Below are 55,599 nucleotides of genomic sequence, written 5' to 3' on the forward strand. Positions count from 1 at the left end.
CCCTACGCGAGGCGTCTCCGGTGGCGGTGCGCGTCTCAGGTGTCCGTCCACTGGCTGAGACGTCCGGGCAGGCGCTGGACAGCGTATTGTTCCCCCAGATTCCCCAACCGACTGGAGAGACCATGCCGACCGTGCCGGTGCAGCCCGCCGAGTTCCACGTCTTCGACACCTCCCTGCGCGACGGAGCGCAGCAGGAGGGCATGCACCTGTCCGTCAACGACAAGTTGAAGATCGCGGGTTACCTTGACGAACTGGGGGTGCACTTCATCGAGGGCGGTTGGCCGGGAGCCAACCCCAACGACACGGAGTTCTTCCGGCGCGCCGCCACGGAACTCGACCTGCAGCGCTCCCGGCTGGTCGCCTTCGGTGCCACCCGCAAGGCCGGCGCCACCGCCTCTGAGGACGCGCTGACGAAGGCCCTCGTCGACGCCGGCACTGATTACATCTGCATCGTGGCCAAGTCGCATGACGAGCACGTCTTCCGTGCGCTGCGCACCACACTCGAGGAGAACCTCGAGATGGTCCGCGACACCGTCGAGTACCTCTGCAGCCAGGGCAAGCGTGTCTTCGTCGACTGCGAGCACTTCTTCGACGGTTACCGCGCCAATCCCGAGTACGCGCTCCAGGTGGTGCGCACCGCCCACGAGGCCGGCGCCGACGTCGTGGTCCTGTGCGACACCAACGGCGGCATGCTGCCCAGCTGGATGGCCGAAACCGTTAAGGCTGCCGCGTCGACCGGCGCGAACCTGGGCATCCACTGCCACAACGACACGGCCTGCGCCGTCGCCAACACCATGGCTGCCGTCGAGGCGGGCGTGATGCACGTGCAGGGCACGTTCAACGGTTACGGGGAGCGCACCGGCAACGCGGATCTCTCCGCCGTCATCCCCAACCTCCAACTCAAGTACGGCTGGGACGTGCTGCCGGCCGAGAACCTGGCGGAACTCACCCGGGTCGCGCACGCCATCGCGCTGGTGGCGCATCAGCCGCTGGTGGGTCGCCAGCCCTACGTCGGTCAGTCGTCGTTCGCGCACAAGGCTGGTCTCCACGCCTCGGCCATCAAGGTGGACGAGAACCTCTATCAGCACATCGACCCCAGCCTGGTGGGCAACGACATGCGCATGCTGGTCTCGGACATGGCTGGCCGCGCCAACATCCAGATCAAGGGTGAGCAGCTCGGCTTCGACCTGAACGACCGCGAACTGGCTGCGCGGGTCACGGAGCGCGTCAAGAAGCGCGAGGCCGAGGGCTACTCCTATGAGTCGGCCGACGCCAGCTTCGAGATGCTGCTGCGCGACGAACTCGGCATCCTCGAACTGCCGTTCCAGGTACAGAGCTGGCGCGTCTTCACCGAGGAGCGCGCCGGCGAGGACCTCTCCGAGGCCACCGTGAAGCTCACCGCCAACGGCGGCCGTTTCATGGTCGTCGGCGAGGGCAACGGGCCGGTCAACGCCCTGGACCACGCATTGCGCTCGGCGCTGCACTCGACGTTCCCGCAGGTGGCCCAGTTCGAGCTCACGGACTACCGCGTCCGCATCCTCGACGAGGGCCACGGCACCGACGCCACCGTCCGCACCCTGATCGACACGGCGTACAACGGCTACGCATGGACGACGGTGGGCGTGGGCACCAACGTCATCGAGGCCTCGTGGGAGGCGCTGCGCGACGCGCTGGCCTACGGACTCATGACCTACGCGGAGTAGCGCCGCGCCGGGGTCCACTACTCTGTGCCTCATGCGCATCGCACGTTTCGCCACCGCCGGACAGGATCCCGCCTACGGGGTCATCGAACTCGCTGTCGACGGGGGTGACCACCCCGACACCATCGCCACGCTGACCGGAGATCCGCTCGCCGGCGTCCCCGTCAACTACACGGGGGAGCGGCACGAGCTCGACGACGTGCGGCTGCTGTCGCCGGTCATCCCGCGCTCCAAGGTGGTCGGCGTCGGGAAGAACTACGCGGACCACGCCAAGGAGATGGGCGGGGAGGTGCCGCCGGCGCCGCTGCTGTTCCTGAAGCCGAACACCTCGGTGATCGGACCCAACGAATCGATCATCCGGCCCGCCGGGGTGGAGTCGCTGCATTTCGAGGGCGAGCTCGCCCTCGTGATCGGCCGGATCTGCAAGCAGGTGCCCGTCGAGCGGGTGCCCGAGGTGATCTTCGGGTACACCATCGCCAATGACGTCACCGCGCGTGACTGGCAGGCTTCGGACGGCCAGTGGGCCCGCGCCAAGGGTGCGGACACATTCCTCCCCCTGGGGCCGTGGATGAACACGCATCTCACCCTCGACGAGGCAGGCCACCTGCCCATCGAGACCCGGCTGGGCGAGGAGGTACGCCAGAGCGGCAACACCTCCCAGATGGTGCGCGGCATCGCTGAGCTGGTGAGCTACATCTCGCAGTCCATCACCCTGCTCCCGGGTGATCTCATCCTCACCGGCACCCCCGCCGGAGTGGGTGAGATGCAGCCCGGCGACGAGGTGCACGTCAGCATCGACGGCCTCGGCACGCTCAGCAACCCCGTCGTCGACGCGTGAGCCAGCCCCCCACGCCGCTCGCGCTGTTCCATCCAGGGGAGGCGGTGGACCCGCCGCCGGGGATGCCGTACCCGAGGGTGCTGCCCAAGGTCCCGTTCCTGGGCATGACCGTGACCCTCGGGATTCTGCTGGGCTTCTCGGCCTACGCGCTGCTGATCCCGCTGGCGAACCAGGCCTTCCTGGGCCTCGGGTTCCTGGTGCGCGGGGGCGGCAACTGGTCGGCCTATGTGGCGGATGCGGTCAGTTACCGGCTCCCCGACGGCCCCGTGGCGGGGCAGTTGGCGCTCGCTCTGCTCATCCCCATCTCGTTGCTGCTGATGCGCTACGTGCACGGCGTGAAACCCCGCTGGCTCGCCTCCGTCCAGCCGGGGATGCGCTGGCGCTACCTGCTGATGACGCTGGTGGTGGCCGCCGTGCTCCTCAACGCCGTCGTGTGGGCGCAGTGGGCGCTCGGGCAGTTGCCCCCGTTCGCCGAGGGGCAGCCGGGGTGGCAGGGTTTCCTGCTGCTGATCGTGCTCTCTTCGCCGTTACAGGCGGCCGCTGAGGAGTTCTTCTTCCGGGGCTACCTGCTGCAGGCCATCGGCTCGGCGACGGGCCGCGCCTGGGTGGGCGTCCTCGGCTCAGCGCTGCTGTTCGCGCTCATGCACGGGCTGCAGAACCCGGCGCTGTTCGCGCACCGCCTGGTGTTCGGTCTGGTGGCCGGTTCGCTCGTGCTGGTGACCGGGGGCCTCGAGGCCGCCATCGGGGCGCACATCGTGAACAACATCCTGAGCTATGTCTACGCGCTCTTCAGCATCGGGCTCGAGGAACTGCGGGCCACCACGGGCATCACGTGGGCGGAGGCCGGCTGGAACATCCTGGCGTTCGTGCTCTTCGGGCTCGCGGCCTGGTGGCTGGCCCGGCGCCTCAATCTCGCGACCACCACGCCTTGAACCGGCGCGCGCACTGAATTTGTGGAGCTGGCTGAGGGTGGTGTAGTGTTTCTTCTCGTGCTCGGGTAGCCGAGTAACTAGGGGTATGGGGTAATTGGCAGCCCGACGGTTTCTGGTTCCGTTAGTCTAGGTTCGAGTCCTGGTACCCCTGCGGATGGCGATTAGCCATCCAGCAGGAGAGAGTGTTAAGCTCTCCCACGCGTTAGGGGCCCCGTTGTGTAGCGGCCTAGCACGTCGCCCTCTCAAGGCGGTAGCGCGGGTTCGAATCCCGTCGGGGCTACCAAGCGAGCAGCCTGGTCAACATCTGTTGACCAGGCTGCTTTTTTTGTGTGCCCAGGGCTGGGCGACGGGCGGTCAGCTGAGGATGCGGACGGACGCCGGGTAGTCGTAGGGACGGCCGTCGGAGGCGCGGACCGCTCCGTGGATGTGGCACCCGAGCGTCATGATGCCGGCGATCGCCCAGAGCACGATCGACACCGGGATCAGGACCACCGTGAACAGGCAGACCCAGGCGATGGCGTTCATCAGCCAGGCCCAGATGTTGAAGTTGAACGAACCGGCGGCCGCACGGCGGACGTAGCCGCTGCGGTCCTTGTAGAGGAACCAGACGATCAGGGGCCCGGCGAAGCTCAGCCAGCCGGCGCTGAGCACCATGGCGATGATCGCGGAGAGGTGGGCGAGGACCGCCATGGAGCGTTCGTCGCTCCGCGCGGCCGGGGCGTCGGAATAGTGGGAGGTCATGTTTCAAGGGTAGGGAGGCAGCGGCGCCGAGGGTATCCGGATCAGCCCGGACCGGACCCTGCCGGTGCCCGGGTCCCGGCCTCCCGAGCCACCCCGGGGGAGCTATGTTGATGCCCATGTACGTCTTCCAGGTAGTCGTGACCATCCATCCAGAAGCCGAGGAGGAGTTCGCCGCCGTGACGGTGGCCAACAGCGCCGCCTCACTCCAGGAACCGGGCTGCCTCCGGTTCGACGTTCTCCAGCACGACGACGACCCTACGAGGTTCACACTCGCCGAGGCCTACGTCGATGAGGGTGCGCTGGACGCCCACAAGCAGACCGACCACTACAGGGCGTGGGCCGAGGTGACCAACCGGGTACAGACCGAACCGCGCGTCAAGCAGGTCTTCAGGGCGTTGGCCGGCCTTTAGGCGACAAAAAACATCCCCCGGCGGTGTGCCGGGGGATGTTTCTGGTGGTCTCATTCGGGGGCGCCGCTCCTACGGAGAACCTCGCTCAGGCGCTCGGCCGCCGCCAGCACCGCGGGCGCGTGGAGACGACCGGGGGAGCGGGTCAGCCGCTCGATGGGCCCGGAGACCGACACTGCCGCGATGAGTTTGCCGGACGGTGCCAGCACCGGGGCAGAGACGGACGCGACGCCGGCCTCGCGCTCCGCCACAGACTGGGACCAGCCACGACGGCGCACGGTCTGCAGCGTGGCCATGGTGAACGACGCCGCGTCGAGCAGCTTGTCCAGCTTGTCCGGCTCTTCCCAGGCCAGCAGCACCTGGGCGGCAGAGCCGGCGGACATCGACAACTGCGCGCCGACGGGGACGGTGTCGCGCAGACCGGTGGGGCGTTCCACTGAGGCCACGCACACGCGGACGTCGCCCTGGCGGCGGAAGAACTGGACGGATTCGCCCGTGATGTCGCGGAGGCGCTGCAGGATGGGACCGGCCGTGGCCAGGAGGGGGTCTTCGCCGGCGGACTCGGCGAGCTCGATCAGGCGGGGGCCCAGCACGAAGCGGCCCTGGAGGTCGCGCCCCACGAACCGGTGATGTTCCAGTGCCACCGCGAGGCGGTGGGCGGTCGGTCGGGCCAGTCCGGTAGCCGTGACCAGGCCCGCGAGGGTGAGGGGGTTGCGCTCGAGAGCGGCCAGCACGAGGCTCGCTTTGTCGAGTACTCCAACGCCAGATGTGTCGTCCATATGGTGAGATTATCAATCCACATGCTGGACAAGCAAACGGGGAGGTTGCGGCAATTCCTGCATACTTACGGGGAGTTCACACACGAACGATCCAATGTTTGCGAAGCGAGGAGCCATGGGTAAGACCCTGAGCGAAAAGGTATGGGACGCACACGTCGTCCGCGCCGCCGAGGGAGAGCCGGACCTGCTCTACATTGACCTCCATCTCGTCCACGAGGTGACCAGCCCCCAGGCCTTCGAGGGCCTGCGCCTCGCCGGCCGTCCCGTCCGTCGCCCGGACCTCACGCTCGCGACCGAGGACCACAACACCCCCACCCTGAACATCCTTGCGCCGATCGCTGATCCGGTCTCGCGCAAGCAGGTGGACACCCTGCGCGAGAACGCGGCGGCCTTCGGGATCCGCATCCACTCGCTGGGCGACAAGGACCAGGGCGTCGTGCACATCATCGGCCCCCAGTTGGGTGTCACCCAGCCGGGCATGACGATCGTCTGCGGCGACTCGCACACCTCCACGCACGGCGCCTTCGGCGCCCTCGCGTTCGGTATCGGCACCTCCGAGGTCGAGCACGTGCTCGCCACGCAGACGCTGAACCAGGCCAAGCCCAAGACCATGGCCGTCAACATCAACGGCGAACTGCCTGACGGCGTCACCGCCAAGGACGTCGTCCTGGCGCTGATCGCCAAGGTCGGCACCGGCGGCGGCCAGGGCCACATCGTCGAGTACCGCGGCTCCACCATCGAGAACCTCTCGATGGAAGGCCGGATGACGATTTGCAACATGTCCATCGAGTGGGGAGCCAAGGCCGGCATGATGGCGCCGGACGAGACCACGTTCGCCTACCTGAAGGGTCGCCCGCACGCGCCCGAGGGCGAGGAGTGGGACGCCGCCGTCGAGTACTGGAAGACCCTCCGCACCGACGACGACGCCACGTTCGACGTCGAGGTGGACATCGACGCCACGCAGCTGACCCCGTTCGTCACCTGGGGCACCAACCCGGGTCATGGCGTCCCGCTGGGCGGCGTCGTGCCGGCCCCCGAGGACTTCGAGTCCGAGGTCGAGCAGGCCACCGCCAAGCGCGCCCTCGAATACATGGACCTGGTGCCCGGCACCCCCATGCGCGACATCACCGTCGACACCGTCTTCCTGGGCTCCTGCACGAACGGCCGCATCGAGGACCTGCGCCTCGCCGCCTCCGTGCTGCAGGGTCAGCACATCGCCGAAGGCGTCCGCATGCTGGTCGTGCCGGGCTCGGCGCGCGTCCGCATCCAGGCCGAGACCGAGGGCCTGCACCAGGTCTTCCTCGACTTCGGCGCCGAGTGGCGCGCCGCCGGCTGCTCGATGTGCCTCGGCATGAACCCGGACCAGCTCGCCCCGGGGGAGCGCGCCGCGTCCACCTCGAACCGCAACTTCGAAGGACGCCAGGGCAAGGGTGGGCGCACCCACCTCGTGTCGCCGGCCGTCGCTGCCGCCACCGCCATCGTCGGCCACCTGGCCGCCCCTGCAGACCTGATTGGAGCCTGACCAATGGAACCCTTCAAGAGCCACACCGGCATCGCCGTTCCGCTGCAGCGCTCGAACGTCGACACCGACCAGATCATCCCTGCGGTGTACCTCAAGCGCATCACCCGCACCGGTTTCGAGGACGGCCTGTTCTCCGCATGGCGCAACGATCCGGAGTTCGTCCTGAACAAGGAGCCGTTCGCCTCCGGCACCATCCTGATCCCCGGCCCCGACTTCGGCACCGGCTCCTCGCGTGAACACGCTGTGTGGGCCCTGCAGAACTACGGTTTCCGCGTGGTCATCGGTACCCGCTTCGGCGACATCTTCCGCTCGAACTCCGGCAAGGCCGGCCTGCTCGTGGCGCTCGTCTCCGACGCGGACCGCGACCTGCTGTGGGCCGCCATCGAGGCGGACCCCAACGTCGAGACGACGGTGGACCTCGAGTCGCAGACGATCGTGCGCGGTGACCTCACCGTGAAGTTCGACATCGACGAGTACACGAAGCACCGTCTGCTCAACGGCCTCGACGACATCTCGTTGACCCTGCAGGACGCGGACACCATCTCGGCCTACGAGGCGACCCGTCCGTCGTTCAAGCCGAAGACCCTCCCGGTGCGCACCGCCGGCTGAGTTCGCACCACTCCTCGCACGAAGGGGGGCCTGCCCGGGGCAGGCCCCCTTCTGCTGTCCCCGGGATCGGTGACCCAGGTTGTGGAAGTTTCAACCAATCTGTAGGGTTGAAAACTCAACCAGGTGGGTCGACCGATGCCGCCTCGACGTCTGAAACCAGGAGTTTCTCTCATGAAGAGCCTCATCGCCTTCCCCGCCGCGGCCCGGAATGTCGCCCTGCTCATCGCCCGCGTCATCCTCGGCACGGTGCTCATCGCGCACGGCGTCCAGAAGTTCAGCGAGTGGACCCTTGCCGGCACCGGCGCCGCGTTCGCGCAGATGGGCGTCCCCGCCCCGCAACTGTCGGCCACCGTCGCGGCGTTCATTGAGCTCGTGGGCGGCATCCTGCTGCTCGTGGGTGCCTTCTCTGCGATCGCCGGCCTCATCGTCGCCCTCGAGATGGCCGGCGCCGCCGTCATCGTGCACCTGTCCGGCGGGGTGTTCGTCGCCGCCAACGGGTGGGAACTCGTCGGCGTGATCGCCGCGGCCGCGCTCGCGGTCGGCGTCGCCGGTGCCGGTCGCTACTCCGTCGATGCGATGATCCTCGGCCGTTCGGCCGGTGTCGCTGCTGAGACGCGGGAGCTGCAGCCCGTCGGCAACTGATCCGCCACGCAGAGACGCCCCGGCCCGTCAGGGACCGGGGCGTCTCTGTCTTCCGCGCCATTGCAGGGGAGGCGGCAACAGGTGCCCGCGGAGCAAAGTCCTTCCGTGGGAATAACTCGCCGATGCGCAGCGTTACACAGCACATGACCACGATGCCAGCCATGACGCGCAGCGCCACCGCGTTGCCGGTGGGCTCAGTGCGGGCCATCGTGCTTCTCGCGCTATTCTCTGTCGTGATGGACAAGGAACTTCTCGATGCGTCAACTGACGCCGAACTCGACGACGCGGCCGCCGCGGCGTTCGAGGAGGAAGCGCTGAGCCACCTCGACCGCCTCTACGCCGCGGCGCTGCGCATGACGCGCAACCCGGCAGACGCCGAGGATGTCGTCCAGGACGCCTACGCGCGGGCCTTCGCCTCGCGGCACACGTTCCAGCCCGGTACCAACCTCAAGGCCTGGCTGTACCGCATCCTCACCAACACCTACATCAACGCCTACCGCAAGGCGCAGCGCTCCCCGCAGACCAGCGGCGACGAGGACGTCACGGACTGGCAGCTGGCCCGCGCCGCCTCACACGACTCCACCGGCCTGCGCAGCGCAGAGATGGAAGCGCTCGACCAGACGCCGGATGCAGCCGTCGCCAACGCGATTGCGGCACTCCCGGAGAATTTCCGCATGGCAGTTCTCCTCGCAGATGTCGAAGGGTTCTCCTACAAGGAGATCGCAGAGATCATGGACACCCCGCTGGGCACCGTGATGAGCAGACTGAACCGCGGCCGCGCCCAACTGCGCGAGCTGCTCGCCGACTACGCCCTCGAGCGGGGCATCGGCCGGAAGGCGGGGGGTCGGTGATGAGTGAAAGCGACATGTTCTCCCATGCGCACGACGAGATGGACGAATGCGTCCAGGCCCTCGCCAGGGTGCACGCGTTCCTGCACAACGAGCTCCTCGACGCCGACGCGGACATGATCCGTCACCACCTCCACGCCTGTGAACGATGTATGGAGAACTTCGAAATCGAATCCACCATCACCGAGATGATCCAGCGCAGCCTGCCGCAGAAGACGGCACCGTCGACGTTGACGGCCCGCATCCAGACCATGCGCATCTCCCGGACCGGCTGAGGACCAGCCGAAAGGTCAGAGAAACAACAAGCCCCCGCACCAGGCGGGGGCTTTGTGGTTTCTCCGGTCAGGCGTTGGGACGCTTACCGTGGTTGGCGCCGTTCTTACGACGAGCCTTACGCTTACGGCCACGCTTACCCATGTTGGGCCTCCTTAGGTCTGCTTATGTCTATTCAGGTGACGCCCCATTCTGCCAGAAGGACCCGGCTGCACGGAAAAGGGTGTCCGTGGCAGAGTGGAGCCTGTGACCCGTGACGTAGACCTGATGAGCGACGACGAGTGGCTGGACGCGTTCGTGTCCGGCTGGCAGATGCTGGCAGACCTGAGTTTCTCTGACCTGGTCCTCTGGAAACCCCTCACCGAAGAAGGCGACATCTTCGCCTGTACCGCCCAGGTGAGGCCGGTGACGGGCCCCACAGCCCTCGAGGAGGACATCGTGGGGGAACTCATCGAGTATGAGCCGGACCATCAGGTCACAGTTGCCTTCATGACGCACGAAATCGCGGAAACCACGGACAACGCGATCTCCGCCGGCATCCCCGTCGACGTCTGGGCCATCCCGGTTCTGAGGCACGACCGCCCGGTCGCGGTGATCGAGCGCCACACCAACCAGATGGGCATGCGCGCCACCGGTGCCCTCGAGGAGAACTACCTCGAAGCCGCAGAGATCCTCACCCAGATGCTGATGCGCGGCGAGTTCCCATTGGTGCCCCCGTCGGACAAGGCGCTCATGCCGCGAGTCGCCGACGGCGTGCTCAGGGTGCAGCCCGACGGCGTCATCTCGTACGCCAGCCCCAACGCCATCACCGGCTACCGCAGGTTGGGGGCCATCGGCGACATCGAGGGGGAGCGGTTCAGGGAACTCACCCGCCAACTCAGGCAGGGTGTCGAGTCGATGGGGCAGACGGTCAACGCGGACATCGACGGCAGGCTCACCCTGGAGTTCGACGTCGAGGCCCGGGGCGCGTCCATGCGCTTCGTGGTGTTGCCGCTGTGGCTGGAGTTCACCACCGCCGGCATGCTCGTCCTGTGCCGCGACACCACAGACCTGCGGCGCCGCGACCGGATGCTGGTGACCAAGGACGCCACCATCCGCGAGATCCACCACCGGGTGAAGAACAACCTGCAGACGGTGGCCGCGCTGCTGCGCATGCAATCGCGGCGGTTGAAGTCCGAGGAGGGCCGCGAGGCCCTGCGCGACGCCATGCGCCGCGTGTCGTCGATCGCCATGGTCCACGAGACCCTCAGCTACTCGCTGGTGGAGGAGGTGGCCTTCGACGGCGTCTGCGACAAGATCCTCGAGATGGTGGGCGACCTGGCCGCCTCAGCCGGCACGGTACGGGCCACGCGGCGCGGCACGTTCGGAGTGATCCCGGCGGAGATGGCCACGTCGCTGTCGATGGTGATCACCGAGCTCTGCCAGAACGCCGTCGAGCACGGCCTGGACAGCGCCTCAGGGCTCGTGGAGGTGCGGCCCCACCGCGACGGTGGCACGCTGACCATCGACATCCTCGACGGCGGCAACGGTCTCCCCGACGGATTCCGGATGGGATCGCAGAAGTCGTTGGGGCTGTCGATCATCTCGACGCTGATCCACGACCTCGACGGCACCTTCACGCTGAGGAACAGAGAGGACGGCGAGGGCGCCGTGGCCCACATCGTGCTGCCCGTTCCCTGACAACTCAGGACGCGCAGAGTTGGCCCCCGAGAGGGCTCACAACGGCGGGTCGGGTCAGTTGTTGCGGAGGCGGGAGCGGGCGGCGCGGCGCTTGATCGCGCGACGCTCGTCTTCGCTCAGACCGCCCCAGACGCCGTGGTCCTGACCGGCTTCGAGTGCCCACGAGAGGCACTGGTCCTTGACGACACAACGGGCGCAGATCTTCTTGGCCTCTTCGATTTGAGCCAAGGCCGGCCCCGTGTTGCCGACGGGAAAGAACAACTCCGGATCCTCAGTGAGGCAGGCAGCCCGGTGGCGCCAATCCATAGTTGTACTCCTTCTGTCGGGGGGGAATATCCGCTGCGGAATTCTCCGCAAGCTCATGCAGATTACCCTTGCCGGCAACGATAAGCAATAGCAGTGGCTGCGTGTTGTATACCGCGCCGATCGGCTGCAGACTTGCTGAGAATTGCTGGCTGGGGCACGCTGATCGGGTGACTGCTGTGCTGCGACGCCCACTGCTGGCGATCCCTGTGATCCTGACCGCCCTGATCGGTCTGGCCATCCTGGGCGTCGCCTTCGGCACGCTGGTGGCCAACAGCAGGATGTTCGGCATCGGGGTGGCGGCGATGCTCTCGGTCTACGGCATCGCCCTGATCGCCTTCGCCTGGCTGGTGGTGCGCGGCCAGCGGTGGGCGCTGGGCCTGATCGTCGCTTCGTCCCTGCTGCACGCCATGGTCGTCTACAGCCTGCTGGGCACCGATGACCGCGCGCAGTTCATCGGTGCCCTCGTCGTGGCCCCCTTCATCCTCGCGACGGTCGTCACCTCTGTGGTGGCGGTGGGTCGCGGCGAGCTGGAGCAGCTCTAGACGAGCCGCCCTGCTCCGGCGGCCGGCGTGGCGGTGAACCACTCCGGGGCACCGAAGCCCGCGTCGGCGAAGGCGGTGGCGATGGCCTGACCGATCCGGTCCGCCTCGCCGGCCTTTGTCAGCGCGATGATGCAGCCGCCGAAACCGCCGCCAGTCATGCGCGCACCCAGGGCGCCGGCCCGCTTGGCCGTGTCCACGGCGAGGTCGACGGTGGGCACCGTGATCTCGTAGTCGTCGCGCATCGAGGCGTGCGACGCATCCAGCAGCGGTGCCAACTCCGCGAGATCTGCGGATCGCGCCACCTCGAAAGCCTTCAGGACTCGCTCATTCTCCGTGACCACGTGCCGCACCCGCTTCACCATGGTGGGGTCCTCGAGTTTCTTGATGGCCTCGTCCAGGTCAGTGACGTCGCGCAGCGCAGGGATGCCCAGGATGGCGGCCGCCTGCTCGCAGGAGGCCCGGCGGGTGCCGTATTCGCCGTCGACGTGGCTGTGCGGGGTCTTCGTGTCGAGCACCAGCATCTCGTAGCCCTGCTCGGCCATCGGCAGGGGAACCTGCTCTGTCTCCAGCGTGCGGCAGTCCAGGAACAGGCCGTGCTCGGCCTCGCACAGGGTGCTGGCGGCCTGGTCCAGCAGGCCCGTGGGTGCTCCCACATAGGCGTTCTCGGCCACGCGGGCGAGCTTGGCGCGGTCGATGGGCTCGATGTCGAGCCCGTACAGGTCTGCGAGTACCGCGACGGTGGCGCATTCGATGGCGGCGGAGCTCGACAGGCCCGCACCGAGGGGCACGTCCGAACTCATCACCAGGTTGGCCCCACCCACGGCGTGGCCGGCCTCGCGCAGCGCCCAGACGACACCGGCGAGGTACGAGGACCAGCCCTCGGTGCCGGGGGACAGGTCCTCGATCCCCAGGCGCACCTCGTCGTCGAGTTCGAGCGAGACCATCACGAGCTCGTCGTCGTCGCGGCGACCGCCCGCGATGACCGCCTTCTTGTCGAGGGCGAACGGCAGGACGAACCCGTCGTTGTAGTCGGTGTGCTCACCGATGAGATTCACCCGACCCGGAGCGAACCACAGGCCCTCGGGTTCACTGCCCACCACAGCGCGGTAACGGTCTCTCAACGCATCGAGATCCAGCATCAGTCCTCCTCGTCGTCGTCGAGACGCGCGAGCCACGAGGCCAGACGCTCCACGGGGGTTTCGAATTCGGAGTTGAGGTCGACGAAGGTGCGTAGTTGTTCGGCGAGCCACTCGAAGGAGACCTCCTCGTGGCCGCGCCGATCAACCAGCTCTTCCAGCCCGCGGTCAGTGAAATACATGACCGAAAGCTTAGGGCCTCAGCCCAGGGCGGCGCGCAGCAGGTCCTCCTCCTGCTGCTTGTGCACCGCCATCGAACCCACCGACGGCGCCGACGACCACGGACGGGTCACCCGGGTCATCTTCATGTCGAATTCGGGGAACAGTTCCTTGACGGCACCGGGCAGGTGCACCGACATGAACGGCCACGCCCCCTGGTTCTCCGGCTCGTCCTGCACGAAGCGGATGTCGCTGACGTGCGAGTACCGACGCAGGATGGACACGAGTTCCTCGGCCGGAAGCGGGTAGAGGCGCTCCAGGGCGATGATCGCGATCTTCCCGTCATGACCGTTCTTCTCGCGGCGGGCCACCAGATCCCAACGGACCTTGCCGGAGCACAGGACGATGCGTTCCACCTTCGACGGGTCCTTGATGGTGGGATCGTCCAGAGCGGGGTGCCAGCGGCCGGAGGTGAACTCCTCCGGCGTCGACGTCGCCAGCTTGTTGCGCAGCATCGACTTCGGGGTGGCGATCACGACGGGGCGGTGCCAGTTGACGTACGCGTGCTGGCGCAACAGGTGGAAGTGGTTCGCGGGAGTCGACGGCTGGCACACCGCGAGCGCGCCTTCGGCGCAGAGCTGCAGCCAGCGTTCGATGCGGGCCGACGAGTGGTCCGGCCCCTGTCCCTCATAGCCGTGGGGGAGCAGCAGGCACACGCCCGACTTCTGGCCCCACTTGGCGTTGCCCGAGGCGACGAACTCGTCCGAGATGATCTGGGCGCCGTTGACGAAGTCGCCGAACTGCGCCTCCCACAGCACCAACGCGTCGGGACGGGCCACCGAGTAGCCGTACTCGAAGCCGAGGGCGGCATATTCGCTCAGCAGCGAATCCCACACCTCGAAGGTGGCCTGGTCCTCGGTGAGGTGCTTCAGAGGCACCCACGCCTCGTTGGTGACCCGGTCCACGATGGCGGCGAAACGCTGCGAGAACGTGCCCCGCCTCGAATCCTGGCCGGCCATGCGCACCGGGCGACCCTCGATGAGCAGCGACCCGATGGCGATCATCTCAGCGGTCGCCCAGTCGATGGGGCCGTTCATGATCGCCTCGGCGCGGCGCTCGAGCTGCGGCTGGACCTTCGGGTGCACGGCGAACCCCTCCGGGAACTGCGTGTGCACGTTGGCGATCCGCTGCAGCATCTCCGTGGTGATCTCAGTGAGCCGCTCTTCCGGCTTGGTGGGGTAGTACGGCACCTTGCGGTACTCGTCCGGCGCGCCCTTGGAGTCGCGCACCTCGCGGAACACGTTCTCGAGGCGGGCGCGGAAGCGGTTCATGACGTCCTCGGCGTCGGCCATGGAGATGTCACCACGGCCGATCAGCGACTCGGTGTAGAGCCGGCGCGTGGAGCGCTTCTGCTCGATGAGGTCGTACATGTTCGGCTGCGTGAAGCTCGGGTCATCACCCTCGTTGTGGCCACGACGCCGGTAGCAGACCATGTCGATGACGACGTCCTTGTGGAACGTCTGCCGGTACTCGAACGCGATGCGGGCCGCGCGGATGCACGAATCCGGGTCATCGCCATTGACGTGCAGCACGGGGGCGGAGATGGACTTGGCCACGTCGGTGGAGTACGTCGAAGAACGCGACTCGGTGGGCGCCGTGGTGAAGCCCACCTGGTTGTTGACCACGACGTGGATCGTGCCACCGGTCTTGTAGCCGCGCAGCTGCGACATCTGCAGCGTCTCGAAGACCACGCCCTGGCCGGCGAACGACGCGTCGCCGTGCATGGTGAGGGGGAGCACCGGGTAGTCGCTCTGGCGCAGCATGTCCTGCTTGGCGCGGGCGATGCCCTGGAGCACCGGGTTCACGGCCTCCAGGTGCGACGGGTTGGCGGCCACGGACGTCTTGACGGTGGCACCGTTCGAGGCGACGAAGGTACCCTCCGCGCCCAGGTGGTACTTCACGTCACCCGTGCCCGACCTGTCGACCTGGCCGTCGAACTCGCGGAAGATCTGGCCGTAGCTCTTGCCGACGATGTTGGCCAGCACGTTGAGGCGTCCACGGTGTGGCATGCCGATGCACACCTCGTCGACGGAGTCGTTGGCCGCCTGCTGTGCGATCTCGTCGAGCAGCACGATGACGGACTCGCCGCCCTCGAGGGAGAAGCGCTTCTGGCCGACGAACTTCGTCTGCAGGAACGTCTCGAAGATCTCCGCCTCGTTGAGCTTGTCCAGGGCGTGCATGTGCTCGTCGTGCGTCAGCGCCTGGTGCTGCTTCTCCATGCGCTGCTGGAACCAGCGGCGTTGCCGCGGATCCGGGATGTGCATGTACTCGATGCCGACGGTGCGGCAGTACGAATCCTGCAACGTGGAGATGATGTCGCGCAGCGGCAGGTAGGTTCGCTCGGAGCCACCGAAGGTGCCCACCGCGAACTGGCGGTCCAGGTCCCAGATGGAGAGCCCGTGCGTCTCGAGGCGCAGGTCCTCATGGGAGCGCTGGCGGTACTCCAGCGGGTCCGTGTCGGCGACCAGGTGGCCGAACGCGCGGTAGGAGTTGATCAGCTCCAGCACCCGGGCGGTCTTGGAGACCTGGTTGTCGCGGTGCGCGGAGATGTCACCGGCCCACCGGAGGGGCTCGTAGGGGATCCGCAGCGCTTCGAAGATCTCGTCGTAGAAGCCGTTCTCGCCGAGCAGCAGCCCGTGCATCGTCTTCAGGAACTCTCCGGAGGTGGCGCCCTGGATCACGCGGTGGTCATAGGTGGAGGTCAGGGTGGTGACCTTGGACACCGCGAGGTCTGTCATCTTGGACTCGCTCATGCCCTGGAACTCGGCCGGGTAGTCGATGTTGCCGACGCCGAGGATCATGCCCTGGCCGGTCATCAGGCGGGGCACCGAGTGGTTGGTGCCGATGCCGCCCGGGTTGGTGAGCGACGCCGTCGTGCCGGCGAAGTCCGACACCTGCAGATCACCGGCGCGGGTCTTGCGCACCACCTGCTCGTAGGCGGACCAGAACTGGAAGAAGTTGAAGTTCTCGCAGCCCTTGATGTTGGGCACCAGGAGTTGGCGGGTGTCGCCCTTCTGGATGTCGATGGCGATGCCGAGGTTGATCGAGGGGTTCTCGATCAGGTTGGGCTTGCCGTCCACCATGTCGTAGGCGTTGTTCATCTCCGGCATGGCCTTGAGAGCCTGCACCATGGCGTAGCCGATGAGGTGGGTGAACGAGACCTTGCCGCCCTTTGACTGGCGCAGGAAGTTGTTGATCAGCACGCGCTGGTCGATGACCAGCTTCATCGGCACCGAGCGCACGGACGTGGCCGTGGGCACGGTGAGGGAGGTGTCCATGTTCTTGGCCGTGCGCATGGGGGCACCGCGCAGGACCGTGTACTTGGGCTGGGCACCCGTCGGCTCGGGACGGACGTTCGGGTTGGGGGTGTTGGCGCTGAGGCCGGCACCGGTGCCGGGGTTGTGCGGCGCGTTGCGGCCCGTGGTCACCTTTTCGACGGTGGGCTTGCTCTCAGTCTTGGCCGCAGCCGGCTTGGGGGCGGGCGCGTCCGACAGGCCGGAGGCCGCTTCGCGCTGCTTCGCCTCGGGCGACTTCGGGCGCTCCGACTTGGCTTCCGGCTTCGTCTCGGGCTTCGGGGCCGGCTTCGTCTCGGCCCGGGGCATGGCCTGCGGTTTCTCGGCGGCACGACTCGTCGGCGGCGCGGCGGACTCCACCGCTGCGGGCTGCGGAGGTGCACCCTCGGCAGCGAAGAACTCACGCCAGGTGGCGTCCACTGACTGCGGGTCTGCGTCATACGCCTCCCGCTTCTCGTCGATCAGCCAGGAGTTGGCACCGAAAAGGTCATTCGAGTCAGGTGCTGACATGTTCCGTGGCAGAAGCCACTTTCCCCTCTATTTGGACGGAGGCCGCAGACGTCTGCGGCTGCTTCACTGAGCTTACCCAATAATGGGCAGCCGTCCCGACCACTCTCAGGACGTGGAGCGTCGGGTCGCCTTCACAGTCAGCACGACGGAGTAGATCGTCAGTGCCACGAGCACGAGGTTGCGCAGGATGAGCACGGAGGTCTCCGGGCCGGCACCCTGGGGGATCGCCATGATCCCGTATGCGCCCCACGGGTAGGTGAACTGGGTGAGGCCACCGGCGATCACCAACGCCACGGCGATCACCGTGGCGTGGCGCCGCAGCCACTCGCTGCGCTGCACCACCAGCAGGGCGGCGACGGGGCCGCCGAGCCACACGATGTACTGCGGCGACAGCGTCTTGTTGGCGATCACCGTGGCCAGCACGATCGCCAGCACAGCCAGCAGCATGGCCTCGTGGAGGCGATGGTCCTGTTCGCGGAAGAGCCGGATGAGGCGGTAGCTCAGCCAGATGGTCAGCAGCACCGACGCGGCGGTCAGCACAGTCGACACCGTCAGCAGCTGGCTGATGCCCGGGCCGGTGACGATCTCGAGCGCGTTGTACTGCGACAACTCGATGAGCCAGCTCTCGTTGTGGGTGAACGTGCGCAGGAACATCAGGGGAGTGGCCGGCACGGATTCGATCTGCAGGCCGCGGTCGCTCTGCCACGTCAGCGGAGAGGCCGAACGGGTCCAACCGCTCGTGATCAGCGACGCGGCAGCCAGGCCGAAGCCCACCACGATGAAGCCGATGAGTCGCGAGCGGGCGCCCCCCTTGCGTAACGGGTCGGGCGCCAACAGGGGCCCGATCAGCAGCGCCGGCCACAGCTTCACGGCCGCGCCCAGCCCGATGGCGCCGCCGGCGATCTTCGGGAACCTCAGCGCGTACACGCAGGCGACTGCGACCAGGGCCGCGGGAATGAGGTCGAAGCGGTACCAGAGCACCGCCCCCTGCGCGCCGGTGAACAGGATCCAGAAGAGTGTCCCGGCAGCATTGCCGCGTCGGTACATGAGGATCGCCACCAGGGCGTCGAGCGCGAGGAAGCAGCCGACGTACACCGGGGTCCAGGTCTCCCAACCCCCGCCCAGGGTGTAGATCAGCTGCAGGAGCCACACGGCGGGGACGGGGTACTCGAGCATGATGCCCGTCTCGCCCATGTCCAGCTTGTTGAGGTAGAACGCGTAGTAGCTCACGTCGTTGGCGATGAACGCCACCTGCTCGAGCTTGAGCGACAGCAGGATGAGATACCGGGTGGCGGCGAACAGTGCCACCAACAGCACGGGAACGAGAATGTCTCGGAAAGTCAGGCCACGTGGCGCGCGCCCGGCTCCGGTCATCTTCTGGCCTCCCCTGTGAACGGCTTGCGCCCCCGCGAGGATTCGAACCTCGGCTCCCGCCTCCGGAGGGCGGTGCTCTATCCCCTGAGCTACGGGGGCCTGTTGCCCGAAGGCGACCGGTGAAAGGGTAGCACCTCGAAACGGTCGTCAACACCACCACCGCCTGCCGCTATGGTTGCCGCGTGCGTAGGTTGCTCGTCTTCGTGGTCAGTGCGGTGCTGCTCGTGGGGTGCGTCTCGCGCCCGGAGCCCGCACCTGCCGTGCAGCGCGACACCGCTCCGCCCTGGGATGCGCCACGCGACGCAGTCTCCTTCATCCGTGCGGCCGGACTGCCTGAACTGAGCCTGGGCGACGACGCAGACCCGTGGATACTGGACCTGGCGGTCACGGTGGACGGCGCCCCCGTCGAGATTCCGGCCTACATCGGGATCGACCGGCCGCGAGCCATCCAGGCGCCGGTGCACACGCACGATGCCGGCGGCGAGGTGTGGCTGGAGGGGGAATCGAACCGGGAATCCACCCTGGGTCACTTCTTCTCCCTGTGGGGCGTCAGGTTCGACGACGGCTGCCTCGGTGCGGCCTGCGGCTCGGTCGAGGTCCGCGTCGACGGCGAGCCCGTCGACGGTGATCCCACCCAGGTGCTCCTGCGGGACGCCAGGGAGATCCGGGTCGTGGCCACCAGCTGAGCGAAATAACGATTGCCAACCGTGCTCTGGCAGGCTTGGCCCCATGACGCACATGCACATCGCCGGCTCGATCCACGCGGACGCCGTGCAGGGCGGGCCCCAGTGGCTCACCGTGCCCGACGACCTCAACGAGCTCGACCTCAAGCTCTGGCCCCGCGGCACCCACCGCGACGACCAGGGCCGCATCGTCGTTGCCGGTGTGGCGCTGACCGACGCAGCCGCTGAGCACGGTACGCCCGTCTACCTGATCGACGAGGACGACTTCCGCTCCAGGGCCCGTGACTTCATCACGGCCTTCCCCGGCTGGTCGGTCTACTACGCGGGCAAGGCGCTGCTGACGCGGCGGGTTGCACGTTGGGCGGCCGAGGAGGGCCTCAACCTCGACGTCACCACCATGGGTGAGATGCGCATCGCGCTGGCCGGCGGGATGCCGGCCGAGCGGCTCGGTCTGCATGGCAACAACAAATCCGACGCCGAGATCGCGTTCGCCCTCGAGCAGGGCGTGGGGCGGATCATCGTGGACTCCTTCGACGAGATCAACCGACTGGAGCGGGCGTGCGCCGACGGCGGTCACACCGCCAACGTCCTGATCCGCGTCACCACCGGCGTCGAGGCGCACACCCACGAGTACATCGCCACCGCGCACGAGGACCAGAAGTTCGGCCTCAGCATCATGGGTGGCGCGGCGTTGACCGCGCTGGTGCGCTGCCACTCGTCGCGGTTCCTCGAGCTGCGCGGCATCCACAGCCACATCGGCTCCCAGATCTTCGAGACGCACGGCTTCGAGGTGGCCATCCGCCGCACGATGAAGCTGGCCTCACAGTTCCGCCAAGCCACCGGTGTCGAACTACCGGAGCTGGACCTCGGCGGTGGCTTCGGTATCGCCTACACCGCGGCCGACACGCCGTCGACGACCACGGAACTCGCGTCCTCCTTCGAAGAGATGATCGACCATGAGTGCCGCGCGTTCGGCATCAACCGCCCGCACCTGAGCATCGAGCCCGGCCGCGCCATCTGTGGCCCGTCCGGCGTAGCCGTCTACGAGGTCGGCACCGTCAAGCAGGTCGAACTCGAGGGTGGCCGCTCGCGGATGTACGTCAGCGTCGACGGCGGCATGAGCGACAACATCCGCCCGGCCCTGTACGCCGCCGAGTATTCCGGCGCCATCGCCAACCGCACTTCCGAGGCGCAGCCCGTCCTGTGCCGCGTCGTGGGCAAGCACTGCGAGGGTGGCGACATCCTCATCCGCGACGTCTTCCTCCCCGCGGACGTGCGCATCGGCGACCTCATCGCCGTCCCGGGATCCGGCGCCTACGCGCGCAGCATGGCCAATAACTACAATCAGATCCCGAAGCCCCCTGTCGTCAGCGCGAAGGACGGTGTCACCGACGTGATGCTGCGCCGTGAAACGCTGGATGACCTCATGAGATTGGACGTGGGTAAGTGAGCAAGCCGCTGAAGGTTGTGCTGTTGGGGGCCGGCGTCGTCGGTAGCCAGGTGGCACGCATCATCCTCAACGAGGGTGACACCCTCGAGGCCCGCATCGGCCGCCGCCTCGAACTCGTGGGCATCGGTGTGCGGCGCATGGACGTCGAGCGGCCCGGCATCGACCCGGCGCTGCTGACCACTGACCTCGAGTCCCTCGTCGCCCGCGACGACCTCGACATCGTCATCGAACTCATCGGCGGCCTCGACCCCGCCCGGGAACTGGTGCGCACGGCCCTCCAGAAGGGCGCCTCGGTGATCTCCGCCAACAAGGCCCTCCTGGCGGAGGACCTGGGCGAGCTGTCCCGCATCGCTGAGGAGAAGGGCGTCGACCTCTACTACGAGGCCGCCGTCGCGGGCGCCATCCCGATCATCCGGCCGCTGCGCGAGTCGTTGGTGGGCGACGACATCACCGAGGTGATGGGCATCGTCAACGGCACCACCAATTTCATCCTGGACAAGATGGTCACAGACGGTGTCAGCTTCGACTCGGCGCTCGCCGAAGCCCAGCAACTGGGTTACGCCGAAGCCGATCCCACCGCCGACGTCGGCGGCCACGATGCGGCGGCGAAGGCCGCCATCCTCGCCGGGCTGGCCTTCCACACCGAGGTCAAGGGCCAGGAGGTCTTCACCGAGGGCATCACCGGCGTGACCGAGGCCGACATCGCCGCGGCCGAGTCGATGGACTGCACCGTCAAGCTCCTCGCGGTAGCCAAGCTGACCGAAGACGACCGCATCATCGTCAAGGTGCACCCGGCCATGGTGGCCAACAAGCACCCGCTGGCGGCGGTGCGTGGCGCCTACAACGCCATCTTCGTGAACTCGCGTGAGGCCGGCGAACTGATGTTCCTCGGCGCCGGTGCGGGCGGGGCCCCGACGGCCAGCGCGGTGATGGGCGACGTCGTCACCGTGGGCCGCAACCGCCACCGCGGCACCGCCGCGCACATCGGCTCGGGCTACACCCGCCGCCAGGTGGCGCCCGTCGGCGAATCCTGGACGCAGTTCTACGTCAGCTTCGAGGTGGAGGACCGCCCAGGCGTGCTCGCCAGGTGCGCCGCTGTGTTCGGCGACCACAACGTGTCGCTGCGCGTGGTGCAGCAGTCCTATCTTGAGGACGAGGTGCACGTGGAGGGCTTCCCGGCCCGCCTCGGCGTCATGACGCACATCACGCAGGAGTCGTCGCTGGCGGCCGTCGTCGAGCAACTGTGCGAATCTGATTTCGTGGGCTCCGAGGTGCGCGTCATGCGCGTCGTAGGCTTCTGAGGTGGCCCGACGCCTGACTGTGCGGGTGCCGGCCACGACGGCGAACCTGGGCTCCGGGTTCGACTGCGTCGGCATGGCCTTCGACTGGTACGACGAGCTGACGCTCGACCTGTGGGAGGCGCCCGGCCTGGAGGTTGCGGTGACGGGGGAGGGCGCCCACCAGGTGCCGACGGACGAGAGCCATCTCGTGGTGCGGTCCATCCACCGTGGCCTGGCGGCGTGGGGCGCTGAGGCGCCCGGGTTCCGTCTGACGGCGCACAACACCATTCCGCACTCCCGGGGCCTGGGCTCCTCGGCGGCCGCCATCGTGGCCGGGCTGGCGCTGGCGTGGGGGATCGCACGCCCCGGCGAACCCATGGACCGTTCCGCCATCACCCGGCTGGCTCACGAAGCCGAGGGCCATCCCGACAACGCCGGTGCCGCGGTCTGGGGCGGGGCGATCCTGGCGTGGGCCCGCGACGAGAGGGTCTCACTGGTGCAGTTGCCGCTGGCAGAAGGTTTCCGCGCAGTGGCCTTCGTGCCGGACTTCGAGTCGAAGACCGACGACGCGCGCGCCGTGCTGCCGGACACCGTGACGCGCGCCGACGCCGTCGCGCAGGCCATCGCGGCGGCCGCCTTGCCGCTGGCTCTCACGAAACGACCTGACCTGCTCTTCGACGCGACGTCGGACCGGCTGCACCAGCAGTACCGCGCGCCGATGATGCCGTCGAGCCACGACCTGATGCTGCGCCTCCGCGGAGCCGGGGCGCCGGCCGCGATCTCCGGGGCGGGGCCGACGGTGATCGCCGTCGGCCTTGACGAGCAGCTGGCCGGTGTGGACGCCGTCGATGTCACGGGTTTCACCGTGCGCCACCTGCGTCCCGCCGGGGGCGTGGAACTGTTTTAGCCCGAAACTTTGGTATCTGGGCCGGGTCATTGCTAACCTGATGAGTGGCCCACCGAAGAAGGCGCTGTTCGCGGCGAATCTGCCGCAGTTCTTCAGCTGCTGAGTGGGTCCCATCATTCTGACGCCGACGGCGCCTCCTGAATCCATTTTCGGCGCGTCGGCTCTTGGGAAGGAATCTCGTTGAGCGAATCCGCTGACCTGTCCAGCATGAAACTGGTCGACCTGAAGCAGGTGGCCACAGGGCTGGGCATCAAGGGCATCTCCGCCATGCGGAAGGCCGATCTGGTCTCCGCCATCCAGAACCAGGGAGGCGGCAGGCCAGCGCGCCAGCGCAGCGCCGAGCGTCCCGCGCAGGCGGAGCTCCTCACCGCGGCGCAGCCGAAGAACGGATCCTCCGCCCCGGAGCAGCCGCGCGATGGCGAGTCGTCCCGCGACCAGCAGCCCCGCGAACAGCGTGACCAGCAGCCCCGCGAACAGCGCCAGCAGCGCGATCAGCAGCCGCAGCGCGATCAGCAGTCGCGTGGCGACCAGCAGCGTGGCGACCAGCAGCAGGGCGACGGCACCCGCACCCGGCGTCGCCGCGGCCGAGACCGCGAGCGTCAGCCCAACCCGGAGACCATCGAAGTGGTGGGCGAACTCCTGGAGGCCGCCATGGGCGGCGCGCAGCCGGCAGCCGGCGGCCAGCAGCAGCCGCAGCAACAGCAGCGCGAGCAGCAGCCGGCCCAGTCCCGCTCCGTGAACGTCGAGCCCGCCAGCTATGACGACGACCAGGGTGGTTCCCGCCGCGGTCGCCGTCGCCGTAGCCGTGACCGAGACCGCAACCAGCGCCGCCCCACCCGTGGCGGCCAGGGCATGGACCGCATGGACGCCGAGGTCACCGTCACAGACGACGACGAACTGGCCAACATCTCCGGCATCGTCGACATCAACGACAACTACGCCTTCGTCCGGACGACGGGCTACCTGCCCGGCCCGGCGGACGCCTACCTGTCCATGGCCACCGTCCGCCGCTACGGCCTGCGTCGCGGCGATGTGATCAGCGGAGCCGTGCGCGTCGCCCGCGAGGGGGAGCGCAAGGACAAGTTCCAGCCGCTCGTGCGCATCGACTCGGTGAACGGCGACGACCCGGAGAAGGCCAAGGGCCGTCCCGAGTTCCAGAAGCTCACCCCCCTGTACCCGCAGGAGCGCCTGCGCCTCGAGACGGTGCAGAACAACCTCACCGGCCGCATCATCGACATGGTCTCGCCCATCGGCAAGGGCCAGCGCGGCCTCATCGTGTCGCCGCCGAAGGCCGGCAAGACGATGATCATGCAGTCCATCGCCAACGCGATCGCCGCGAACAACCCTGAGGTGCACCTCATGGTCGTCCTGGTCGACGAGCGGCCTGAAGAGGTCACCGACTTCCAGCGCACGGTCTCCGGCGAGGTCATCGCCTCGACGTTCGACCGCCCCGCCGAGGACCACACCATGATCTCGGAGCTGGCCATCGAGCGCGCCAAGCGCCTGGTGGAGCTGGGCCACGACGTCGTCGTGCTGCTGGACGGCATCACGCGTCTGGGGCGTGCCTACAACCTGGCCGCCCCCGCGTCGGGCCGCATCCTGTCCGGTGGCGTGGACTCGGCGGCGCTGTACCCGCCGAAGAAGTTCTTCGGCGCCGCCCGCAACATCGAGAACGGTGGCTCGCTGACCATCCTGGCCACCGCCCTCATCGAGACCGGTTCCAAGATGGACGAGGTCATCTTCGAGGAGTTCAAGGGCACGGGCAACATGGAACTGCGGCTGCGCCGCGAACTCGCGGACAAGCGCATCTTCCCGGCCATCGACGTCGACGCCTCGGGTACCCGTCGCGAAGACCTCCTCCTCAACCGCGACGAGCTGCAGATCATCTGGAAGCTGCGTCGCGCGCTCTCCGGTCTGGACAACCAGGCCGCGCTGGAGACGCTGAAGTCGCGGATGACGAAGACCGCCAGCAACCACGACTTCCTGCTCAGCGTGCTCAAGACCACCCCGGCTCAGGACGGTTAGGCCGCAACGGTTGCGCGTGGCATAATACGTAGATGTGCCGGTTCACGCCGCCTCCAGGCGACCCGGCCGAAACCCACACCCCTAGGAGCTCATCATGAAGCAGGGAATTCACCCTGACTACGTCGAGGCCCAGGTCACCTGCACCTGCGGCAACACGTACACCACCCACAGCACCAAGGCAACGCTGAACGCCGACGTGTGCGCCGAATGCCACCCGTTCTACACCGGCAAGCAGAAGATTCTTGACACCGGTGGCCGCGTGGCGCGCTTCGCGAAGCGTTACGCCAAGAAGTAGCCAAGCAGACGAACGCCGTGATCCGGGCAGTGCCCGGACCGGCGTTCGTTTCTTTTTGCCCTCGATCCACCGTGCCCAGGAGCCAGCCATGTTCGACAACGCACAGCCTCTGATCGACGAGTTCCGCGATCTGGAGAAGCAGCTATCAGACCCCGAACTGCACTCCGACATGGCCCGCTCCCGCAGGGTCGGGCGTCGCTACGCCGCGCTGCGTCCCGTCGTCGAGGGCATCGAGGAGTACCGCAGGCTGACCGGCGACCGTGGGGCGGCTGCTGAGTTGGCGGCCGACGATCCGGCGTTCGCCGACGAGGTCGCGGAACTGGACGCCCAGATCGAGACGGCCACGGCCAAGCTCACCCGGCTGCTCGCCCCGCGCGACCCCAACGACGACGCCGACGCCCTCGTCGAGATCAAGTCCGGCGAGGGCGGCGACGAGTCGGCCCTGTTCGCCGGTGACCTGTTGCGCATGTACACCCGCTACGCCGAGGACCTCGGTTGGAAGATCGAGATCCTCGATGCGCAGGACACAGACCTGGGCGGGTACAAGTCGGTCACCGTCGCGGTCAAGGGCGGCAGCAGCCTGGGGTTCGGGCCCTACGGCCGGCTCAAGTTCGAGGGTGGCGTGCACCGCGTCCAGCGGGTGCCGGTCACGGAATCGCAGGGCCGCATCCACACCTCGGCCGCAGGCGTCCTGGTGATGCCGGACGTGGAGGCCGACGAGGTGGAGATCAACGACGACGACCTCCGCATCGACGTGTACCGCTCCTCCGGCCCCGGCGGCCAGGGCGTCAACACCACGGACTCCGCCGTGCGCATCACGCACCTCCCGACGGGCGTGGTGGTGAGCTGCCAGAACGAGCGCTCCCAGCTGCAGAACCGCGAATCCGCCATGCGGATGCTGCGCGCCCGGCTCACCCAGCGCGCGGAGGCGGAGGCCGCTGCGGCCGCCTCTGACGCCCGCAAGTCGCAGGTGCGCACCGTGGACCGTTCGGAGCGCATCCGCACCTACAACTTCCCGGAGAACCGGATCACCGACCACCGGATCGGCTTCAAGGCCCACAACCTCGACGCCGTGCTCGAGGGGGCGCTCGCCCCGCTACTCGACGCGCTGGCCGAGCAGGATCTCGCCGAGCGCCTCGCCGGAGTGGGCGGGTGAGGGCCAGTGAAGTCGCCCACGAGGTCGCCGAACGCCTGAGCCGCTCCGGCTCGCCCAGCCCCGGCCCGGAGGCGCGCACCCTGGTGGCGCATGTGCTCGGCATCGAGCCGGCACAGTTGCTGGTGGCGAGCGTCTCGCCCGGGCAGCGCGCCGTCGTCGACCAGCTCGTCGACCTCCGCGCCGAAGGTGCGCCGCTGCAGCACCTGACCGGCGTGGCCTACTTCCGGTACGAGACCCTCGAGGTCGGCCCCGGCGTGTTCGTCCCGCGTCCGGAGACCGAGGAGATGGTCACCTGGGCGTTGAAGCAACTGGCTGCGCGGCCCGTCGGGCGGCGCCGTGTCGTGGAGCTGTGCGCTGGCTCGGGTGCCATCACGGCGGCCATCGGGCACGAACTGGGCCAGGTGGAGCTCCACGCCGTCGAACTCTCGCCCGACGCGCACGCGTATCTCGTGCGCAACCTGGACGGGCTGGCCGTCGACGTCGTGCTCGGCGACATGGCGGAGGCTTTCCACGAACTCGACGGCACCGTTGATCTCGTGATCGTCAACCCTCCGTACATCCCGGAGCCGCACAGGCAACTGCTGCCCGCCGACGTGTTGCAGGACCCCGAGATGGCGCTCTTCTCTGGCCGGGACGGCCTCGACGCCCTGCGGGTCGTCGCTCAGGTCGCCACGCGGCTGCTGCGTCCCGGTGGGCTCCTCGCCACGGAACACGACGACTCCCATGCGCCCGCCGTCGTGCGCCTCTTCGAGGAGGCCGGTTTCGCCGACGTGACCCCACGCAACGATCTGACGGGCCGCCCACGGTTCGTCACTGCCGCCGCACCGCCGGATGATGGCAGGATTGGGCTGTGACTCAATCCCCACGCGTCTTCAACCTCGACGCCGACGGCGACACCGGCCTCCGCGAGGCCGCCGCGGCCGTCCGCGAGGGCCAGTGCATCGTGCTGCCCACAGACACCGTCTACGGCATCGGGGCAGATGCCTTCGACGCTGACGCCGTACAGCGGCTGCTCAACGCCAAGGAGCGCGGCCGCGACATGCCCCCGCCCGTGCTGGTGGCGGAGCCGTCCATGCTGCGCGCGGTCGCCGACGAGGTGCCCGAGGGTGCCGCAGCGCTGGCGAAAGCCTTCTGGCCCGGTGCGCTCACCCTGATCCTGCGCGCCCAGCCCCGCTCCGGCATGCAACTGGGGGACACCGGCGGCACGGTCGCCGTCCGGGTGCCGGACCATGAGGGCGCGCGCGCCCTGCTGCGCCACACCGGCCCGCTCGCTGTGAGCTCCGCCAACGTCCACGGTCGGCCCGCCGCGGTGACGGCCCAGGAGGCGGTCGACCAGCTGGGCGACCGCGTCGCCGTCTACCTCGACGCCGGGCCCGCCGCCGGGGGAGTGGCGTCCACCATCGTCGACTTCGCCTCCTCGCCTGAGGGCCGTGTCCTCAGGGAAGGCGCGCTGAGCCTGGCGCAGCTGCACGAGTTCGCACCCCAGGTCATCGGCCTACCGACGGAGCCCGAACCGGAACATGATCCGGAGCCCGGACCCGAACCCGAACCTGCGCCCGAGCCCGAGCCGGAGTCCGACGTCTCGGCCGAGGGTGAACCCGAGGAACCGGGTCACTAGTGCGCGAATACCTCCTGGTGCTGTTCGTCGCAGCCGGTGCCACCTACCTCCTGTCGGGGTTGGCCCGGAACATCGCGGTGCGCACGGGAGCCCTCGCCACGGTCCGCAACCGTGACGTCCACACCCATCCCATCCCGTACTTCGGCGGCATGGCGATGTTCGGTGGCCTGGTCATCGCCATGCTGCTCGCCGTCCAGATGCCGTTCCTCGGCCGGTACACCACCGTGGAGCACGATGCCTCCGCCGTGCTGTGGGCGGGCCTGGTCATCTGCATCGTCGGCGTGCTCGACGACAAGTACGACATGCCGGCGTTGGTAAAGTTGGGCGGCCAGGTGCTGGCCGCCGGCGTCGCCGTCATGCAGGGCGTGCGCATCTACTGGATCCCGCTGCCGAACCGGATCGTCGGGCTCGACGACACCACCAGCATCATGGTGACCGTCCTGATCATCGCCATCTGTGTCAACGCCGTGAACTTCGTCGACGGCCTCGACGGCCTGGCGGCCGGCGTGGTGGCCATCGGGTCCGGCGCCTTCTTCAGCTACACGTACGTGCTGGCCTACGAACAGGAACTCGCCCGCGCCACGACGGCGAGCCTCATCACGGTGGCCACCTGCGGCATCGCCGTGGGGTTCCTGTTCCACAACTGGCACCCCGCGAAGATGTTCATGGGCGACTCCGGCGCGATGCTGCTCGGCCTGCTGATGGCCATGAGCGCCATCTCCTTCACGGGCCAGCTCGACCCCAGCGCGCTGGCGCAGGGCAGCGACGTGCTGCCCGCCATCCTGCCCATCCTGCTGCCGGTGGCGGCGCTGGCGCTGCCGCTCCTCGACCTGATGCTCGCCTGGGTGCGGCGGGCCTGGAACGGCCAGCACCCTTTCCAGGCGGACAAACAGCACCTGCATCACCGCCTGCTGGCCCGGGGGCACTCCCACTGGGGGGCCGTGCTCCTCATGTACGGCTGGTCCGCCGTCGTCTCGGTGGGGCTGGTGCTGATCGCCCTCACCAACCGCTCCACCGCGGTGTGGCTGGTGGCGGGAAGCCTGGTGACCGTGCTCGTGCTCACGCTCTGGCCAGTGCGCACCGCGCCGAGCTTCATCGGCGGCCGCGAGGCCGAGGTCGTCGACAGGAAGAGCGTCGATGACTGAAGCGCGCCGCAAGGTGACCGGAGCCACCCGGCGGGCCAGGGAAATGATGATCGGCGGTGTCGTCGCCGGTCATGTCGTGGGCCTCACCATCCTCGGCCTCGCCCTGGCCATCGACGGCCCGAGCGCCGCCCTGACGGCCGCCCTGGGTTTCGCCGCCGTCGTCATCTTCTACTCGATCGGGCAGGCGCTCGAGGTGGTCGCCTCCGAACTCGAACCCTTCCAAGGGCTCAGCCTGGTCCTCGTGAGTTACGGCGTCCGGGTGGTGGGCATCGCGGCCGGGCTGTGGGCGCTGCTGAGCCTGTCGTCCGTCGCACCGCATGTCTCCAAGGGATGGCTGCTCCTGAGCGTGGCGGGCACGGTTCTGGCCTGGGTGTTCGGCGTCGTGTTCGTGGCCTCCCGCCAGCGGGTGCCGGTCTACGACCACGAGTACGAGCCGCCGTCCGCTGGCTGACCGCAGAGGTTTTTGGGACAGGACGTCGCCGATGTGTAACAACCTGCTCTTTCCGCTAGGCTCAACCACGTTATGGGCACTTCACCTACGCCAGGCGACGGGTCAGAGCGTTCTGGCCCCACCGGGCATGAGGACGGCATGGCCGTTCTCGCCTACATCCTCGCAGGGTTGATTTTCTACGGGGGCCTCGGGTGGGTCGGTGATCATTTCCTCGAGACAACATGGTTACTGCCACTCGGACTCATCGTAGGACTTGTCAGTAGCTTGTATCTGATCATCAAACGATATGGGAGTGGTACGTGACTCTGGGCCTTCTTCCGCTGGAGACCGGCGGCGACTACGAGCCACCTGGCACCGAGGACTTCCTCTGGGGATCCATCATGCCGGGCGTCCTCCCCGACTGGGTCAACAAGCCCCTCATCCAGGCGGTCATCGGCGCCCTGCTGGTCATCACCCTGTGGGTGATTGCGTCCCGCAAGCTGAAGGTGCGGCCCACCAAGGGTCAGTTCTTCGCGGAGTATCTCTACGAGTTCGTCCGCAACGGCATCGCGCGCGACATCCTCCATTCCGACTTCCGCAAGTTCCTGCCGTATCTCCTCGGCCTCTTCACGTTCCTGCTGGTGAACAACTGGTTCGGCCAGTTCTTCTACTTCATGTACCCGGCGTTCTCCAACGTCGGCTACGCCTACGGCCTGGCCATCCTCTCCTGGTTGGTCTACGTCGGCGCAGGCTTCGCCAAGTGGGGCTTCGGCGGCTTCCTCAAGAGGGCGCTCGTCCCCGACGGCGTGCCCGTGTACCTGCTGCCGCTGGTCATCCCGCTGGAGTTCCTGGCCACGTTCATCACGCGCCCCATCACGCTGGCCCTGCGTCTCTTCGCCAACCTGTTTGCCGGCCACCTCGTGGTCATGGTGTTCGTGGTCGGTGGCGGCTGGCTGCTCACGCAGCAGGACAACCTGTTCTACAACATCTCCGGCGGCGTCTCGATCCTCTTCAGCCTCATCATCATGCTGCTGGAGCTGTTCATCGGAGCCCTGCAGGCCTACATCTTCACCGTCCTCACCGCCCAGTACGTGTCGACCTCGATCGCCGAGGCGCACTAAAGCACCGATAATCCTCCCCAGGTCGACCGCCTGGGTAGTCATCCGAAAGGAAACACATGTCCCTCCTCGAAATCACCGGCAACCTGAACATGATCGGTTACGCGATCGCCACGATCGCCCCGGCCCTCGGCGTTGCCTGGATCTTCGCGTCGGTCATCAACGGCACCGCCCGTCAGCCCGAGGCCCGTGGCGCCATGATGAGCACCGCCTTCATCGGCTTCGCCGTTGTTGAGGCTCTCGCCATCATCGCCATCGCTCTCGCGTTCGTTCTCTGAGGCATCCTGTGGTCCCCTTGGAAGGGGCGCAAGACATCCTTGGGCCCCTTGCACCCCACCACTGGTCGGAGGTGTTCGCGGGCATCGGCCTGATGCTGATCATCTTCCTCATCATGTGGAAGGTCGTCGTTCCGGCATTCGAGAAGATGTACGAAGAGCGCTCGAACAAGATCGAAGGTGGCATGCAACGCGCTGCAGCCGCAGAGGCTAAGGCCGAAGCTGCGCTCGCTGAGTACAACGACCAGCTCAATGCTGCTCGTGAGGAAGCCGCCCGTATCCGTGAGGATGCGAAGAACCAGTCCGCCACGATCCTCGCCGAGGCTCGCGACAAGGCAGGCAAGGAATCCCAGCGGATTCTGCAGTCGGGCCGTGCGCAGCTCGAGGCGGAGCGTTCGCAGCTGGTTCAGGATCTTCGCGGTGAGGTCGGCGGCCTGGCCACCGTTCTCGCCGGCAAGATCGTCGGTGAGTCCCTCACGGACGACGAGCGTGCCATGCGCACCATCGATCGTTTCCTGGCTGAGCTCGAGACGGCAGGATCGGATCGATGACGGCCCGCGACGTTGCCTACGCTGCGCTCGACTCCGAGGTGGCCGGCATCAGCACTGATGCCGGTACCGCGGAAGAGTTGTTCGCCGTCGTCGATCTGCTCGACGGTCAGCCGACGCTGCGTCGAAGCCTTTCGGATCCTTCGGCCTCCGAGGCCAACCGTGCACAGCTCGCCGAGCGGTTGCTCGGCGGGAAGATCTCGCAGGCGGCGCTCGACGTCGTCGTGGCGATCGTCAAGCACTCGTGGAACAGCGGCAACAGGCTGGTCCGCGCTCTGGAGCGGCAGGGCATCCGCCTGGTGCTGCGCAGCGCGCACCGCGAGGGTCGCATCGACGACGTCACGGGTGATCTTTACCAGCTGGCCGTGACCGTGGACGCGAACCGCGAACTGGCAGGAGCCCTGCGCAACGCGCAGTATCCGCTGGAAGGCAAACGCGACCTCATCAACCGGCTCGTCTCGGGCAAGGTCCACCCCGCAACCGCGATGCTCGCATCGCGCGCGGCGAAGGCCCGCCAGCGCACCTTCGCCCTCACGGCGAAGTCGTACGTGGAGATGGGTGCCGAGATCGCAGGCGAAGAGATGGCCCTGGTCACGGTCGCACGGCCGCTCGACCCCCAACGTGTCTCCCGCCTGAAGTCCGCACTGGAGAAGCAGGTCGGCGGTCCCGTCAACCTGCAGATCGAGGTCGACCCCGCTGTGCTCGGCGGCATGAGCGTGGTCATCGGCGATGACGTAATCGAATCAACCGTTGCTGCACGGCTCGAAGATGCCCGCAGGCAGCTCACCAACTTCTGAATCCTAAGAAAGAGTAGGACGACATGGCTGAACTCACCATCAGTCCGGACGAGATCCGCAACGCCCTGGACGATTTCGTGCAGGCGTACGAGCCCAAGGCCGCCGGCCGCACCGAGGTCGGCACTGTCGTCTCCTCGGGCGACGGCATCGCCCGCGTCGAGGGCCTGCCCTCGGCCATGGCCAACGAGCTGCTGCGCTTCGAGAACGGCACCCTCGGCATCGCCCTCAACCTGGACGAGCGTGAGATCGGCGTCGTCGTCCTGGGCGATTCCGAAGGCATCAACGAAGGCTCGACCGTGCACGGCACAGGCGACGTCCTCTCGGTCCCGGTCGGCGACGGCTACCTGGGCCGCGTCGTGGACGCCATGGGCAACCCCATCGACGGTCTCGGCGAGATCAGCGGCCTCGAGGGACGCCGCGCTCTCGAACTGCAGGCCGCAGGCGTCATGGACCGTCAGGAGGTGCGCGAGCCGCTGCAGACCGGTCTGAAGTCGATCGACGCGATGATCCCGATCGGCCGTGGCCAGCGTCAGTTGATCATCGGCGACCGCAAGACGGGCAAGACCGCCATCGCGATCGACACGATCATCAACCAGAAGGCCAACTGGGAATCCGGTGACAAGAAGAAGCAGGTCCGCTGCATCTACGTCGCCATCGGCCAGAAGGGCTCGACGATCGCCGAGGTCAGGGGCACGCTCGAGGCCGCCGGCGCGATGGAGTACACCACCATCGTCCACGCGCCCGCGTCGGATCCCGCAGGCTACAAGTACATCGCCCCCTACGCCGGGTCGGCCATCGGCCAGCACTGGATGTACCAGGGCGCCCACGTCCTGATCGTGTTCGACGACCTCACCAAGCAGGCCGAGGCCTACCGTGCGATGTCGCTGCTGCTGCGTCGTCCCCCGGGCCGCGAGGCGTACCCCGGCGACGTCTTCTACCTCCACTCCCGTCTGCTGGAGCGTTGCGCGAAGCTGTCGAATGAGCTCGGTGGCGGCTCGATGACCGGTCTGCCGATCATCGAGACGAAGGCCAACGACGTGTCGGCCTACATCCCGACCAACGTGATCTCCATCACCGACGGCCAGATCTTCCTCCAGTCGGACCTCTTCAACGCCAACCAGCGCCCGGCCGTCGACGTCGGCGTGTCGGTGTCGCGAGTCGGTGGCGCTGCCCAGGTGAAGGCCATGAAGCAGGTGTCCGGTTCGCTGAAGCTGAGCCTGGCCCAGTACCGCGACATGCAGGCGTTCGCCATGTTCGCCTCGGACCTCGACGCCACCACCCGTCGCCAGCTCGACCGGGGCGCCCGCCTCACCGAGCTGCTGCGTCAGGGACAGTACGCGCCGTACCCGGTGGAGGACCAGATCATCTCCGTGTGGTCCGGCATCGAGGGTCACTTCGATGACGTACCGGTCGATGACGTGCTGCGGTTCGAGCAGGAACTGATCGACTACCTGCGCCACAACACGTCGGTGCTGACGGACATCGCCGGCGACTTCCAGTTCGGCGACGACCGCAAGGCGGCCACCGTCCAGGCGATCGGCGAGTTCAAGAAGCTCTTCCGCACGTCCGAGGGCAAGCTGCTCGTCGGCCGCGAGGAGCACAAGCCGCTCGAGGACGAGGACATCGCCCAGACGACGATCGTGCGCCAGAAGCGGGGCTGATAGAGCATGGCATCCAGTCTGCGTGAGCTTCGCCAGCGTCGTCGATCCGTATCGACGACCAAGAAGATCACCCGAGCCATGGAGCTCATCGCCGCCTCCCGCGTCGTCAAGGCGCAGCAGGCGGCGAGAGCCGCGGCCCCGTACACCCGCGAACTGACCCAGGCCGTCTCGGCCCTGGCAAGCGTGGAGGATCTCGATCACCCGTTGCTGCGCGATGTGGAGAAGCCTCGTCGTTCCGCGATGCTGCTGATCACCTCTGACCGTGGTCTCGCAGGCGCCTACTCGACCAATGCCATCAAGGCGGCTGAGCAGTTGCACGCGAAGATCATCCAGGAGGGCCAGGAGAACGTCCAGTACATCACCGGCAACAAGGGTGTGGCGTACTTCGATTTCCGCAACCGTCACATCGAGCAGTCGTGGACCGGTTTCTCGGATCGGCCCACGTACGCCAACGCCAAGGAGATCGCCGATGTCCTCATCGAGCGTTTCCTGCGCCCCTACGAAGAGGGCGGCGTCGACCAGTTGCACATCGTCGGCACGCGTTTCGTCTCGATGATGACGCAGACGGCCGTTGCGGTGCGACTACTTCCGTTGGTCGTCGAGGACGCCCCCAGCGGCTACGTCGACAGCGCGGAGGAGACCCACCCGTTCTACGAGTTCGAGCCCGATGCACGCACAGTGCTCGACAGGCTCCTGCCGCTGTTCGTCGCCAACCGTGTCCACACGGCGCTCCTCCAGTCGGCCGCATCCGAGCTGGCGAACCGCCAGCGCGCCATGAAGTCGGCCACCGACAATGCGCAGGAGCTCATCGAGAAGCTGACCCGCGCCGAGAACCAGGCTCGCCAGGCGGGCATCACACAGGAAATCACTGAGATCGTCGGCGGCGCTTCGGCGCTGGCGGAATCAGCCGGAAACGAATGAGGTAACAAATGACTGCCACTGTGAGCGACCCGCAGCCGGCCACCACCGGTGGTGTCGGCCGCGTTACCCGCGTCATCGGCCCCGTCGTGGACGTCGAGTTCGCGGCTGACCAGATCCCGCCCATCGGCAATGCGCTGACCGTTGAGACCGAGGTCATGGGCGAGAAGCGCACCATGACCATGGAAACTGCCCTCCACGTCGGCGACAACGTGGTGCGCGCCATCGCACTGAAGCCCACCGACGGCATGCGCCGTGGGGCCGAGGTCACCGACACCGGCGACGCCATCACGGTGCCCGTGGGCGACGTGACCAAGGGCCACGTCTGGAACGTGACCGGTGACGTGCTCAACGTCGACCCCGCGTCGATCGAGATCACCGAGCGCTGGCCCATCCACCGCGCGGCCCCCGCGTTCGACGCGCTGGAGTCCCGCACCGAGATGCTCGAGACGGGCATCAAGGTCCTCGACCTCCTCACCCCGTACGTGAAGGGCGGCAAGATCGGCCTCTTCGGTGGTGCGGGCGTCGGCAAGACGGTCCTCATCCAGGAGATGATCTACCGCATCGCCCACAACTTCGGTGGCACCTCGGTGTTCGCCGGTGTGGGGGAGCGCACCCGTGAGGGCAACGACCTGATCAATGAAATGGAAGAGGCGGGCGTCCTCAAGGACACCGCGCTCGTCTTCGGCCAGATGGACGAGCCGCCGGGCACCCGCCTGCGCGTCGCCCTGTCGGCCCTGACCATGGCGGAGTACTTCCGCGATGTGCAGAACCAGGACGTGCTGTTGTTCATCGACAACATCTTCCGCTTCACCCAGGCCGGTTCCGAGGTCTCCACGCTGCTGGGGCGCATGCCCTCCGCGGTGGGTTACCAGCCGAACCTCGCCGACGAGATGGGGCAGCTCCAGGAGCGCATCACCTCGACGAAGGGTCACTCCATCACGTCGATGCAGGCCATCTATGTGCCTGCCGATGACTACACCGACCCGGCCCCGGCTACCACGTTCGCCCACCTGGACGCCACCACGGAACTCTCCCGTGAGATCGCCTCGCGTGGTCTGTACCCTGCCGTGGACCCGCTCAGCTCGTCGTCGCGCATCCTTGACCCGCAGTACATCGGCCAGGAGCACTACGACACCGCGGTGCGCGTGAAGCAGATCCTGCAGCGCAACAAGGAACTGCAGGACATCATCGCCATCCTCGGTATCGACGAGCTGTCCGAAGAGGACAAGATCATCGTGAACCGTGCGCGTCGCATCCAGCAGTTCCTGTCGCAGAACACCTACATGGCCGAGAAGTTCACGAACATCCCGGGCTCCTCGGTGCCGCTGGCCGACACGATCGAGTCGTTCCAGATGATCTGCAACGGTGACGTCGACCACATCGCTGAGCAGGCGTTCTTCAACGTCGGTGGCATGGATGACGTCATGGCCAACTGGGACCGCATGCAGAAGGAAAGCTGAGTCCATGGAGCACGCACCGCTGCATGTCGAGGTCGTCTCGGCAGACCGCGTGGTCTGGTCCGGCGACGCCGTGAACATCATCGCGCGCACGGTCGAGGGCGACATCGGCATCCTGCCCGGTCACGAACCGCTGCTGGCGGTCCTCGAGCCGTCCATGGTCGAGATCGTGACCGCAGAGGGCGCCAGCGAGTCGCTGATGGTCGACGGCGGGTTCATCTCGGTGGCACACGGCCACGTGTCGGTGCTGGCGCAGTTCGCCACGCTCGGTCACGAGGTGAGTCTGGAGGAGGCCCGTAAGGAACTCGCGCCGCTCGTCCTGAAGGCCCAGCAGGGCCAGGCCGACGACGCCGAGATCCACCGGCTCAAGATGCTCAAGGCCCAGGTTCGCGCAGGCGAACGAGCGGCCAGCAACTAGAAGCACCCACCACTCAGGGCGGCCCTCCATCGGGGGGCTGCCCTGAGTGCATACTTGGGAAGTCCCGCAGCGGAAAGGAGACCGGCAGATGTGGGAGATCGTATGGACAACGTTGATGGTGATCGCTCTTGTCCTGCTCCCTTTCGCGCTGCTCTACCTCCGCCGCCGCTGGCTCACTGGCCAGGGCGGTCTTTTTGACTGCGCCTACCAGATCAACGAGAAGACCCCCGGTTCCGGCTGGGTGCTGGGCATGGCGAGATTCCGGGGCGAGAACCTCGAATGGTTCCGGGCCTTCTCGCTGAACCTGCGCCCCAAACGGGTCTTCCCGCGCGTCGCCACGGCATACGTGCACCAGCGTCAGCCGGCGGGCCTGGAGGCCATCGCGCTGTTCGAGGACTCCATGATCGTCACGGTGCGCGACCGGTTCACCGGGTCGACGTCGTCGCTGTCCATGGCACGCGACGAGGTGCTGGCCCTCATGAGCTGGCTCGAGTCCGCCCCGCCCGGCTCCAACTATCTGCCCACCTCGGCTGACTCGCCCCTCTGATTTTCCGGGGCCCCGCGGAAGCGGTCACCGTCAGGCTCGCGTCGGCTTCTCGCGGTCAGTGCCCGGCACCCAGAGGACTTCATGCTCCGCGCCGTTGGCGGCGCGGCTCATGATGAACAGCAGATCCGAGAGGCGGTTGAGGTACTTGATCGCCAGCGAGTTCACCCCGCCATCAGCGTCCAACCCGTACTCCTCGGCGCAGGCCCACGCTGCCCGCTCGGCGCGGCGGGCCACCGTGCGGGCCACATGGAGCTGCGCGCCCGAGGGGCTCCCACCGGGGAGGATGAAGCTGCGCAGGACCGGCAGGTCCTCCTGGAGCTCGTCGCAATACGCCTCGAGGCGGTCGATTGAGGGCTGCTCGATGCGCAGCGGGGGCCACTTGGGGTCCGGGTCCAGCGGGTTGGAGATGTCCGCGCCCACGTCGAACAGCTCGTTGCGGACGAGGGCCAGCATCTCGACCACCCGCTCCGGCAACCCTCCGAGGGCGACGGCCACACCGATGACGGAATTCGCCTCGTCCGTGTGCCCGTAGGCCTCGACGCGCAGATCGGTCTTGCGGACTTCGGAGTTGTCTGACAGGCGGGTGGTGCCCGCGTCGCCGGTGCGGGTATAGATCTTCGAGAGTGTGACCATGGTCCCAATCTATGCCACAGTGAAGCCGTGCGTATTCGAGCCCTTGCCATGTTGAGCGCGGCCGCGCTCGTGTCCCTGTCCGCCTGTACCGACGCGAACCAGACCAACACAGGTCCGGTCTCGGGCGAGAACACCACCACCTGCGAGTACCCCAGCGCGGGGGAACCCGCGAAGGCCGTCGACGCGCCAGCCACCACAGGGGTGCCGACGCAGGGCGAGGTGACCGCCACGCTCGAGCTGACGGCAGGTGACGTCACCATCACGATGGACCGGGCCAAGGCCCCGTGCACCGTCAACTCGTTCGTCTCGCTCGCGGAGCAGGGGTACTTCGACGACACCGTGTGCCACCGCCTCACGGACTACGGCATCTTCGTGCTGCAGTGCGGGGACCCGTCGGCCACGGGCATGGGTGGGCCGGGCTACAGCTACGCCGACGAACTCGAGCCCATCAAGGACCTGGGTCAGGCGGCCTACCCGACGGGAACCGTCGCTATGGCCAATGCGGGCCCGGACACCAACGGTTCGCAGTTCTTCCTGGTCTATGCGGATTCGCAGTTGGCGCCGGACTACACCGTCTTCGGCGCCATGGACCAGGCCGGCATCGATGTGGTGGGCGGCATCGCGGCCCAGGGCGTGGACGCGGGGGACCAGACCTCGCCCATCGCGGAGGCGAAGATCACCGCCGTCACGCTCGGCTGATTCACTCTTCAGTGACCTGACAACGGTCTTCGTCGGTCTCGTGGATACCCCCGGGGGTATCTGTTATGGTGGTGTCATCACAGACCCACGAGGAGAAGATCACCATGCTGCTGCATCGCTTCTACGACGAAGATCTCGCTCAGGCCAGCTACCTGATCGGATGCCAGGCGGAGAACACCGCCGTCGTCGTCGACCCCCGACGCGACATCGACGAGTACCTCAAGCTGGCCGCCCACCACGACATGTTGATCGTGGCCGTCACCGAGACCCACATCCACGCCGACTACCTGTCCGGCACCCGCGAACTCGCCGCAGCCACGGGCGCCACGATCTACGTCTCAGGTGAGGGCGGCGAGGACTGGCAATACGACTTCGAGGGTGAGCGTCTCTACGACCGCGACACCATCACCATCGGCAACATCACGATCGAGGCCCGTCACACCCCGGGCCACACCCCCGAACACCTGTCATTCCTCGTCACCGACGGCGCCTTCGCCAGCGACCCCGGCTACCTGCTGTCCGGCGACTTCGTCTTCTCCGGCGACCTCGGCCGCCCCGACCTGCTCGACGAGGCCGCCGGTGGAGTCGACACCCGCTTCGGTGGCGCCAGGCAGCTCTTCGCCAGTCTCAAGAACGTCTTCCTCCAGCTCCCTGACCACGTGCAGGTCTACCCGGCCCACGGCGCGGGCAGCGCCTGCGGCAAGGCGCTCGGCGCGCTGCCGTCCACCACGGTGGGCTACGAGCGCACCTACGCCTGGTGGGCACCCTTCCTGGCCTCCGACGACGAGCAGGGCTTCGTCTATGAGCTGCTCGACGGCCAGCCCGACGCCCACGCCTACTTCGGGCGGATGAAGCGTCAGAACCGGAGCGGACCGGCCGTGCTGGGCCACCCCCTCGCCGAACTCCCCGAACTGGACAACGTGTCCCTGGCGGCGCAGATCGGCGACGGCGAGGTCATCCTCGTCGACACGCGTCCGCACGACGAGGTCCATGGCGGGACGGTGAAGGGCTCCGTGAACGTGCCCGGCCTGGAGAAGTCCGCCACCTACGGCTCCTGGGTCTACGATCCCGAGACCGACACAGCGTCCCTGGTCCTGCTTGCGTCGGACCGCGACGAGGCCAACGCCTACCGGCAGCACCTCATGCGCGTCGGGATCGACCAGGTCGGCGGTTACACCACGAGCCTCGACGGGCTGCCCATGTACACCCCGATGGTGATCCAGCCGGCCGAGCTCGCGTCCTACGAGCGCGACATGCTGCTGGACGTCCGCAACAAGACCGAGCACGCCGAGGGGGCCATCGACGGTTCGTACCAGTTGAGCGGCGGTCGCGTCCTGTGGCATCTTGACGAGCTGCCCCGCGACGGCAGGATCGTCTCCTACTGCCGCAGCGGGGTCCGCAACTCCGTGGCCGCCTCGGCCCTGCGTCGGAAGGGCTACGACGTGGCCGAACTGGACGGTAGCTGGCTGGGGTGGCTCGACTACCAGGAAGCCGCCAAGTAGGTGGCGACCACAGTCCTGGTACTGGTCCTCGCCGTCGCCGTCGGGCTCTCACTGGGCCTCCTCGGCGGCGGCGGGTCCATCCTCACCGTGCCGCTACTGACCTACGTCGCTGGCATGGGGCCCAAGGAGGCGATCGCCTCCTCGCTGTTCATCGTGGGTGCCACCTCGGCGCTGAGCCTCTTCGCGCACGCGCGCACCGGTAACGTGCAGTGGCGCACCGGCCTGGTCTTCGGCGCGGCCAGCATGGCCGGCGCGTTCGCCGGTGGTCTGGTCGGGGGCCACATCCCGGGCTTCGTGCTGATGCTGCTCTTCGCGTTGATGATGATCGCCACCTCGGTGGCCATGATCCGCGGCCGCAAAGCAGGGACGACGAAGGAGCGCGACCATCTCCCCGTGGCGAAGATCGTGGTCGAAGGGCTCGTCGTCGGCGCCGTCACCGGTCTGGTGGGCGCCGGCGGTGGGTTCCTCGTCGTTCCGGCGCTCGCGCTGCTCGGAGGGTTGCGCATGTCCGTGGCCGTGGGCACGTCGCTGCTGGTGATTTCGATGAAGTCGTTCGCAGGCCTAGCCGGCTACCTGACGACGGTGAGCATCGACTGGCCGCTCGTGCTGGGAGTGACCGCCACGGCCATGGTCGGCGCGCTCCTCGGTGCCCGCCTGACCCGGATGGTTCCGGAAAAGGCGCTGCGCAAGGGTTTCGGCATCTTCGTGCTGGTGATGGGCATCTTCGTGCTCAGCCAGGAAGTGCCGCCGCTCCTCAGTTCTGGGTCAGGAACATCCGGGTGATGCTGGTGAAGGTCTCCGGGTCATCGGCGTGCACCCAATGCCCGGCGTTCTTCACCGTCACCTGACGCACCCGCGGGAAGAGCGCCTGCATGGGCGCCTCATGCTCAGGCAGACAGTAGGGGGAGCGGCCTCCGGTCACCCACAACACCGGCCCGTCGAACTCGCCCTCGATGTGGGGCCAGCCGCCCACCGCGTGGAGTGAATCTGCCAGCAGGTCCAGGTTCGCCAGCCAGAACCACACGTGGTCCTTGTGGTGGAGGTTCTGCAGCAGGAAGCGGCGCACCGTCTGGTCCGGGATGAGTTCCTCGAGGGCCTCCTCGGCCTGGGTGCGGCTGTGCACCTCTGCCAGGTCGAGTGAGCGCAGCGCGGCCACCAGGTTGACGAACTGGGCCGCCTCCACGTTGCGGGCGGGCGAGATGTCCACCACCATCAGCTTCTCGACCAGTTCCGGCGCCTGGAGGGCGACGCGCATGGCGATCTTGCCGCCCAGCGAGTGGCCGATGAGTGCGATGGGCTCGTCGAACGACTGGTGGAGCCATTCGGCGACCTCGGCGGCCTGGTTGTCCAGCGAGAACGTCTCCGTCCACGGCGAGCGGCCGTGGTTGGGCAGATCCACCAGGTAGCTGGTGGCGACGTCTGTCAGCCCGGTGGCGATGGAGCCGAAGTTCTTGCCTTGGCCGAAGAGCCCGTGCAGGAACACGGCGGTGTGTTCCCTGGAGCCGATGGTGAGGTGGTGCAGTTGGTTCGTCATGCCTGTCCCCAGCAGTGTGTGTGCCAATGTCGTCGGGCCTCGATGCCGGTGTCGATGCCGTAGGCGCCGTTCTCCGGCCAGGCGACGACATGCGCGGTGCCGGAGGCGACCGTCTGCTGGCAGCCGGGACAGCGGTACTCCTTCTCCGCCCGGTGTGCGGGGACGTCGCGCACGATGTAGCTGATGCCCCCCCTCCTCACCCTGCGCTGTGAGCCGCCGGAGAGCAGCGGGCGCGGCGCCCGCAGGTGCTTGGAGGGGCGCCGGCCCATCAGAAGAGCCGCTCGTCGACGTTGTCGAGACCCCGCAGTGCGTCGTAGTCGATCAGGCGGCACTCGATACCCCTGTCGGTGGCGAGCGTCCGGGCCTGCGGCTTGATCTGCTGGGCGGCGAAGATGCCGCGCACGGGGGATAGTTGGGGGTCGCGGTTCATCAGTTCGAGGTAGCGGGTGAGCTGTTCCACACCGTCGATCTCGCCTCGGCGTTTCACCTCGACGGCGACGTAGCCGGTGCCTTCCCGCAGGAGGAGGTCCACCGGGCCGATGGGGGTGAGGTATTCGCGCTGCACCAGCTTGAGGCCTTCGCCCAGCGTGCCGGGGTGCTCAGCGAGGAGGGCCTGGAGATTCTCCTCCACACCGTCCTTCTGCAGGCCGGGGTCGATGCCGAGTTCGTGGGCCGAATCGTGCAGGACGTCCGCGATAGAGATGTGCAGGGTGTCGCCGTCCTTGGCTCGCACCTGCCACACTTCGGTGATCCCGAGGCGTTCGGAGGCCTCCGGATCCGGCTGCGTGATCTTCAGGGTGCAGGGAGGGCTCATCCAGTTGAGCGGCTTGTAGGCGCGGTCATCCGCGTGGATCGAGACCGACCCGTCAGCCTTGACCAGGATGAGCCGGGTGGCCAGGGGAAGGTGGGCGGTCAGCCTGCCCACGTAATCAACCTGGCACCTCGCAATGACCAAACGCACCCGACCAACCTAGCAGGCTTGCTCCGTGGATCAGGAGGCGTCGAGCGCCGGCTGGATGATCTCGCGGTACAGCAGCAGCACCGCGGCGGTGGTGGGAATGGCGATGACGGCCCCGATCACACCGAACAGCATGCCGCCGATGATCGCCGAGAGCACCACCAATGCGCCCGGCACCTTCACGGTGCGCTTCATCACGTTCGGGTAGAGGATGTAGGCGTCGAACTGCTGGTAGATCACGAAGTAGATGATGGTGGCGATGCCGATGGCCGGATCCACCGCGAAACCGACGATGGCGACCGTGATCATGGCCAAGCTGGAGCCGACCAACGGGATGAAGCAGAAGATCGCGACGACGAAGGCCAGCGCCAGGGAGTAGTCGCCCAGCCCGGCGATGTTCATGAAGATCAACGCAGACACCGACGCGATGCTGACGATCACGAACATGCCGGTGATGTAGCCGGAGACGCCGCCGAAGATGCCGTCGGCCAGGTAGCGCGCACGGGGGCGCCGGCTGGCGGGGGCGAGGGCGTAGATGGTCTCCTTGATGGTGGGGAGGGACGCCAGGAAGTACACCGTGAGCACCAACGTGACGATCACGGAGAAGACGAGGTTGGCCACCAGGCGGCCCGCGCCCATCAGCCCACCGAAGAGGTTCTGGAGCAGCGCGCCGGAGGTGATGAACTCCTGCGCCCGCGCCAGCACTTCGTCGCGCTGTTCCCACTCCGCCAGGAGCGGATGGTTCAGGAGCGTCTGCAACATCTCCGGCAACTGCGTGGTGAGGGCGGTGGTCTGCTCGGTGAAGATGGGCACCAGCGCCACCACGCCCAGGGCCAGCACGCCGAGGAGCATGAGGGTCACCAGCGCCACCCCGATGCCGCGGGGTACGCGCAGGCGGGTCAGGAACTCGACGGCCGGGTTGAGCCCCAGCGCCAGGAAGAGCGCCAGGACGGCGAGGATGAGCACGCTCTGCACGGTGAGGACGGCCTGGGCCAGCGCCAGGGCGACGAGCACACCGATGGCGCCCATGAAGCCCATGCCGAAGGCCGAGTAGCGGCGCTCCTCGACGGCGTGGGGAGTGGGGGGCACCGGCTCGACGATGGCTTCAGGCAACGGCGTGAGCATCTTGCGGGCGCCGCGCGCCGTCGTGCCGAAGAAGCGGCCGACGACGCGGGGCAGCCGCGCGCGGCCGGCCCCGACGTGCCTGGGCGTGACTGCCGTGTCGGGGGTGGCGCTGGGCGCCTCGGAAGCGGGGGCGGCCCCGGGGGCGGCGTCGGCCGCCGCCTCGTTGGGGTGGCTCACGGTTGCTCGTTGCTGTTTCGGATGATGGTGGTCTCGCTGTCCGGGTCTGCGGTCGGGATGACCGTGGTGGTGTTCTCGGCGTACTGCTCGCCGGATTCCTCGGCCAGGGCGCGCAGGTTGCTCAGTTGCCCGAGCGCGTTCGCGCGGCGGGCTTCCAGCGAGGCGATCTCGCGCTCCAGCTGTTCTTTGCGCCAGGCGACCTTCTCCTCGAGCTCCGCCTCTGCGCGCGAAACGCGCTCGCGGAGGACGGTGAGCGTCTCCTCGCTCTGGCGGGTGGCGGTCAGCCGGATCTCTTCCGCGGCCTTGACAGCCTCGGCGCGGATGGCCTGGGCCTCGTCGCGGGCCTTCATGGCCCGGTCCGCCGCCGCCGAAGCGCCCTTGTCCGCTTGTGCGAGCCGCTCAGCGATGGCGTCATCCGTGGCTTTCGCGTGGGCGGCGAGTTCCGTGGCCGACTTCTCCGCGGCGCGCTCGGTTTCGAGCTTGAGCTCGATGGCCCGGCGCTCCGCCTCCTTGAGCACCCGGTTCGCTTCTGCCCGGCCGGCTTCGAGGAGGCTCTCGGAGCGCGCGGTTGCGCCGTCGAGCAGTGCCTTGGCCCGGATGCGGGCGTCTTCGAGGATGAGGTCCGCGTCGCGGCGGGCAGTTTCGAGCGTTGCCTTGCCTGCCTGTGCCTGCTCCTGGCGGAGTTGGCGCAGCCCCGCGAGGCCGGTGAGGCGCACGTCGTCTGCTTCCTGCTGTGCGGACTCGCGCAGCGCGGCCGCGGTGCGGCGCGCCTCCGTCTTGATCCGTTCTGCTTCGTGCTGGGCGCGGTCGATCAGGTCACCCGCCTGCGCTTCGGCAGACCTGAGGAGGCCGGCGGCGTGGGCGCCCAGCCGGCTGAAATCCGTGTCGCCGACGGTGTCGCGGACGTAGCGGGTTTCGCGGGCCTGCTCACGTACCTGCATCTTGAGCTCGGCGACGCGGTTCTCCAGCTCCCGCACGTAGCTGTCGACGGAATGCTTGTCGTAGCCGAGCATCGAATTGGGGAAGCTGCCCACCGCCGAGGCCCTGTCGTCGAACAGGTTGAGTCCGGTCTCCTCGGTTTCGAGGTCCTGGGGTTCAGTCACCGTGCAGTCCTTCCATCTCGCTCTTCCAGAGCCTAGTCGGTGCCCGCGCCGGATCACCGGAACCGACACGAAGGGGGCGGGGCGGATGACCGCCCCGCCCCCTCTGTGCCGGGAAAGCATGCAACGTCAGTGCGCTGCGGGCTCCTTGGGGAGTTCAACGAGCTCGAGGAGCACACCGCGTGCGTCCTTGGGGTGCACGAAGTTGATGCGGGAGCCGCCGGTGCCGCGCTTGGCCTCCGGGAACAGGAGGCGCATGCCGCGCTCCTTGAGGGTTTCGCTGACCTTGTCCAGGTCCGCCACGCGGTAGGCGAGTTGCTGCATGCCGGCACCGTTGCGGTCGATGAACTTGGCGATGGTCGAGTTCTCGTTCAGCGGGGCCAGGAGCTGGATCTTGGCGTTCTCCTCGCCCTGCTCGCCGGTTCCCATCATGGCCTCGGCAACGCCTTGCTCCTCGTTGACCTCGCGGTGCAGTTCGCGCCAGCCGAAGACCTCCGTGTGGAACTTGACGGCCTCATCGAGGTCCGGGACGGCCAGGCCGACGTGATCGATGCAGATGAACAGATCAGAGTTTTCCATGGCTCCTAGTTTTCCATAGGGGGTGCGGCCGCCGGCGGCGGGGTGGCCCTCGGACTCAGTTCTCGAGAGCGGCGTCGACGAGCGCCTTGGCGGCCACCTGCACCTCCGCGAGATGCTCCTCGGAGCGCAGCGATTCGGCGTAGATCTTGTACTTGTCCTCGGTGCCGGACGGGCGCGCCGCGAACCAGGCGTTGTCCGTGGTCACCTTGATGCCGCCGATGGGCGCGTCGTTGCCGGGGGCGTGCGACAGCACCGTGCGGATGGGCTCCCCGGCCAACTCGTCGACGGTCACGTCGGCGCGGCCGAGGCTGCCGAGGCGCGCCTTCTGCTCGCGGTTGGCGTCGGCGTCCACGCGTGCGTAGTAGGACCTCCCGAATTCGGCCTCGAGCTCCGCGTAGTGCTCGCTGGGGGTCTTGCCGGTGACGGCGATGATCTCGGACGCCAACAGCGCCAGGAGGATGCCGTCCTTGTCCGTGGTCCACGTGCGGCCGTCCAGGGTCAAGAAGGACGCGCCTGCGGATTCCTCACCGCCGAAGCCGATGGAGCCGTCCATGAGGCCGGGCACGAACCACTTGAAGCCGACCGGAACCTCCACGAGGCGACGACCGAGCTTGGTGGCCACCTTGTCGATCAACGAGCTCGACACCAGCGTCTTGCCGATGCCGGCGGCGGACGACCAACCGGAACGGTGGGCGAACAGGTAGTTGATCGCCACGGCCAGGTAGGCGTTGGGGTTCATCAGGCCGGCGTCCGGCGTGACGATCCCGTGGCGGTCCGAATCCGCGTCGTTGCCGGTGGCGACGGTGTACCTGTCGCGCTGGGCGACGAGGGAGGCCATCGCGTTGGGGGAGGAGCAGTCCATGCGGATCTTGCCGTCGGTGTCGAGCGTCATGAACCGCCAGGTGGGGTCCACCTCCGGGTTGACGACCTCGATGGGGAGGCCCTGCTCGGCGAGGTACTGCCAGTACTGGACGGACGCGCCGCCCATGGGATCAGCGCCGTGCGTGAGGCCGGCCGACATGATGGCGGGGAAGTTGAGCGCCTGGGCCAGCTCCGCGCAGTAGGGGGAGCGGTAGTCGTAGCGCTCGATGTCCGTGGCGATCTTCTCGTAGGGCGTGCGCCGGACGGCGCCCATGTCCGAGAGCAGTTCGTTGGCGCGGGCGGCGATCACCTTGGTGGCGTCGCTGTCTGCGGGGCCCCCCGTCGGGGGGTTGTACTTGAAGCCGCCGTCGCGCGGCGGGTTGTGTGACGGGGTCACGACGATGCCGTCTGCCTGCGCCGCGCCGCCGTTGTTGTTGTACCGGATGATGGCGCGCGAGACGGCGGGCGTGGGCGTGTACTCGTCCTCGCGCTCCGCCAGCACCTTCACGCCGTTGGCGTGCAGCACCTCGAGCGCCGTCTTCCAGGCGGGCAGCGACAGGGCGTGGGTGTCCTTGCCGATGAACAGCGGCCCCGTGGTGCCCTGCGCGGCGCGGTACTCGACGATCGCCTGGGTGGTGGCGGCGATGTGCGCCTCGTTGAAGGCGGTGTCGAGGGAGGAACCACGGTGCCCCGACGTGCCGAAGACGACCATCTCGTCCGGGTTGGACGGATCCGGTGTGCGGTCGTAGTAGGCGGCGAGGAGTTCGTCGACGTTGATGAGATCTGATTCCTGGGCCGGCAGGCCGGCGCGCTCATGTGCCATGCCAGTCATCCTATTCAGAACAGGACGGACGCGAGCCGGCGGCGTGCCTTGAGGACGACCTTCTCAGCGCGGCCGACGACCTCGAAGAGCTCCAGCAGGCGCACGCGGATGGCGTCGCGCTGCTCCTCGTCGCTCTCGGCGGCAAGGCCGAGCAGCCTGTCGAACGCCTCCTCGTAGCGGCCGTTGATGACCTCGAGGTCTGCCGCGTCGAGTTGGGCGGCGACATCGTCTGGCTGGGCGGCGGCCCGCTCCACGATCTCCGCGGGGTTGAAGGTGGCGGAGCGCTCCAGCAGGGCGCTCTGGGCGCGGCCGGCGACGACCTCGGCGTCGTGCGGGGTCTCCTTGAGCAGTTCGTCGAATTCCCGGACGGCCTGTGCGAAGTCGCCCGCCTGCAGCGCGGCGTCGGCCTTCGCGAAGCGCGGGTTGGCGACGGGCTGCTGCTCAGCGTCGCCGTTGCCGGCGGGGGCACCACCCACGGGCTGCGCCCGGCCGGTCATGCCGTTGCCGACGGCGAGCTGCGCGATCTGGTCGAGCACCGCCGAGATCTCCTCGCGGGACTTGGTGCCCTGGAACAGGGGGGCCATCTGGCCCCCGATGAGGGCGACGACGGTGGGCACGGCCTGCACGCCCAGCGCCTGGGCCAGCCGCGGTTCGGCATCCACATCGACGCGGCCCAGCAGGAAGCGACCCTGCGCGGCGTTGATCAGCTCGGCCAGCGCTGCGGAGACCTGCTGGCCGTTGGGGTCCCGGGGGGAGAAGAACTCGACGACGACCGGGTGCTGCATCGATTTGCCGGCAAGGTCGTTGAAGCTGGCCTCGGTCACCGAGGTGACGTAGCTGCCACCCGTCGGCGCGGCATCCGTCAGTGAGGACAGGTCAACGGCGCCCGGGCGCGTGAAGTTCGCATCAGTCATGGGTTCCATCTTGCCAGGCTCACCCGCGCCGCACGACGATGCAGCCGCCGGTCGATGCGAGCACCTCGCCGCGGGGGGCTCTCACCCGGTCCGGCACGCGGGAGGCGAGGATCGTGAACGGTCCCCGGTGCAGCGCCACGGTGTCTGCGTCGAGCACCTCGGCACCGACGGCGGCGAGGTCCGGGCTGCGGAACTCGGGGTGTTCGCGGCGCAGGCGGAGCAGGGCGCGGTACCACTCGAGCATCTCGGCGTGGTTCCCCTCTGAGCGCTCCTCCCAGTGCAGCTTCGCGCTGAGGAAGGTCTCCTCAGCCTGGGGGTCAGGGGTTTGTTGCTGCCACCCCATGGCGGCGAATTCCCGGGCCCGGCCCTCGGTCACCAACGGCCCGAGTTCAGGTCCGAGCCGGCTGAAGTAGGGGAATGGGCTGGACGCGGCCCACTCCTCTCCCATGAAGATCATCGGAGTGAAGGGTCCCAGGAGGTACAGCGCTGCGGCGGCCGACTGGGCGGCGTGACCGGCATGCATGTGGAAGCGATCGCCCACGGCTCGGTTGCCCACCTGATCGTGGTTCTGCAGCGAGGCCACGAATGAGTGCCCGTCGTAGTGGGGGGTTGTCGGGTCCACGGGCGCGCCCCACGGCGTGCCCCGGAAGGCGGAGATGCCCCCGTCGCGCACGAACACCCGGGTGAGGGCCTTGACGAGGATCTCGGGGGTGCCGTAGTCGACGTAGTAGCCCTGCGTCTCTCTGCCGAAGAATGAGTGCAGCGCGTGGTGGATGTCGTCGGCCCACTGCCCGTCCATGCCCTTGGCTCCGGGGGACGTGCCGACGGGGGAGACCATCTCGGCGCGGTTCAGGTCTGACTCCGCGAACAGGGTGAGCGGGCGGCCGGTCTCGGCCTCCCAGCCGGCCACCTCGTCGGAGAGTTCCGCGAGGAAATGCCGCGCCGAGTCGTCCCGGAGAGCGTGCACGGCGTCGAGGCGCAGCCCGTCCATCCCGATGTCGACGAGGAAATGGCGGGCCGACCCGATCAGATAGCGGCGCACTTCCGCGGCCCCCACATCGTCCAGGTTGACGGCCGGTCCCCAGGGCGTGGTGTGGCGCTCGGTGAAGTACGGGCCGAACTTCGACAGGTAGTTCCCCTCGGGGCCGAGGTGGTTGTGCACCACGTCGAGGAGCACGGCCAACCCGTGTTCATGGGCCGCGTCGACGAAGCGCACGAGCGCCTCCTGGTCGCCGTAGGCCGCGTGCACGGACCAGGGCGCGACACCGTCGTAGCCCCACCCCCGGTCACCGGCGAAAGCGCTGAGCGGCATCAGTTCGACGGCCTCGACCCCGAGCTCGAGGAGGTCGGCGAGACGACCGGCGGCGGCGTCGAGGGTGCCCTCGTCCGTGAACGTGCCGACGTGCAGTTCGTAGAGGACCTTGCCGCGCAGGGGCGTCCCGAGATATCCCGTTGGGCGTTGCTTGGGCAGAGCCACAGCGCGGCTCAGGCCGTGTACCCCGTCCGGGAGGCTGAACGAACGCGGGTCCGGGAAGGGGCCCTCGCCGTCCAGGACGAAGCCGTAGCGGCTTCCGGCGTCGAACTCATGGTCCGCGACCCACCATCCGGGCCTGAGGGGGTCCGGCCGCATGGGGTGGCGGCTGGTGCCCAGCTGCAGTTCGACGACGGTGGGCAGGGGCGCCCAGACCTCTGGGCGCATCAGGCGTCCACCGCCATCAGCAGCGCGACGGGGAGCTCTGTGAGGAGGCTCGCCAGCGGTTGCGCGCCGCCCTCGATCTCCAGACCGGTGAACATGCAGCGGTACCGGCCCTCCGGGAGGATGATCAGGTGCTCGCCCCAGCCTCCCCGCTCAGCCAGTGCGGAGGGGAGCCTGGTGGCGACGGTGACCGCTTTCACGCCGCCGCCTTCGGTGCCCCGTGCGAAGGCCACTGCGTGACCGGAGGTGGTGGGGACCGGCGCGTAGGTGGCCCCCGGGCCGCGGAAGGCGTCGGCGTTCTGGCGCCGTAGCCGCAGGGCGCGGCTGGTGACCAGCAGCTTCTCGGCGTCCAGGGAGCCCGGTGCGGTGATGGCGTCGAGTTCGGCGAGCAGCTTGGCGCGCCTGACGAAATCCACCGGCCGGCGGTTGTCGGGGTCGACGAGCGAGACGTTGACGATCTCGCAGCCCTGGTACACGTCCGGCACCCCGGGCATGGTCAGTTGGATCAGCTTCGCGCCCAGCACGTTGCAGCGGACGGTGTCCGCGGTCACGTCGTCGAACTCCGCCAGGGCCGCGGCGCACCGGTCGTTCCTCAGCCCCGCGTGCGCGAGGTCCAGCACCGCCGACTCGTAGGCGGCTTCCGGGGCGGTCCAGGTGGTGTGCCGCTTCGCCTCGCGCATCGCCTTGGTCAGGTACCTGTCGAGCCGTTCCTCGGTGATGGGACGCACGGCCGCCAGGGTCTGCCACACGAGCAGTTCGGTGGCGCCGTCGACCAGCGGCGAGCGGATCTCCTCAGTGGCGGCGCGCAGTTCTGCCAGGCACGCCTCCCAGGCCTTGGCGTGCTCCAGCAGCGCGGACAGCCGGGCCCGGACGTCCTCGGAGCGCTTGGTGTCGTGCGTGGACAGGGTGGTCATGGTGGCCGGCCACTGCTGGTTCAGCTGCTCGCAGAAATCATGGAAGGCATCAGGCGAGATCCCGACGATGGTGGGTTCGCTGCCCACCTCGTTGACACCAACGAAGCGGTTCCAGCGGTAGAAGGCGGTGTCCTCCTTGGCCTTGGCCATCACCGGCCCGCAGGTCTGGGCGAAGCGGATCATGAACTCCGCGCGGAGGGCAGCCACATCAGGCCGCGAATCCGGCAGCTCGGTGGTGACGGGGTGCGCGGTCACCGAGGGCAGGGTCTCCGCGCCGCCACCCTCACCGGTGGGGTCCTCGCCCGAGACGAGGGCCACGATGAAGTCGAGCGTGGCCTGCTCGTCGTCGTCCAGCTCCGGGCGTGCCCGGTCTGCCGCCTCGTGCACGACGGCGAGCTCTGCGTCGTTGGCGGGCAGCCCGGGTTCGAGATAGGCCCTGTAGCGGTCCATGTGGACGAGCAGGCTCCGGATCGCCCGCTCGAGGTCGCGACGGGTGTGGTCGCGCAGCCTCAGGTCTGAGCCGCAGACGGCCACGGCGATGGAGGTAAGCCGGTTCACCTCCGTGAACAGCATCGTCCTGACCAGTTCCTCCTTGGCCTGCTGGAGCACCTGGCCGAACCAGCCCTCGGACGTGTCCGCAGTGCGCTCCCACAGGTCGTTCAACCTGGCCAACTGGCTGGAATCGTGGAACAGACCGTTGACCCGCAGCAGGGCGTCGTAGCCCGTGGTGCCCGCGCACCGGGAGCCCTCCGGCAACTGCTCGTGCGGCTCCAGGATCTTCTCCACCACCACCCAGCAACCCCCGGTGGCGCGCTGCAGCATCTGGAGGTAGCCGCGCGGGGTGGCCAGGCCGTCCGGATGGTCGATGCGGAAGCCGTCGATCAGCCCCTCGTCGAACAGCTCGATGAGCTTGGCGTGGCTCGTCTCGAAGACCTCCGGGTCCTCCACGCGGATGGCCGCGAGCGTGTCGACGTCGAAGAAGCGCCGGTAGTTGAGTTCCTCGTTGCCGACCTTCCAGTAGGCCAGGCGGTACCACTGCTGCTCGAGGAGTTCGATGAGCGGCAGGTGCTCAGTGCCCGGGCGGACCGGGAAGACGTGGTCGTGGTAGACGATGACCGGCTCGCCGCCGCCGGGGAACATCCGGTTCTCCAGCCGGATCGTGTTGTCTGCCAGTTCGTCCCCGATGCGCCGGCCGAGCACCGGCATGAGGATGGCGCGGGAACGGGTGAGGTCGATGTCGAACCAGCCGGCGAACTCCGAGTCAGCGCCCGAGCGCAGCACGTCCCACAGCGCGTGGTTGAGCCACAGCGGGGTGGGGACCGCCATGTGGTTGGGCACGACGTCGACGATGATGCCGAGCTCCAGTTCCCGCGCGGCCGCCACCATCCTGCGGAACCCGTCCTCGCCGCCGCACTCCACGGAGATCCGCGAGTGGTCCACCACGTCGTAGCCGTGCATGGAGCCCGGGGCGGCCTGGAGGATGGGGGAGCAGAAGATGTGGGTGACGCCCAGTGAAGCCAGATAGGGCAGCTGCCTGGTGGCGTCCTCGAAGGTGAAGTCCGCGTTCAGCTGAAGGCGGTAAGTGGAGGTGGGAAGGGCGGATGCGGACCGTGCCATGCGTTCCAGCATAGGCGGGCTAGGGTTCCATCCATGAGTGAAATTCCTGACGGTTCGGACCCTGCGGCGCTGGCCGACTGGCTCTTCGATCGAGCACGGCAGGGCGAGACGCAGCGGTTGAGCGCCTACATCGAGGCGGGCGCGCCCGTCGACCTCACGGATGCCGACGGCAACACACTGCTCATGTTGGCCGCCTACCACGGCCATGCCGGAACCGTGCGCGCCCTGGCGGCACTGGGTGCTGATCCGGACGCCCTGAACAACCGGGGCCAGTCCCCATTGGCCGGGGCCGTGTTCAAACAGGAACAGGCCGTGATCGCGGCGCTGCTGGAGGCGGGGGCAGATCCCGAAGCGGGTCAGCCCTCAGCTCGCGCCACCGCACAGATGTTCGGTGTCACCCTCTGAACCCTCGCGCGGACCGCGGGGCTCAGCCGGCGTCGGGGACCGGGTAGCCGTTCTCGGTGAGCCCGGTGTAGCCGTCCAGCATCAGACGGATCCGGCGGGCGGACAGGTCCATGACGTGGGGTTCGACGTCCTCCGGTGCCACCCAGTGGATGGCGACGATCTCGGGGTCGTCGGTGCCCAGCCGCGAGATGGTGTCGTCGTCGAGCACCCCGCCGTCGAAGATGAGCTCCAGCGCATCCGACCAGCCGAGGTACGGCGGCATCCAGTCGACGAGCAGTGGCTGGCCGAACCGCACCTCGATGCCGAGCTCCTCCAGGCACTCGCGTTCGCCGCCGACGCGGGGCGACTCCCCGGGCTCGACGACACCGCCGGGCAGCTCCCAGTCGTCCTTGTAGGACGTCTCCAGCAGCAGCACCCGGCCCTCCGCGTCGCGGAACAACGCATGGGCGATCAGGCGTTTGGTGGGCAGGATCGAATCCAGCACGCCCGAGAAACCCACCTCGCCGTAGACGGGATCGATGGCGAGGCGCGAGTACACGAGGATGTCGCGGAAGACGCCCGGCTGGGGCTCCAGCACGGAGCGCAGGCGCCCCTCGAGCCGGAAGCCGGCGCGGTGCAGCGAGACCCGCGCCGCCGTGTCCCACTCCGGCAGCTCCACCTGGAGCCTGCGCAGGTTGTGGGCGAGGATGGCGTCGTCAGCGGCGAGCGAGATGGCCCGCTTCAGCGTGTCGACGTCGACCTGTTGCTCCTCCCAGCGGAGTGTGCCGACGCCGCCGGTGATGTCGACGGAGACATGGAACTCGCTCACTGACCTGCTGCCCTGCGCAACCAGACCGATCCGAGCGGGGGCACCGTGACGTTGGCGCGCGCCGGCCAGTGGCCCCACGGCTCGTCGATCGCGTGCACCTCGCCGAGGTTGCCGAACTCGCCTGAACCGTCGTAGATGGGCGCGTCGGTGTTGAGGATCTCCTCCCAGCTGCCGTCCACGGGCAGGCCGATCTCGTAGTCCTGGAGCGGCACGGGGGAGAAGTTCACGATGCAGGCGACATGGTTGCCCTGCGAGTCGTGGCGGACCCAGGACAGCGCGTTGTGCCCGGGGTCGTCCGCATTGATCCAGCTGAAGCCGTCAGGGGAGCTGTCCAGCTCGTAGAGCGCGGGGTTGGCGCGGTAGATGAGATTCAGGTCGCGGAAGAGGCGCTGCAGGCCACCGTGCCCCCACAGCTCGCTGACCCACCACTCGAGCGAGACGGATTCGTTGAACTCCGGGCGCTGGCCGAACTCGCAACCCATGAACACCAGCTGCTTGCCGGGGAAGCTCCACATGAAGGAGTAGTAGGCGCGCAGCGTCGCGAACTTGCGCCAGTCGTCTTGGGGGACCTTGTTGATCATGGAGCCCTTGCCGTGCACGACCTCGTCGTGGCTGATCGGCAGGATGAAGTTCTCCGAGTACTGGTAGACCATCGCGAAGGTGAGCAGGTTGTGCTCGTGCTGGCGGTAGACCGGGTCCAGCTGCAGGTAGCGCAGCGTGTCGTTCATCCAGCCCATGTTCCACTTGAAGCCGAAGCCCAGCCCGCCCTCGTGCACCGGCTTGGTGACGCCGGCGAAGCTCGTCGACTCCTCAGCGATCATCAGGACGCCGGGCTCGCGCTCGTAGAGGTGGCGGTTGACGTAGCGCAGGAAGTCGATCGCCTCGAGGTTCTCGCGTCCGCCGTGCTGGTTGGGCACCCACTGGCCCTCCTCACGGGAGTAGTCCAGGTAGAGCATCGAGGCCACGGCGTCGACGCGCAGCCCGTCGACGTGGAACTCCTGGATCCAGTACAGCGCGTTGGACACCAGGAAGCTCTTCACCTCGTTGCGGCCGTAGTTGAAGATGTAGGTGCCCCAGTCCTGATGCTCGCCCTGCCGGGGGTCAGCGTGCTCGTAGAGCGCGGTGCCGTCGAAGCGGCCCAGCGCCCACGCGTCCTTCGGGAAGTGGCCGGGCACCCAGTCCATGATCACGCCGATGCCCGCCTGGTGCAGGCGGTCGATGAGGTAGCGCAGGTCATCAGGCTTGCCGAAGCGCGACGTGGGGGAGAAGTAGCCGGTGACCTGGTATCCCCAGCTGGGCTCGAAGGGGTGCTCCGCCACAGGCATCAGCTCGACATGCGTGTAGCCCTGCCACTTGACGTAGCTGACCAGTTCTTCGGCCAGGTCCAGGTAGCTCTTGCCCTTGCGCCAGCCACCGAGGTGTACCTCGTAGATGCTCATCGGCTCGGCGTGGGCCTGCGCGGCGCGCCGCTTGGCGATCCACTCGTCGTCGGCCCAGAGGTACTTCGACTCGTAGACGATCGACGCGTTGGCCGGTGCCTGCTCGGAGAACCGGGCCATGGGGTCCACCTTCTCGAGCCACTGGCCGTCGGCCGTCTCGATCCGGAACTTGTAGAGGGTGCCCTCGTCGAGGCCGGGGACGAAGGCGGCCCACACGCCGGTGCCGGGCACGAGGTGCAGCTGGTCGCCGGTCCACCAGTTGAAGTCGCCGATCACCTGGACCGAGCGCGCGTTGGGCGCCCAGACGGCGAAGCGGACGCCGGTGACCTCCCGGCCGTCGTCGTTGACGCTGACCACCTTGCTTCCGAGACGCCGCCACAGTTCTGTGTCGCCGCCGCTGTGGAAACCCTCGAAGTCCCACCCGGTCAGTCCGCCGAACTGGTCATGCGCCATGTCTTGCTCCCATCGTGCAGGTCTGCGCGCCAATCTAGCGTGCCCAGGGGTGCGCCGCTGGCGGACCCCGTGGCTACGTGCCTGGTTTCAGGCGTTGGCGACGGCTGCCAGCCAGCGCTGGACCACACCGTCGGGATCGGATCGGCCGATGAGGCGGTTCTCCGCGAACTCGGGGGCCGCCCGCAGCGCGGCCAGCGTCGGTTCGAACAACAGTGCCCACGGTTCGTCGGGATGCAGGCCTGCCCGGTGGGCGACCTCGTCAGCCGCGCCGAGGAAGCGC

At 67.9% G+C, this 55,599-nt stretch carries 57 protein-coding genes and 3 tRNA genes (1 of these 60 running past the window's edge); 37 read left to right on the forward strand and 23 right to left on the reverse strand.

Annotated features, from left to right (window positions below; all coding sequences use genetic code 11):
• Nucleotides 1–122: 122 nt before the first annotated feature.
• The 5 genes from cimA (at nt 123) to C3E87_RS01405 (ending at nt 3,753) form a co-directional block, all read left to right on the forward strand.
• Entirely contained in the window at nt 123–1,703 is a 1,581-nt protein-coding gene (cimA, locus tag C3E87_RS01385) for a citramalate synthase (protein ID WP_076058456.1), read from the forward strand.
• A 31-nt stretch (nt 1,704–1,734) separates the two neighbouring features.
• Nucleotides 1,735–2,538 carry a fumarylacetoacetate hydrolase family protein gene (locus tag C3E87_RS01390; protein ID WP_076058458.1) on the forward strand — a complete coding sequence of 268 codons (804 nt, stop codon included), beginning with the start codon at nt 1,735–1,737 and terminating at the stop codon, nt 2,536–2,538.
• Nucleotides 2,535–3,470 carry a CPBP family intramembrane glutamic endopeptidase gene (locus C3E87_RS14785; protein WP_143570838.1) on the forward strand — a complete coding sequence of 312 codons (936 nt, stop codon included), beginning with the start codon at nt 2,535–2,537 and terminating at the stop codon, nt 3,468–3,470. The genes C3E87_RS01390 and C3E87_RS14785 overlap by 4 nt, the downstream gene beginning before the upstream one ends.
• 79 nt (nt 3,471–3,549) lie before the next feature.
• A tRNA-Gln gene (locus tag C3E87_RS01400) sits at nt 3,550–3,621 on the forward strand.
• 56 nt (nt 3,622–3,677) lie between these two features.
• Nucleotides 3,678–3,753: transfer RNA gene (locus tag C3E87_RS01405), tRNA-Glu, on the forward strand.
• Nucleotides 3,754–3,824: 71 nt separating this feature from the next.
• Here the strand turns inward: C3E87_RS01405 and C3E87_RS01410 are convergent.
• On the reverse strand, nt 3,825–4,211 hold the full coding sequence (locus C3E87_RS01410) for a DUF4870 domain-containing protein (protein WP_076058462.1): 387 nt from the start codon (nt 4,209–4,211) through the stop codon (nt 3,825–3,827).
• Nucleotides 4,212–4,327: 116 nt separating this feature from the next.
• Here C3E87_RS01410 and C3E87_RS01415 point away from each other — a divergent pair, with 116 nt between their 5' ends.
• The gene (locus tag C3E87_RS01415) at nt 4,328–4,621 is read left to right on the forward strand and encodes an antibiotic biosynthesis monooxygenase (RefSeq protein ID WP_076058464.1); all 294 of its coding nucleotides are present in this window, start codon (nt 4,328–4,330) and stop codon (nt 4,619–4,621) included.
• Nucleotides 4,622–4,671: 50 nt separating this feature from the next.
• Here the strand turns inward: C3E87_RS01415 and C3E87_RS01420 are convergent, their stop codons facing one another.
• Nucleotides 4,672–5,397, reverse strand: coding sequence for an IclR family transcriptional regulator (locus tag C3E87_RS01420; RefSeq protein WP_076058466.1), 726 nt, complete (start codon nt 5,395–5,397; stop codon nt 4,672–4,674).
• A 115-nt stretch (nt 5,398–5,512) separates the two neighbouring features.
• Here C3E87_RS01420 and leuC point away from each other — a divergent pair, with 115 nt between their 5' ends.
• The 5 genes from leuC (at nt 5,513) to C3E87_RS01445 (ending at nt 9,293) form a co-directional block, all read left to right on the forward strand.
• A complete protein-coding gene (leuC, locus tag C3E87_RS01425; RefSeq protein ID WP_076058468.1) occupies nt 5,513–6,919 on the forward strand; it encodes a 3-isopropylmalate dehydratase large subunit in 1,407 nt (468 codons plus the stop codon).
• Nucleotides 6,920–6,922: 3 nt separating this feature from the next.
• On the forward strand, nt 6,923–7,528 hold the full coding sequence (gene leuD, locus C3E87_RS01430) for a 3-isopropylmalate dehydratase small subunit (RefSeq protein ID WP_076058471.1): 606 nt from the start codon (nt 6,923–6,925) through the stop codon (nt 7,526–7,528).
• A gap of 171 nt (nt 7,529–7,699) precedes the next feature.
• Nucleotides 7,700–8,170, forward strand: coding sequence for a DoxX family protein (locus C3E87_RS01435; protein WP_076058473.1), 471 nt, complete (start codon nt 7,700–7,702; stop codon nt 8,168–8,170).
• Between the two features lie 236 nt (nt 8,171–8,406).
• Nucleotides 8,407–9,021, forward strand: coding sequence for a sigma-70 family RNA polymerase sigma factor (locus C3E87_RS01440; RefSeq protein WP_076059425.1), 615 nt, complete (start codon nt 8,407–8,409; stop codon nt 9,019–9,021).
• Nucleotides 9,021–9,293 carry a zf-HC2 domain-containing protein gene (locus tag C3E87_RS01445; RefSeq protein WP_076058476.1) on the forward strand — a complete coding sequence of 91 codons (273 nt, stop codon included), beginning with the start codon at nt 9,021–9,023 and terminating at the stop codon, nt 9,291–9,293. The genes C3E87_RS01440 and C3E87_RS01445 overlap by 1 nt, the downstream gene beginning before the upstream one ends.
• Nucleotides 9,294–9,360: 67 nt before the next feature.
• Here the strand turns inward: C3E87_RS01445 and C3E87_RS14790 are convergent, their stop codons facing one another.
• A complete protein-coding gene (locus C3E87_RS14790; RefSeq protein ID WP_369819251.1) occupies nt 9,361–9,435 on the reverse strand; it encodes a 50S ribosomal protein bL37 in 75 nt (24 codons plus the stop codon).
• 123 nt (nt 9,436–9,558) lie between these two features.
• Between C3E87_RS14790 and C3E87_RS01450 the strand changes: the two genes are divergently transcribed.
• Nucleotides 9,559–10,971 (forward strand): sensor histidine kinase, encoded by a 1,413-nt coding sequence (locus C3E87_RS01450; RefSeq protein WP_076059427.1) that lies wholly within the window; start codon nt 9,559–9,561, stop codon nt 10,969–10,971.
• A gap of 54 nt (nt 10,972–11,025) precedes the next feature.
• Here C3E87_RS01450 and C3E87_RS01455 read toward each other — a convergent pair whose 3' ends face one another.
• The gene (locus C3E87_RS01455) at nt 11,026–11,277 is read right to left on the reverse strand and encodes a WhiB family transcriptional regulator (RefSeq protein ID WP_076058478.1); all 252 of its coding nucleotides are present in this window, start codon (nt 11,275–11,277) and stop codon (nt 11,026–11,028) included.
• A 167-nt stretch (nt 11,278–11,444) separates the two neighbouring features.
• On the opposite strand from C3E87_RS01455, the gene C3E87_RS01460 reads away from it, so the two are divergent.
• On the forward strand, nt 11,445–11,819 hold the full coding sequence (locus C3E87_RS01460) for a hypothetical protein (RefSeq protein WP_143570840.1): 375 nt from the start codon (nt 11,445–11,447) through the stop codon (nt 11,817–11,819).
• On the opposite strand, the gene galK is transcribed toward C3E87_RS01460, so the two are convergent.
• The 5 genes from galK to C3E87_RS01485 form a co-directional block, all read right to left on the reverse strand.
• Nucleotides 11,816–12,958 (reverse strand): galactokinase, encoded by a 1,143-nt coding sequence (gene galK, locus C3E87_RS01465; protein ID WP_076058483.1) that lies wholly within the window; start codon nt 12,956–12,958, stop codon nt 11,816–11,818. The two genes, C3E87_RS01460 and galK, sit on opposite strands and share 4 nt — an antisense overlap.
• Nucleotides 12,958–13,137 (reverse strand): DUF6104 family protein, encoded by a 180-nt coding sequence (locus C3E87_RS01470; RefSeq protein WP_076058484.1) that lies wholly within the window; start codon nt 13,135–13,137, stop codon nt 12,958–12,960. The genes galK and C3E87_RS01470 overlap by 1 nt, the downstream gene beginning before the upstream one ends.
• A gap of 18 nt (nt 13,138–13,155) precedes the next feature.
• Nucleotides 13,156–16,977 carry a multifunctional oxoglutarate decarboxylase/oxoglutarate dehydrogenase thiamine pyrophosphate-binding subunit/dihydrolipoyllysine-residue succinyltransferase subunit gene (locus tag C3E87_RS01475; RefSeq protein WP_076058486.1) on the reverse strand — a complete coding sequence of 1,274 codons (3,822 nt, stop codon included), beginning with the start codon at nt 16,975–16,977 and terminating at the stop codon, nt 13,156–13,158.
• A 105-nt stretch (nt 16,978–17,082) separates the two neighbouring features.
• Nucleotides 17,083–18,294 carry a glycosyltransferase 87 family protein gene (locus C3E87_RS01480; protein WP_076058488.1) on the reverse strand — a complete coding sequence of 404 codons (1,212 nt, stop codon included), beginning with the start codon at nt 18,292–18,294 and terminating at the stop codon, nt 17,083–17,085.
• A gap of 84 nt (nt 18,295–18,378) precedes the next feature.
• A tRNA-Arg gene (locus C3E87_RS01485) sits at nt 18,379–18,450 on the reverse strand.
• Between the two features lie 83 nt (nt 18,451–18,533).
• On the opposite strand from C3E87_RS01485, the gene C3E87_RS01490 reads away from it, so the two are divergent.
• From C3E87_RS01490 to C3E87_RS01585, 20 genes are all read left to right on the forward strand, one after another.
• Nucleotides 18,534–19,037: a hypothetical protein gene (locus C3E87_RS01490; RefSeq protein ID WP_233120659.1), complete on the forward strand. Its 504-nt coding sequence runs from the start codon at nt 18,534–18,536 to the stop codon at nt 19,035–19,037.
• Between the two features lie 43 nt (nt 19,038–19,080).
• Entirely contained in the window at nt 19,081–20,484 is a 1,404-nt protein-coding gene (gene lysA, locus C3E87_RS01495; RefSeq protein ID WP_076058490.1) for a diaminopimelate decarboxylase, read from the forward strand.
• Nucleotides 20,481–21,785: a homoserine dehydrogenase gene (locus C3E87_RS01500; protein ID WP_076058493.1), complete on the forward strand. Its 1,305-nt coding sequence runs from the start codon at nt 20,481–20,483 to the stop codon at nt 21,783–21,785. The genes lysA and C3E87_RS01500 overlap by 4 nt, the downstream gene beginning before the upstream one ends.
• 1 nt (nt 21,786) lies before the next feature.
• Nucleotides 21,787–22,671, forward strand: a complete 885-nt coding sequence (gene thrB, locus C3E87_RS01505; protein ID WP_076058495.1) for a homoserine kinase — start codon at nt 21,787–21,789, stop codon at nt 22,669–22,671.
• 180 nt (nt 22,672–22,851) lie between these two features.
• Complete coding sequence (gene rho / locus C3E87_RS01510; RefSeq protein WP_076058497.1) at nt 22,852–24,696, forward strand: transcription termination factor Rho; 1,845 nt, start codon at nt 22,852–22,854, stop codon at nt 24,694–24,696.
• A gap of 94 nt (nt 24,697–24,790) precedes the next feature.
• Nucleotides 24,791–24,991: a 50S ribosomal protein L31 gene (gene rpmE / locus C3E87_RS01515; RefSeq protein WP_076058500.1), complete on the forward strand. Its 201-nt coding sequence runs from the start codon at nt 24,791–24,793 to the stop codon at nt 24,989–24,991.
• Between the two features lie 88 nt (nt 24,992–25,079).
• Nucleotides 25,080–26,147, forward strand: a complete 1,068-nt coding sequence (prfA, locus tag C3E87_RS01520; RefSeq protein WP_076058502.1) for a peptide chain release factor 1 — start codon at nt 25,080–25,082, stop codon at nt 26,145–26,147.
• Nucleotides 26,144–27,001 (forward strand): peptide chain release factor N(5)-glutamine methyltransferase, encoded by an 858-nt coding sequence (gene prmC / locus C3E87_RS01525; protein ID WP_076058504.1) that lies wholly within the window; start codon nt 26,144–26,146, stop codon nt 26,999–27,001. Before prfA ends, prmC begins: the two co-directional genes overlap by 4 nt.
• Nucleotides 26,998–27,765 carry an L-threonylcarbamoyladenylate synthase gene (locus C3E87_RS01530; RefSeq protein WP_076058506.1) on the forward strand — a complete coding sequence of 256 codons (768 nt, stop codon included), beginning with the start codon at nt 26,998–27,000 and terminating at the stop codon, nt 27,763–27,765. Before prmC ends, C3E87_RS01530 begins: the two co-directional genes overlap by 4 nt.
• Complete coding sequence (locus C3E87_RS01535; RefSeq protein WP_076058508.1) at nt 27,765–28,910, forward strand: MraY family glycosyltransferase; 1,146 nt, start codon at nt 27,765–27,767, stop codon at nt 28,908–28,910. The genes C3E87_RS01530 and C3E87_RS01535 overlap by 1 nt, the downstream gene beginning before the upstream one ends.
• Complete coding sequence (locus C3E87_RS01540; protein ID WP_143570842.1) at nt 28,903–29,361, forward strand: hypothetical protein; 459 nt, start codon at nt 28,903–28,905, stop codon at nt 29,359–29,361. The genes C3E87_RS01535 and C3E87_RS01540 overlap by 8 nt, the downstream gene beginning before the upstream one ends.
• Before the next feature lie 299 nt (nt 29,362–29,660).
• Complete coding sequence (gene atpB / locus C3E87_RS01545) at nt 29,661–30,461, forward strand: F0F1 ATP synthase subunit A (RefSeq protein ID WP_233120660.1); 801 nt, start codon at nt 29,661–29,663, stop codon at nt 30,459–30,461.
• A gap of 56 nt (nt 30,462–30,517) precedes the next feature.
• Nucleotides 30,518–30,736, forward strand: a complete 219-nt coding sequence (gene atpE, locus C3E87_RS01550) for an ATP synthase F0 subunit C (protein ID WP_076058514.1) — start codon at nt 30,518–30,520, stop codon at nt 30,734–30,736.
• Between the two features lie 17 nt (nt 30,737–30,753).
• The gene (locus C3E87_RS01555) at nt 30,754–31,284 is read left to right on the forward strand and encodes a F0F1 ATP synthase subunit B (RefSeq protein ID WP_076059433.1); all 531 of its coding nucleotides are present in this window, start codon (nt 30,754–30,756) and stop codon (nt 31,282–31,284) included.
• Complete coding sequence (locus tag C3E87_RS01560; protein WP_076058516.1) at nt 31,281–32,078, forward strand: F0F1 ATP synthase subunit delta; 798 nt, start codon at nt 31,281–31,283, stop codon at nt 32,076–32,078. Before C3E87_RS01555 ends, C3E87_RS01560 begins: the two co-directional genes overlap by 4 nt.
• 23 nt (nt 32,079–32,101) lie before the next feature.
• The gene (gene atpA / locus C3E87_RS01565; protein WP_076058518.1) at nt 32,102–33,739 is read left to right on the forward strand and encodes a F0F1 ATP synthase subunit alpha; all 1,638 of its coding nucleotides are present in this window, start codon (nt 32,102–32,104) and stop codon (nt 33,737–33,739) included.
• Between the two features lie 6 nt (nt 33,740–33,745).
• Nucleotides 33,746–34,660 (forward strand): F0F1 ATP synthase subunit gamma, encoded by a 915-nt coding sequence (locus C3E87_RS01570; protein WP_076058521.1) that lies wholly within the window; start codon nt 33,746–33,748, stop codon nt 34,658–34,660.
• 8 nt (nt 34,661–34,668) lie between these two features.
• Nucleotides 34,669–36,120, forward strand: a complete 1,452-nt coding sequence (gene atpD, locus C3E87_RS01575) for a F0F1 ATP synthase subunit beta (RefSeq protein WP_076058525.1) — start codon at nt 34,669–34,671, stop codon at nt 36,118–36,120.
• A 4-nt stretch (nt 36,121–36,124) separates the two neighbouring features.
• The gene (locus C3E87_RS01580; protein WP_076058527.1) at nt 36,125–36,535 is read left to right on the forward strand and encodes a F0F1 ATP synthase subunit epsilon; all 411 of its coding nucleotides are present in this window, start codon (nt 36,125–36,127) and stop codon (nt 36,533–36,535) included.
• A gap of 88 nt (nt 36,536–36,623) precedes the next feature.
• A complete protein-coding gene (locus C3E87_RS01585) occupies nt 36,624–37,082 on the forward strand; it encodes a DUF2550 domain-containing protein (protein ID WP_076058530.1) in 459 nt (152 codons plus the stop codon).
• Between the two features lie 30 nt (nt 37,083–37,112).
• Here the strand turns inward: C3E87_RS01585 and C3E87_RS01590 are convergent, their stop codons facing one another.
• Entirely contained in the window at nt 37,113–37,715 is a 603-nt protein-coding gene (locus tag C3E87_RS01590) for a cob(I)yrinic acid a,c-diamide adenosyltransferase (RefSeq protein WP_076058533.1), read from the reverse strand.
• Nucleotides 37,716–37,742: 27 nt separating this feature from the next.
• On the opposite strand from C3E87_RS01590, the gene C3E87_RS01595 reads away from it, so the two are divergent.
• From C3E87_RS01595 to C3E87_RS01605, 3 genes are all read left to right on the forward strand, one after another.
• The gene (locus C3E87_RS01595; protein WP_233120662.1) at nt 37,743–38,414 is read left to right on the forward strand and encodes a peptidylprolyl isomerase; all 672 of its coding nucleotides are present in this window, start codon (nt 37,743–37,745) and stop codon (nt 38,412–38,414) included.
• Between the two features lie 104 nt (nt 38,415–38,518).
• Nucleotides 38,519–39,916 (forward strand): rhodanese-like domain-containing protein, encoded by a 1,398-nt coding sequence (locus C3E87_RS01600; protein WP_076059436.1) that lies wholly within the window; start codon nt 38,519–38,521, stop codon nt 39,914–39,916.
• A complete protein-coding gene (locus C3E87_RS01605) occupies nt 39,917–40,699 on the forward strand; it encodes a sulfite exporter TauE/SafE family protein (protein WP_083665308.1) in 783 nt (260 codons plus the stop codon).
• Here the strand turns inward: C3E87_RS01605 and C3E87_RS01610 are convergent.
• The 10 genes from C3E87_RS01610 to treY all read right to left on the reverse strand — a co-directional run bounded on the left by C3E87_RS01610 (nt 40,671) and on the right by treY (nt 52,214).
• On the reverse strand, nt 40,671–41,450 hold the full coding sequence (locus C3E87_RS01610) for an alpha/beta fold hydrolase (protein WP_076058538.1): 780 nt from the start codon (nt 41,448–41,450) through the stop codon (nt 40,671–40,673). The two genes, C3E87_RS01605 and C3E87_RS01610, sit on opposite strands and share 29 nt — an antisense overlap.
• Nucleotides 41,447–41,719, reverse strand: coding sequence for a hypothetical protein (locus C3E87_RS01615; RefSeq protein ID WP_076058540.1), 273 nt, complete (start codon nt 41,717–41,719; stop codon nt 41,447–41,449). The genes C3E87_RS01610 and C3E87_RS01615 overlap by 4 nt, the downstream gene beginning before the upstream one ends.
• The gene (nucS, locus tag C3E87_RS01620) at nt 41,719–42,411 is read right to left on the reverse strand and encodes an endonuclease NucS (RefSeq protein ID WP_076058542.1); all 693 of its coding nucleotides are present in this window, start codon (nt 42,409–42,411) and stop codon (nt 41,719–41,721) included. Before nucS ends, C3E87_RS01615 begins: the two co-directional genes overlap by 1 nt.
• Before the next feature lie 30 nt (nt 42,412–42,441).
• Entirely contained in the window at nt 42,442–43,710 is a 1,269-nt protein-coding gene (locus tag C3E87_RS01625) for an AI-2E family transporter (protein WP_076058544.1), read from the reverse strand.
• A complete protein-coding gene (locus tag C3E87_RS01630; RefSeq protein WP_076058546.1) occupies nt 43,707–44,813 on the reverse strand; it encodes a DivIVA domain-containing protein in 1,107 nt (368 codons plus the stop codon). The genes C3E87_RS01625 and C3E87_RS01630 overlap by 4 nt, the downstream gene beginning before the upstream one ends.
• 126 nt (nt 44,814–44,939) lie before the next feature.
• Nucleotides 44,940–45,389 (reverse strand): methylmalonyl-CoA epimerase, encoded by a 450-nt coding sequence (gene mce, locus C3E87_RS01635; RefSeq protein WP_076058548.1) that lies wholly within the window; start codon nt 45,387–45,389, stop codon nt 44,940–44,942.
• A gap of 55 nt (nt 45,390–45,444) precedes the next feature.
• Nucleotides 45,445–47,073 carry a phosphoglucomutase (alpha-D-glucose-1,6-bisphosphate-dependent) gene (gene pgm, locus C3E87_RS01640; protein WP_076058550.1) on the reverse strand — a complete coding sequence of 543 codons (1,629 nt, stop codon included), beginning with the start codon at nt 47,071–47,073 and terminating at the stop codon, nt 45,445–45,447.
• Between the two features lie 14 nt (nt 47,074–47,087).
• Nucleotides 47,088–47,987, reverse strand: coding sequence for a tetratricopeptide repeat protein (locus C3E87_RS01645; RefSeq protein WP_158069022.1), 900 nt, complete (start codon nt 47,985–47,987; stop codon nt 47,088–47,090).
• A gap of 19 nt (nt 47,988–48,006) precedes the next feature.
• Complete coding sequence (gene treZ, locus C3E87_RS01650; RefSeq protein WP_076058556.1) at nt 48,007–49,686, reverse strand: malto-oligosyltrehalose trehalohydrolase; 1,680 nt, start codon at nt 49,684–49,686, stop codon at nt 48,007–48,009.
• Nucleotides 49,686–52,214: a malto-oligosyltrehalose synthase gene (gene treY, locus C3E87_RS01655; protein ID WP_076059439.1), complete on the reverse strand. Its 2,529-nt coding sequence runs from the start codon at nt 52,212–52,214 to the stop codon at nt 49,686–49,688. The genes treZ and treY overlap by 1 nt, the downstream gene beginning before the upstream one ends.
• A 33-nt stretch (nt 52,215–52,247) precedes the next feature.
• Between treY and C3E87_RS01660 the strand changes: the two genes are divergently transcribed.
• The gene (locus C3E87_RS01660; protein WP_076058559.1) at nt 52,248–52,619 is read left to right on the forward strand and encodes an ankyrin repeat domain-containing protein; all 372 of its coding nucleotides are present in this window, start codon (nt 52,248–52,250) and stop codon (nt 52,617–52,619) included.
• Between the two features lie 22 nt (nt 52,620–52,641).
• On the opposite strand, the gene C3E87_RS14795 is transcribed toward C3E87_RS01660, so the two are convergent.
• The 3 genes from C3E87_RS14795 to C3E87_RS01675 form a co-directional block, all read right to left on the reverse strand.
• Nucleotides 52,642–53,427, reverse strand: coding sequence for an NUDIX hydrolase (locus C3E87_RS14795; RefSeq protein ID WP_076058561.1), 786 nt, complete (start codon nt 53,425–53,427; stop codon nt 52,642–52,644).
• The gene (glgB, locus tag C3E87_RS01670) at nt 53,424–55,319 is read right to left on the reverse strand and encodes a 1,4-alpha-glucan branching protein GlgB (protein WP_076058563.1); all 1,896 of its coding nucleotides are present in this window, start codon (nt 55,317–55,319) and stop codon (nt 53,424–53,426) included. Before glgB ends, C3E87_RS14795 begins: the two co-directional genes overlap by 4 nt.
• Before the next feature lie 87 nt (nt 55,320–55,406).
• On the reverse strand, nt 55,407–55,599 hold the 3' portion of the coding sequence (locus C3E87_RS01675) for a BTAD domain-containing putative transcriptional regulator (protein ID WP_083665310.1). Its footprint extends 2,627 nt past the window's final position; 193 of the gene's 2,820 nt are visible here — the last part of the coding sequence; its start codon lies beyond the right edge, outside the window; the stop codon is at nt 55,407–55,409.

The organism is Tessaracoccus sp. ZS01 (assembly GCF_022342445.1).
Lineage (GTDB): Bacteria > Actinomycetota > Actinomycetes > Propionibacteriales > Propionibacteriaceae > Arachnia.

What these genes read in the sequence shown, in the direction of transcription:
- atpE (WP_076058514.1), top strand. Translation starts at nt 30,518, where the DNA reads ATGTCCCTCCTCGAAATCACCGGCAACCTGAACATGATCGGTTACGCG.
- pgm (WP_076058550.1), bottom strand. Translation starts at nt 47,073, where the DNA reads ATGGCACATGAGCGCGCCGGCCTGCCGGCCCAGGAATCAGATCTCATC.
- C3E87_RS01540 (WP_143570842.1), top strand. Translation starts at nt 28,903, where the DNA reads ATGACTGAAGCGCGCCGCAAGGTGACCGGAGCCACCCGGCGGGCCAGG.
- galK (WP_076058483.1), bottom strand. Translation starts at nt 12,958, where the DNA reads ATGCTGGATCTCGATGCGTTGAGAGACCGTTACCGCGCTGTGGTGGGC.
- C3E87_RS01560 (WP_076058516.1), top strand. Translation starts at nt 31,281, where the DNA reads ATGACGGCCCGCGACGTTGCCTACGCTGCGCTCGACTCCGAGGTGGCC.
- C3E87_RS01600 (WP_076059436.1), top strand. Translation starts at nt 38,519, where the DNA reads ATGCTGCTGCATCGCTTCTACGACGAAGATCTCGCTCAGGCCAGCTAC.
- atpA (WP_076058518.1), top strand. Translation starts at nt 32,102, where the DNA reads ATGGCTGAACTCACCATCAGTCCGGACGAGATCCGCAACGCCCTGGAC.
- cimA (WP_076058456.1), top strand. Translation starts at nt 123, where the DNA reads ATGCCGACCGTGCCGGTGCAGCCCGCCGAGTTCCACGTCTTCGACACC.
- C3E87_RS01585 (WP_076058530.1), top strand. Translation starts at nt 36,624, where the DNA reads ATGTGGGAGATCGTATGGACAACGTTGATGGTGATCGCTCTTGTCCTG.
- rpmE (WP_076058500.1), top strand. Translation starts at nt 24,791, where the DNA reads ATGAAGCAGGGAATTCACCCTGACTACGTCGAGGCCCAGGTCACCTGC.
- leuC (WP_076058468.1), top strand. Translation starts at nt 5,513, where the DNA reads ATGGGTAAGACCCTGAGCGAAAAGGTATGGGACGCACACGTCGTCCGC.
- C3E87_RS01420 (WP_076058466.1), bottom strand. Translation starts at nt 5,397, where the DNA reads ATGGACGACACATCTGGCGTTGGAGTACTCGACAAAGCGAGCCTCGTG.
- leuD (WP_076058471.1), top strand. Translation starts at nt 6,923, where the DNA reads ATGGAACCCTTCAAGAGCCACACCGGCATCGCCGTTCCGCTGCAGCGC.
- C3E87_RS01450 (WP_076059427.1), top strand. Translation starts at nt 9,559, where the DNA reads ATGAGCGACGACGAGTGGCTGGACGCGTTCGTGTCCGGCTGGCAGATG.
- C3E87_RS01660 (WP_076058559.1), top strand. Translation starts at nt 52,248, where the DNA reads ATGAGTGAAATTCCTGACGGTTCGGACCCTGCGGCGCTGGCCGACTGG.
- C3E87_RS01615 (WP_076058540.1), bottom strand. Translation starts at nt 41,719, where the DNA reads ATGGGCCGGCGCCCCTCCAAGCACCTGCGGGCGCCGCGCCCGCTGCTC.
- C3E87_RS01435 (WP_076058473.1), top strand. Translation starts at nt 7,700, where the DNA reads ATGAAGAGCCTCATCGCCTTCCCCGCCGCGGCCCGGAATGTCGCCCTG.
- C3E87_RS01455 (WP_076058478.1), bottom strand. Translation starts at nt 11,277, where the DNA reads ATGGATTGGCGCCACCGGGCTGCCTGCCTCACTGAGGATCCGGAGTTG.
- C3E87_RS01570 (WP_076058521.1), top strand. Translation starts at nt 33,746, where the DNA reads ATGGCATCCAGTCTGCGTGAGCTTCGCCAGCGTCGTCGATCCGTATCG.
- C3E87_RS01415 (WP_076058464.1), top strand. Translation starts at nt 4,328, where the DNA reads ATGTACGTCTTCCAGGTAGTCGTGACCATCCATCCAGAAGCCGAGGAG.
- C3E87_RS01445 (WP_076058476.1), top strand. Translation starts at nt 9,021, where the DNA reads ATGAGTGAAAGCGACATGTTCTCCCATGCGCACGACGAGATGGACGAA.
- C3E87_RS01440 (WP_076059425.1), top strand. Translation starts at nt 8,407, where the DNA reads ATGGACAAGGAACTTCTCGATGCGTCAACTGACGCCGAACTCGACGAC.
- lysA (WP_076058490.1), top strand. Translation starts at nt 19,081, where the DNA reads ATGACGCACATGCACATCGCCGGCTCGATCCACGCGGACGCCGTGCAG.
- mce (WP_076058548.1), bottom strand. Translation starts at nt 45,389, where the DNA reads ATGGAAAACTCTGATCTGTTCATCTGCATCGATCACGTCGGCCTGGCC.
- C3E87_RS01610 (WP_076058538.1), bottom strand. Translation starts at nt 41,450, where the DNA reads ATGACGAACCAACTGCACCACCTCACCATCGGCTCCAGGGAACACACC.
- C3E87_RS01390 (WP_076058458.1), top strand. Translation starts at nt 1,735, where the DNA reads ATGCGCATCGCACGTTTCGCCACCGCCGGACAGGATCCCGCCTACGGG.
- treY (WP_076059439.1), bottom strand. Translation starts at nt 52,214, where the DNA reads ATGGCACGGTCCGCATCCGCCCTTCCCACCTCCACTTACCGCCTTCAG.
- atpD (WP_076058525.1), top strand. Translation starts at nt 34,669, where the DNA reads ATGACTGCCACTGTGAGCGACCCGCAGCCGGCCACCACCGGTGGTGTC.
- treZ (WP_076058556.1), bottom strand. Translation starts at nt 49,686, where the DNA reads ATGCGCCCAGAGGTCTGGGCGCCCCTGCCCACCGTCGTCGAACTGCAG.
- C3E87_RS01645 (WP_158069022.1), bottom strand. Translation starts at nt 47,987, where the DNA reads ATGACTGATGCGAACTTCACGCGCCCGGGCGCCGTTGACCTGTCCTCA.
- C3E87_RS01410 (WP_076058462.1), bottom strand. Translation starts at nt 4,211, where the DNA reads ATGACCTCCCACTATTCCGACGCCCCGGCCGCGCGGAGCGACGAACGC.
- C3E87_RS01470 (WP_076058484.1), bottom strand. Translation starts at nt 13,137, where the DNA reads ATGTATTTCACTGACCGCGGGCTGGAAGAGCTGGTTGATCGGCGCGGC.
- prfA (WP_076058502.1), top strand. Translation starts at nt 25,080, where the DNA reads ATGTTCGACAACGCACAGCCTCTGATCGACGAGTTCCGCGATCTGGAG.
- C3E87_RS01475 (WP_076058486.1), bottom strand. Translation starts at nt 16,977, where the DNA reads ATGTCAGCACCTGACTCGAATGACCTTTTCGGTGCCAACTCCTGGCTG.
- C3E87_RS01580 (WP_076058527.1), top strand. Translation starts at nt 36,125, where the DNA reads ATGGAGCACGCACCGCTGCATGTCGAGGTCGTCTCGGCAGACCGCGTG.
- glgB (WP_076058563.1), bottom strand. Translation starts at nt 55,319, where the DNA reads ATGGCGCATGACCAGTTCGGCGGACTGACCGGGTGGGACTTCGAGGGT.
- C3E87_RS01590 (WP_076058533.1), bottom strand. Translation starts at nt 37,715, where the DNA reads ATGGTCACACTCTCGAAGATCTATACCCGCACCGGCGACGCGGGCACC.